The 57,091-nt window shown below is 67.6% G+C and carries 54 protein-coding genes (1 of these 54 running past the window's edge); 15 read left to right on the top strand and 39 right to left on the bottom strand.

The window, feature by feature from the left end:
* From BMX93_RS00795 to rpsB, 10 genes are all read right to left on the bottom strand, one after another.
* Positions 1-1,749, bottom strand: partial view of a proline--tRNA ligase gene (locus tag BMX93_RS00795; protein WP_091966670.1) — the 5' portion only. It extends 12 nt beyond the left edge of the window; 1,749 of the gene's 1,761 nt are visible here — the first part of the coding sequence; its start codon is at positions 1,747-1,749; its stop codon lies beyond the left edge, outside the window.
* Between the two features lie 111 nt (positions 1,750-1,860).
* Entirely contained in the window at positions 1,861-2,631 is a 771-nt protein-coding gene (locus BMX93_RS00790) for a GNAT family N-acetyltransferase (RefSeq protein WP_245725644.1), read from the bottom strand.
* Positions 2,632-2,702: 71 nt separating this feature from the next.
* A complete protein-coding gene (gene ispG, locus BMX93_RS00785) occupies positions 2,703-3,842 on the bottom strand; it encodes a flavodoxin-dependent (E)-4-hydroxy-3-methylbut-2-enyl-diphosphate synthase (protein WP_091966666.1) in 1,140 nt (379 codons plus the stop codon).
* Positions 3,843-3,922: 80 nt separating this feature from the next.
* Positions 3,923-5,104 carry a 1-deoxy-D-xylulose-5-phosphate reductoisomerase gene (dxr, locus tag BMX93_RS00780; RefSeq protein WP_091966664.1) on the bottom strand — a complete coding sequence of 394 codons (1,182 nt, stop codon included), beginning with the start codon at positions 5,102-5,104 and terminating at the stop codon, positions 3,923-3,925.
* A gap of 94 nt (positions 5,105-5,198) precedes the next feature.
* Positions 5,199-6,296 carry a dual-specificity RNA methyltransferase RlmN gene (gene rlmN, locus BMX93_RS00775; protein WP_091966662.1) on the bottom strand — a complete coding sequence of 366 codons (1,098 nt, stop codon included), beginning with the start codon at positions 6,294-6,296 and terminating at the stop codon, positions 5,199-5,201.
* 35 nt (positions 6,297-6,331) lie between these two features.
* Complete coding sequence (locus tag BMX93_RS00770) at positions 6,332-7,174, bottom strand: phosphatidate cytidylyltransferase (protein ID WP_091966660.1); 843 nt, start codon at positions 7,172-7,174, stop codon at positions 6,332-6,334.
* Positions 7,175-7,179: 5 nt separating this feature from the next.
* Positions 7,180-7,701, bottom strand: a complete 522-nt coding sequence (gene frr, locus BMX93_RS00765) for a ribosome recycling factor (protein WP_218139168.1) — start codon at positions 7,699-7,701, stop codon at positions 7,180-7,182.
* 66 nt (positions 7,702-7,767) lie between these two features.
* Positions 7,768-8,481: a UMP kinase gene (gene pyrH / locus BMX93_RS00760; protein ID WP_091966656.1), complete on the bottom strand. Its 714-nt coding sequence runs from the start codon at positions 8,479-8,481 to the stop codon at positions 7,768-7,770.
* Positions 8,482-8,817: 336 nt separating this feature from the next.
* Entirely contained in the window at positions 8,818-9,630 is an 813-nt protein-coding gene (gene tsf, locus BMX93_RS00755; protein WP_091966655.1) for a translation elongation factor Ts, read from the bottom strand.
* Positions 9,631-9,661: 31 nt separating this feature from the next.
* Positions 9,662-10,576 (bottom strand): 30S ribosomal protein S2, encoded by a 915-nt coding sequence (rpsB, locus tag BMX93_RS00750; RefSeq protein ID WP_091966653.1) that lies wholly within the window; start codon positions 10,574-10,576, stop codon positions 9,662-9,664.
* Between the two features lie 539 nt (positions 10,577-11,115).
* On the opposite strand from rpsB, the gene BMX93_RS13020 reads away from it, so the two are divergent.
* Entirely contained in the window at positions 11,116-12,192 is a 1,077-nt protein-coding gene (locus BMX93_RS13020) for a peptidoglycan DD-metalloendopeptidase family protein (protein ID WP_218139161.1), read from the top strand.
* A 20-nt stretch (positions 12,193-12,212) separates the two neighbouring features.
* Here BMX93_RS13020 and BMX93_RS00735 read toward each other — a convergent pair whose 3' ends face one another.
* Positions 12,213-13,175: a tyrosine recombinase XerC gene (locus BMX93_RS00735; RefSeq protein ID WP_091966651.1), complete on the bottom strand. Its 963-nt coding sequence runs from the start codon at positions 13,173-13,175 to the stop codon at positions 12,213-12,215.
* 95 nt (positions 13,176-13,270) lie between these two features.
* Here BMX93_RS00735 and def point away from each other — a divergent pair, with 95 nt between their 5' ends.
* Together def and BMX93_RS00725 are read left to right on the top strand one after the other, a co-directional pair.
* Positions 13,271-13,867, top strand: coding sequence for a peptide deformylase (def, locus tag BMX93_RS00730; protein WP_091966649.1), 597 nt, complete (start codon positions 13,271-13,273; stop codon positions 13,865-13,867).
* 164 nt (positions 13,868-14,031) lie between these two features.
* Positions 14,032-14,361: a hypothetical protein gene (locus tag BMX93_RS00725; protein WP_091966647.1), complete on the top strand. Its 330-nt coding sequence runs from the start codon at positions 14,032-14,034 to the stop codon at positions 14,359-14,361.
* Positions 14,362-14,404: 43 nt separating this feature from the next.
* On the opposite strand, the gene BMX93_RS00720 is transcribed toward BMX93_RS00725, so the two are convergent.
* Positions 14,405-15,223: a TrmH family RNA methyltransferase gene (locus BMX93_RS00720; protein WP_091966645.1), complete on the bottom strand. Its 819-nt coding sequence runs from the start codon at positions 15,221-15,223 to the stop codon at positions 14,405-14,407.
* Between the two features lie 61 nt (positions 15,224-15,284).
* On the opposite strand from BMX93_RS00720, the gene BMX93_RS00715 reads away from it, so the two are divergent.
* Positions 15,285-16,307: a bile acid:sodium symporter family protein gene (locus BMX93_RS00715; protein ID WP_091966643.1), complete on the top strand. Its 1,023-nt coding sequence runs from the start codon at positions 15,285-15,287 to the stop codon at positions 16,305-16,307.
* A gap of 70 nt (positions 16,308-16,377) precedes the next feature.
* Here the strand turns inward: BMX93_RS00715 and BMX93_RS00710 are convergent, their stop codons facing one another.
* Positions 16,378-17,190, bottom strand: a complete 813-nt coding sequence (locus BMX93_RS00710) for an ABC transporter ATP-binding protein (RefSeq protein ID WP_091966641.1) — start codon at positions 17,188-17,190, stop codon at positions 16,378-16,380.
* 59 nt (positions 17,191-17,249) lie between these two features.
* Here BMX93_RS00710 and BMX93_RS00705 point away from each other — a divergent pair, with 59 nt between their 5' ends.
* On the top strand, positions 17,250-17,990 hold the full coding sequence (locus BMX93_RS00705; protein ID WP_091966639.1) for a hypothetical protein: 741 nt from the start codon (positions 17,250-17,252) through the stop codon (positions 17,988-17,990).
* A 35-nt stretch (positions 17,991-18,025) separates the two neighbouring features.
* Here BMX93_RS00705 and fabI read toward each other — a convergent pair whose 3' ends face one another.
* Both fabI and BMX93_RS00695 read right to left on the bottom strand, forming a co-directional pair.
* The gene (fabI, locus tag BMX93_RS00700; RefSeq protein ID WP_091966858.1) at positions 18,026-18,799 is read right to left on the bottom strand and encodes an enoyl-ACP reductase FabI; all 774 of its coding nucleotides are present in this window, start codon (positions 18,797-18,799) and stop codon (positions 18,026-18,028) included.
* Positions 18,800-18,834: 35 nt separating this feature from the next.
* Positions 18,835-19,563, bottom strand: a complete 729-nt coding sequence (locus tag BMX93_RS00695) for a beta-ketoacyl-ACP reductase (protein WP_091966637.1) — start codon at positions 19,561-19,563, stop codon at positions 18,835-18,837.
* Between the two features lie 45 nt (positions 19,564-19,608).
* Here BMX93_RS00695 and BMX93_RS00690 point away from each other — a divergent pair, with 45 nt between their 5' ends.
* On the top strand, positions 19,609-20,355 hold the full coding sequence (locus BMX93_RS00690) for an SDR family oxidoreductase (RefSeq protein WP_091966633.1): 747 nt from the start codon (positions 19,609-19,611) through the stop codon (positions 20,353-20,355).
* On the top strand, positions 20,352-21,185 hold the full coding sequence (locus BMX93_RS00685) for a putative RNA methyltransferase (protein ID WP_091966631.1): 834 nt from the start codon (positions 20,352-20,354) through the stop codon (positions 21,183-21,185). Before BMX93_RS00690 ends, BMX93_RS00685 begins: the two co-directional genes overlap by 4 nt.
* A 15-nt stretch (positions 21,186-21,200) precedes the next feature.
* Here the strand turns inward: BMX93_RS00685 and BMX93_RS13200 are convergent, their stop codons facing one another.
* The 10 genes from BMX93_RS13200 to BMX93_RS00635 all read right to left on the bottom strand — a co-directional run bounded on the left by BMX93_RS13200 (position 21,201) and on the right by BMX93_RS00635 (position 30,047).
* Complete coding sequence (locus BMX93_RS13200; protein ID WP_245725642.1) at positions 21,201-21,617, bottom strand: helix-turn-helix domain-containing protein; 417 nt, start codon at positions 21,615-21,617, stop codon at positions 21,201-21,203.
* A 57-nt stretch (positions 21,618-21,674) separates the two neighbouring features.
* Entirely contained in the window at positions 21,675-23,273 is a 1,599-nt protein-coding gene (locus BMX93_RS00675; RefSeq protein WP_091966629.1) for an ABC-F family ATP-binding cassette domain-containing protein, read from the bottom strand.
* A gap of 95 nt (positions 23,274-23,368) precedes the next feature.
* Positions 23,369-23,734 (bottom strand): metal-sulfur cluster assembly factor, encoded by a 366-nt coding sequence (locus tag BMX93_RS00670; protein ID WP_245725661.1) that lies wholly within the window; start codon positions 23,732-23,734, stop codon positions 23,369-23,371.
* A gap of 104 nt (positions 23,735-23,838) precedes the next feature.
* The gene (gene sufU / locus BMX93_RS00665; RefSeq protein WP_091966625.1) at positions 23,839-24,291 is read right to left on the bottom strand and encodes a Fe-S cluster assembly sulfur transfer protein SufU; all 453 of its coding nucleotides are present in this window, start codon (positions 24,289-24,291) and stop codon (positions 23,839-23,841) included.
* Positions 24,288-25,553: a cysteine desulfurase gene (locus tag BMX93_RS00660; RefSeq protein WP_091966623.1), complete on the bottom strand. Its 1,266-nt coding sequence runs from the start codon at positions 25,551-25,553 to the stop codon at positions 24,288-24,290. The genes sufU and BMX93_RS00660 overlap by 4 nt, the downstream gene beginning before the upstream one ends.
* Positions 25,534-26,283: a Fe-S cluster assembly ATPase SufC gene (gene sufC, locus BMX93_RS00655; protein WP_091966621.1), complete on the bottom strand. Its 750-nt coding sequence runs from the start codon at positions 26,281-26,283 to the stop codon at positions 25,534-25,536. The genes BMX93_RS00660 and sufC overlap by 20 nt, the downstream gene beginning before the upstream one ends.
* A gap of 4 nt (positions 26,284-26,287) precedes the next feature.
* The gene (locus tag BMX93_RS00650) at positions 26,288-26,635 is read right to left on the bottom strand and encodes a non-heme iron oxygenase ferredoxin subunit (protein WP_091966618.1); all 348 of its coding nucleotides are present in this window, start codon (positions 26,633-26,635) and stop codon (positions 26,288-26,290) included.
* On the bottom strand, positions 26,632-27,843 hold the full coding sequence (gene sufD / locus BMX93_RS00645; RefSeq protein WP_091966616.1) for a Fe-S cluster assembly protein SufD: 1,212 nt from the start codon (positions 27,841-27,843) through the stop codon (positions 26,632-26,634). Before sufD ends, BMX93_RS00650 begins: the two co-directional genes overlap by 4 nt.
* Positions 27,844-29,286 carry a Fe-S cluster assembly protein SufB gene (sufB, locus tag BMX93_RS00640; RefSeq protein ID WP_091966615.1) on the bottom strand — a complete coding sequence of 481 codons (1,443 nt, stop codon included), beginning with the start codon at positions 29,284-29,286 and terminating at the stop codon, positions 27,844-27,846.
* Positions 29,283-30,047, bottom strand: coding sequence for a helix-turn-helix transcriptional regulator (locus tag BMX93_RS00635; RefSeq protein WP_091966613.1), 765 nt, complete (start codon positions 30,045-30,047; stop codon positions 29,283-29,285). Before BMX93_RS00635 ends, sufB begins: the two co-directional genes overlap by 4 nt.
* Before the next feature lie 218 nt (positions 30,048-30,265).
* Here BMX93_RS00635 and BMX93_RS00630 point away from each other — a divergent pair, with 218 nt between their 5' ends.
* Positions 30,266-32,905, top strand: a complete 2,640-nt coding sequence (locus BMX93_RS00630; RefSeq protein ID WP_091966611.1) for a sodium-translocating pyrophosphatase — start codon at positions 30,266-30,268, stop codon at positions 32,903-32,905.
* Positions 32,906-32,939: 34 nt separating this feature from the next.
* Here the strand turns inward: BMX93_RS00630 and pdxT are convergent, their stop codons facing one another.
* Complete coding sequence (pdxT, locus tag BMX93_RS00625) at positions 32,940-33,560, bottom strand: pyridoxal 5'-phosphate synthase glutaminase subunit PdxT (protein ID WP_091966609.1); 621 nt, start codon at positions 33,558-33,560, stop codon at positions 32,940-32,942.
* 2 nt (positions 33,561-33,562) lie between these two features.
* A complete protein-coding gene (gene pdxS, locus BMX93_RS00620) occupies positions 33,563-34,402 on the bottom strand; it encodes a pyridoxal 5'-phosphate synthase lyase subunit PdxS (protein ID WP_245725660.1) in 840 nt (279 codons plus the stop codon).
* Between the two features lie 165 nt (positions 34,403-34,567).
* Here pdxS and pdxR point away from each other — a divergent pair, with 165 nt between their 5' ends.
* The 4 genes from pdxR (at position 34,568) to pgl (ending at position 39,259) form a co-directional block, all read left to right on the top strand.
* Complete coding sequence (pdxR, locus tag BMX93_RS00615) at positions 34,568-35,971, top strand: MocR-like pyridoxine biosynthesis transcription factor PdxR (protein WP_091966607.1); 1,404 nt, start codon at positions 34,568-34,570, stop codon at positions 35,969-35,971.
* 96 nt (positions 35,972-36,067) lie between these two features.
* Entirely contained in the window at positions 36,068-37,606 is a 1,539-nt protein-coding gene (zwf, locus tag BMX93_RS00610; RefSeq protein WP_091966605.1) for a glucose-6-phosphate dehydrogenase, read from the top strand.
* 10 nt (positions 37,607-37,616) lie between these two features.
* Positions 37,617-38,519, top strand: a complete 903-nt coding sequence (locus BMX93_RS00605; protein WP_091966603.1) for a glucose-6-phosphate dehydrogenase assembly protein OpcA — start codon at positions 37,617-37,619, stop codon at positions 38,517-38,519.
* A complete protein-coding gene (pgl, locus tag BMX93_RS00600; RefSeq protein ID WP_091966601.1) occupies positions 38,519-39,259 on the top strand; it encodes a 6-phosphogluconolactonase in 741 nt (246 codons plus the stop codon). Before BMX93_RS00605 ends, pgl begins: the two co-directional genes overlap by 1 nt.
* Positions 39,260-39,267: 8 nt before the next feature.
* On the opposite strand, the gene BMX93_RS00595 is transcribed toward pgl, so the two are convergent.
* The 9 genes from BMX93_RS00595 to uvrC all read right to left on the bottom strand — a co-directional run bounded on the left by BMX93_RS00595 (position 39,268) and on the right by uvrC (position 48,543).
* Positions 39,268-39,624 carry an RNA polymerase-binding protein RbpA gene (locus BMX93_RS00595; protein ID WP_091966600.1) on the bottom strand — a complete coding sequence of 119 codons (357 nt, stop codon included), beginning with the start codon at positions 39,622-39,624 and terminating at the stop codon, positions 39,268-39,270.
* Between the two features lie 60 nt (positions 39,625-39,684).
* The gene (gene secG / locus BMX93_RS00590) at positions 39,685-39,945 is read right to left on the bottom strand and encodes a preprotein translocase subunit SecG (RefSeq protein ID WP_245725659.1); all 261 of its coding nucleotides are present in this window, start codon (positions 39,943-39,945) and stop codon (positions 39,685-39,687) included.
* A 226-nt stretch (positions 39,946-40,171) separates the two neighbouring features.
* Positions 40,172-40,960, bottom strand: coding sequence for a triose-phosphate isomerase (tpiA, locus tag BMX93_RS00585; protein WP_091966598.1), 789 nt, complete (start codon positions 40,958-40,960; stop codon positions 40,172-40,174).
* Positions 40,960-42,171 (bottom strand): phosphoglycerate kinase, encoded by a 1,212-nt coding sequence (locus tag BMX93_RS00580; RefSeq protein WP_091966596.1) that lies wholly within the window; start codon positions 42,169-42,171, stop codon positions 40,960-40,962. Before BMX93_RS00580 ends, tpiA begins: the two co-directional genes overlap by 1 nt.
* A gap of 99 nt (positions 42,172-42,270) precedes the next feature.
* Positions 42,271-43,275 (bottom strand): type I glyceraldehyde-3-phosphate dehydrogenase, encoded by a 1,005-nt coding sequence (gene gap / locus BMX93_RS00575; RefSeq protein WP_091966853.1) that lies wholly within the window; start codon positions 43,273-43,275, stop codon positions 42,271-42,273.
* Positions 43,276-43,526: 251 nt separating this feature from the next.
* On the bottom strand, positions 43,527-44,510 hold the full coding sequence (whiA, locus tag BMX93_RS00570; protein WP_091966593.1) for a DNA-binding protein WhiA: 984 nt from the start codon (positions 44,508-44,510) through the stop codon (positions 43,527-43,529).
* A gap of 217 nt (positions 44,511-44,727) precedes the next feature.
* Positions 44,728-45,678 carry a gluconeogenesis factor YvcK family protein gene (locus tag BMX93_RS00565; protein WP_091966591.1) on the bottom strand — a complete coding sequence of 317 codons (951 nt, stop codon included), beginning with the start codon at positions 45,676-45,678 and terminating at the stop codon, positions 44,728-44,730.
* The gene (rapZ, locus tag BMX93_RS00560; RefSeq protein ID WP_091966589.1) at positions 45,675-46,568 is read right to left on the bottom strand and encodes an RNase adapter RapZ; all 894 of its coding nucleotides are present in this window, start codon (positions 46,566-46,568) and stop codon (positions 45,675-45,677) included. Before rapZ ends, BMX93_RS00565 begins: the two co-directional genes overlap by 4 nt.
* Positions 46,569-46,572: 4 nt before the next feature.
* Positions 46,573-48,543, bottom strand: coding sequence for an excinuclease ABC subunit UvrC (uvrC, locus tag BMX93_RS00555; protein ID WP_091966587.1), 1,971 nt, complete (start codon positions 48,541-48,543; stop codon positions 46,573-46,575).
* A gap of 134 nt (positions 48,544-48,677) precedes the next feature.
* Here uvrC and BMX93_RS00550 point away from each other — a divergent pair, with 134 nt between their 5' ends.
* Positions 48,678-49,214: a GNAT family N-acetyltransferase gene (locus BMX93_RS00550; RefSeq protein WP_177170001.1), complete on the top strand. Its 537-nt coding sequence runs from the start codon at positions 48,678-48,680 to the stop codon at positions 49,212-49,214.
* Between the two features lie 71 nt (positions 49,215-49,285).
* On the opposite strand, the gene uvrA is transcribed toward BMX93_RS00550, so the two are convergent.
* Complete coding sequence (gene uvrA, locus BMX93_RS00545; protein WP_091966583.1) at positions 49,286-52,207, bottom strand: excinuclease ABC subunit UvrA; 2,922 nt, start codon at positions 52,205-52,207, stop codon at positions 49,286-49,288.
* 95 nt (positions 52,208-52,302) lie between these two features.
* Between uvrA and BMX93_RS00540 the strand changes: the two genes are divergently transcribed.
* Both BMX93_RS00540 and BMX93_RS00535 read left to right on the top strand, forming a co-directional pair.
* The gene (locus tag BMX93_RS00540) at positions 52,303-53,085 is read left to right on the top strand and encodes a maleylpyruvate isomerase family mycothiol-dependent enzyme (RefSeq protein WP_245725641.1); all 783 of its coding nucleotides are present in this window, start codon (positions 52,303-52,305) and stop codon (positions 53,083-53,085) included.
* On the top strand, positions 53,082-53,681 hold the full coding sequence (locus BMX93_RS00535) for an MBL fold metallo-hydrolase (RefSeq protein WP_091966581.1): 600 nt from the start codon (positions 53,082-53,084) through the stop codon (positions 53,679-53,681). Before BMX93_RS00540 ends, BMX93_RS00535 begins: the two co-directional genes overlap by 4 nt.
* A gap of 71 nt (positions 53,682-53,752) precedes the next feature.
* On the opposite strand, the gene BMX93_RS00530 is transcribed toward BMX93_RS00535, so the two are convergent.
* A complete protein-coding gene (locus BMX93_RS00530; RefSeq protein ID WP_091966579.1) occupies positions 53,753-54,745 on the bottom strand; it encodes a TerC/Alx family metal homeostasis membrane protein in 993 nt (330 codons plus the stop codon).
* Positions 54,746-54,924: 179 nt separating this feature from the next.
* The gene (gene uvrB / locus BMX93_RS00525; protein WP_425438724.1) at positions 54,925-56,958 is read right to left on the bottom strand and encodes an excinuclease ABC subunit UvrB; all 2,034 of its coding nucleotides are present in this window, start codon (positions 56,956-56,958) and stop codon (positions 54,925-54,927) included.
* Positions 56,959-57,091: the final 133 nt, after the last annotated feature.

Here is a 57,091-nt window from a genome sequence, read left to right as displayed (position 1 = left end):
CTCGGTGAGCACCGCTGCGACGGCGTCGTCGACCGGCACCTCACGCCGGTCCCCGCTGCGACGGTCGCGGATCTCCACGACACCCTCGGCCAGGCGACGCCCGACGACAAGGCTGGTGGGCATGCCCAGCAGCTCGGCGTCGTTGAACTTCACCCCCGGGCTCGCCTTGCGATCGTCGAGCAGCACGCTCACCCCCCGGGCATCCAGCGCCTCGGCGATCTGCGTGGCGCGTTCGAGGATCTCCTCACCCTTGCCGGTGGCGATGACCATCACCTGGTAGGGCGCCAGCTCGCGGGGCCAGCACAGCCCCTTGTCATCGCAGTTCGCCTCGGCCACCATGCCCACTGCCCGCGACACGCCAATGCCGTAGCTGCCCATCGTCACCGTGACGAGCTTCCCGGTGCGGTCCAGCACCTTCAGTCCGAGGCTCTGCGCGTACTTGCGGCCGAGCTGGAAGATGTGCCCCATCTCGACGCCGCGCGCCAGGCTCAGCGGACCCGATCCGTCAGGTGCCGGGTCGCCCTCGCGGATCTCGGCCACATCGGCCACCCCGTCGGCGGTGAAATCACGCCCGGCCACCAGCCCGATGACATGCTTGCGGATCTCGTTGGCGCCAGTGGCCCAGACCGTGCCCGCCACTACGCGCGGATCGAGCAGATAGCGGATCGCGGCGGCCCCGCGCTCGCCGAGGAAGGGCCCATTCTCGTGGGCAGGCCCGATATATCCCTTGACCAGCTGAGGATAGTTCCGGAAGTCGTCCTCGGTGAAGGCCTCCACCTCGCAGGGCGCGAGGGCCACCGCGAGGCGGGCCGGATCGACTTCGCGGTCGCCCGGCAGGCCAATGACCACCGGGGCACGGGTTCCGTCGGGGGCCACTGTCATGAAGACGACGTTCTTCAAGGTGTCGGCAGCGGTCCAGGCCCGGTCCTCGCGCGGATAGGAGTCGTTGAGCAGCGCCACGAGGGTGTCGATGGTGGGCACATCAGGGGTGTCGACGACGCGAGCCGGCGCGGCCTGATCGTAGGGCACCGGATCTGGAGCGTTGATCCGCACTGCCTCGACATTGGCGGCGTAGCCTCCCGGGGAGCGTACGAAGGTGTCCTCGCCGTTGCGGGCGATCGCCAGGAACTCCTCGGAGGCCGAGCCGCCCATTGCCCCGGCATTGGCATTGACGATGACGTAGTCGAATCCGAGACGGTCGAAGATCTTAATGTAGGCCGCGCGGTGGAGGGCATAACTGGCGGCGAGGCCCTCGTCGTCCACGTCGAACGAGTAGGAGTCCTTCATGACGAACTCCCGGCCCCGCAGGATGCCGGCGCGCGGACGCGCCTCGTCGCGGTACTTGTTCTGGATCTGGTAGAGCACCAGCGGCAGATCCTTGTACGACGAGTAGAGATCCTTGACCATGAGGGTGAACATCTCCTCATGGGTCGGACCCAGCAGCATCTCGGCGCCCTTGCGATCGGTCAGCCGGAACAGGTTCGGCCCATACTCGGTCCAGCGATGGGAGATCTCGTAGGGCTCCTTGGGCAGCAGAGCGGGCAGCAGCACCTCCTGGGCACCGATGGCACTCATCTCTTCGCGCACGATCGCCTCGACACGCTGCAGCACCTTGAGGCCCAGCGGCAGCCACGAATAGACCCCCGGTGCCACGCGGCGCACATAGCCGGCCCGGACCAGATAGCGATGGCTGGGGATCTCGGCGTCGGCGGGATCGTCCCGCAGGGTCCGGACGAAGAGCGTGCTCATGCGGGTTATCACGAAGGAGGCCTTTCTCGACGCAGTGCAAGGGCAGCACGGCCGGCCCGTGGGCGGTGCCGGGACAAATGCATGCCCGGCCAATCCTAGTGTCCGCCGGGCTCAGTACAGGATCGTGGCCAGCTCGTCCACGGTGGAAAAGCCCACGTGCTCATAGAGCCGGCGCGCCCTGGTGTTGAAGTCGTTCACGTACAGCGAGACGACCGGAAAGGTGCCGCGGCACAGCCGCACCACCTGGGCCATCGCCGGTGCCGACAGTCCCCTGCCGCGCAGCTCCGGGTCGATCCACACCCCCTGGATCTGACAGACCCTCCCATGCGCGCAGCCGATGTCGGCCTTGAACCACACCCGCCCGGAGTCCTCGTTGTAGCCTGCGAAAGCCCGCCCCGAGCGGATCAGGCCCATGACGAAGCTCTCGTATCCATGGCTGGGATCCAATGGCGAGACACCGACCTCCTCGGTGTGCATCCGCACCGCAGCGTGGAAATAGGCGTCGAAGAACTCCATCCGGGCAGGTTGGACGCGAAGATCGGGAGCCAGCGGCGACTGGCCCTCGATGACCATGAGCGGCTGGTGAGCCCTGAGCTCCCGGACCGCGGACCATTCGGCGCCCCAGCGTGCCACGAGCCGCCGGTGCAGTCCCATCACGGCATCGGCCGCCCCCATGATCGACTGGGAGAACCGATGCGGGCCGAACCTCCCGGCGAAGCCGTCGAGGGCCTCCTCATCGTCACCGATCGGCACGATGTTGGAGCCCGCGTAGCACAGTGCCACGAGTTCGCCGTCGCGCTCGAAACCGTAGACCTTGCATCCCAGGGCCGCAGGATTGAGGCCACCGATGTCCAGCCGCGAGCTCACAAAGACGTTGCGCACCGGATGACCGTCCAGCACAGCGCGTGCCGAAGCCAGATCCCGCTGGCTCAGGGCACGGACGCGCCCGGACATCAGACCAGGACCTGCGGCGAACCCTCGTCCGGGAAGTCGGCGGCGATCCGGTTGGCCTCTTCGATGAGGGTGGCGACGATCTCGTCCTCGGGGACGGTCTTGATGACCTTGCCCTTCACGATGATCTGGCCCTTGCCGTTGCCCGAGGCCACCCCGAGGTCGGCCTCACGTGCCTCGCCCGGACCGTTGACGACGCATCCCATGACCGCCACGCGGATCGGGACCGTCATGTCCTTCAGCCCCTCGGTGACCTGCTCGGCGAGCGAGTACACGTCGACCTGGGCGCGACCACAGCTGGGGCAGCTCACGATCTCGAACTGTCGGGGGCGCAGGTTGAAGGCCTCGAGGATCTTGACGCCGACCTTCACCTCCTGGACGGGATCGGCGCTCAGCGAGACACGGATCGTGTCTCCGATGCCCTCGGCCAGCAGGGCGCCGAAGGCCGTGGCGGACTTGATGGTGCCCTGGAACGCCGGTCCGGCCTCGGTGACCCCCAGGTGGAGCGGATAGTCGCACACCTCGGACAGCCGCCGGTAGGCCTGCACCATGATGACCGGATCGTGGTGCTTGACGGAAATGGCGAAGTCGCGGAAGCCGACGTCCTCGAAGAGCTTCGCCTCATTGAGTGCCGACGCGACGAGCGCACCGGCCGGATCCTTCGCGTACATCCCGGCAAGCCGCTTGTCCAGGGACCCGGCGTTGATACCGATCCGCAGCCCGGTGCCGTGCTCGGTGGCTGCCTTCGCGATGTCGGCGATGCGGTCGTCGAAGGCCTTGATGTTCCCCGGGTTCACCCGCACCCCGGCGCAACCGGCCTCAATGGCCGCGAAGACATACTTCGGGTTGAAGTGGATGTCGGCGACGACAGGCAGCTGCGACTTCGCGGCGATCGCCGCCAGCGCATCGGCGTCATCCTGGCTGGGCACCGCCACCCGCACGATGTCGCAGCCCGCCGCGGTGAGCTGGGCGATCTGCTGCAGGGTGGCGTTGATGTTGGCTGTGAGCGTCGTCGTCATGGACTGCACCGAGATGGGCGCGTCGCCACCAACGTCGACTTTTCCACAGTGAATCTTGCGGGTCTTGCGGCGCGTCGCCACCGTCGGTGGGTTCCTGACGGGCGTGACGGAAATGTCGGCCATGGACTCAGGGTAACCCGAACCGCCCAATGCCTCGTCCCTCCCGACCGCTGTCGCCGGACATGTCCTCGACGGAACCGCCCTTATCGAGACCGGCGATCGCACAGTTCCCGGGCATGTGCGCGGGCCCACCGATCCGCCTCGAGCACCTCGTCGACGCTCAGCTGCGCGTCGTTGCGGTGGCCGGTGCCCAGGTGACGGTCGAGCACCTCGCCGATCGTCTCGGCGATGTCGAGGAAGCCGATCTGCCCGGCGCAGAAGGCATCGACGCATACCTCGTTCGCGCCATTGAGCACAGCCGGGGCGGTGCCCCCCGAGCGTCCTGCCTCGCGGGCCAGCTCGACGGCCGGGAAGCTGCTCGAATCCAAGGGCTCGAAGGTCCAGTTCGCCGCACGGGTCCAGTCACACGCGCTGGCCACGTCCGGCATCCGCGCCGGCCAGGTGAGGGCCAGACCGATCGGCAATTTCATGTCGGGCGGGGAGGCCTGCAGGATGGTTGCCCCGTCGCAGAACTCGACTCCCGAATGGACGATCGACTGGGGGTGGACGACCACCTGGATGTCGTCGAGGCCGACGTCGTAGAGCAGCGCCGCCTCCAGCAGCTCCAGGCCCTTGTTGACGAGGGTCGCGGAGTTGATGGTGATGACCCGGCCCATCCGCCAGGTGGGATGGGCCAGCGCCTGGTCGGGCGTGACATCGCGCAGCTGGGCTCGGCTCATGCCGCGGAAGGGACCGCCTGAGGCGGTCAGTATGAGCCGGCGCACCTCGCGGTGCCCGCCGCCGCGCAGACACTGGGCGAAGGCCGAGTGCTCCGAATCGACCGCGACGAGCTGCCCGGGGGCAGCCGCCTCGGTGACGAGCCGACCCCCGATGACCAGTGACTCCTTGTTGGCCAGCGCCAGCGTGGTGCCGGCTCGCAGGGTCGCCAATGTGGCGAGCAGGCCGGCCGAACCGGTGATGGCGTTGAGCACGACGTCCGCCGGCGATGCCGCGAGTGCGGCATTGGCCTGTGGACCGCACCTCAGCTCGGGACGCCGGCCACCGCCGGCCGCCGCGAACTCGGCCCAGAAGGCATCCTCCAGGCCTGGCTGGGCGATACCGACCAGGGGCACATCGAAACGCACCGCCTGACGAGCCAATTCGGCGAGGTGATCTCCGTGGGCTCCCAGGGCGACGAGCCGGAAATCGTTGCGACGGCCTGCGATCACCTCGCAGGCCTGCGTACCGATCGAGCCCGTACTTCCCAACAGCACCACATCTCGCACGCTGCGATTATGCCCGTGACACCGTCGGGGACCCGCACCGGCACCCGGCAATTCGCCGATCCCGGCGTACTCGCGGCGCCGAGCGCCGGCACGGTCAGCGTGAGCCGAGGTTGGCCGCGAGCTGACCGCAGGCGCCGTCGATCTCGCGGCCCCTGGTGTCGCGCAAGGTCACCGGCACGCCGTGACGTTCCAGATGGAGGATGAAGTTCTGTTCGTCCTCGCGGCGCGAGGCTGTCCACTTGGAGCCGGGTGTGGGATTGAGCGGGATGAGGTTCACATGGAACCAGCCCCAGTCGCCCCGTGCCTTGAGCCGGCGGGCCAGCAGATCGGCTCGCCAGGTCTGGTCGTTGATGTCCTTGATGAGGGCGTATTCGATGGAGACCCGTCGGCGGGTGACGTTCGCATAGTTCCAGGCAGCGTCGAGCACGGCATCGATGTCGAAGTGCTGGTTGAGCGGCACGAGTTCGTTGCGCAGCTCGTCGTCGGGGGCGTGCAGCGAGACCGCGAGCGTGACCGGGATACCGGTCTGGGCCAGCTCGTCGACACGCGGCACCATTCCGATCGTCGAGACGGTGAGGCCTCGTGCCGAGATCCCCAGCCCATCGGGCTCGGGGCATGTCAACTCGCGCACTGCCGCCAGGACCGCCTTGAAATTGGCCATCGGCTCACCCATGCCCATGAACACCACATTGCTGACCCGTGCCGGGCCCCCGGGGATCTGCCCGGTGGCGAGCCGCCGGGCGCCATCGAGCACCTGGCCGACGATTTCCGCGGTCGACAGGTTGCGTTGCAGGCCACCTTGACCGGTGGCGCAGAAGGGGCAGTTCATGGCGCATCCGGCCTCGGAGCTGATGCACATGGTCACGCGGTGCGGGTAGCGCATGAGGACCGATTCGACGATCGCGCCGTCGTGCAGCCGCCACGCCGTCTTGAGCGTCTGGCCTGCGTCGGCACGGTACTCGCCGATGGGTTCGAGCAGCCGGGGGAACAGCCTGAGGGCCATCTCCTCGCGGTGCGCGGCGGGCAGATCGGACCAGCTGCGCGGGTCGTCCTCGAGCCTGCTGAACCAGTGGGTCGAGATCTGGCGGGCACGGTACGCGGGCATCCCCATCGCCACGACGGCATCGCGGCGCTCCTGCACGCCAAGATCCATCCAGTGCCGCGGCGGGCGCCGCCCGGGGCCGGTGGACATGATGCGCTCAATGCTCAGTGTCGGGGATGCCTGCGTCACACCACGAGAAGGTACATCACGAGCCAAGCCGCCGGGGCGGCGACGAGCAGCGAGTCGAGCCTGTCCATCACCCCGCCATGACCGGGCAGCAGATGGCTCATGTCCTTGAGTCCAGCGTCGCGCTTGATCGCGGATTCCACCAGATCGCCCAGCACACCAGTGCAACCGACTACGAGCCCCAGCACGATTCCCACCCAGATCGGGGCATGGAGCACCAGGTGCACGGTGATCGCGCCGACGATCATCGCGAGCACAATGCCACCGGCGAAGCCCTCCCAGCTCTTGGCCGGGGAAATCGACGGCGCCATCTTGTGGCGTCCGAACAGCGAGCCGAAGGCATAGGCCCCGGTATCGCAGGCGATCGGGCAGACGATGAAGCACAGGATCCGGGCTGCACCGTTGTTGCCTGCCAGCATGAGCGCCACCGCGGAGCCGAGCAGGGGAAGATAGCCGATGACGAACGCACTCGCGGCGGCATCGGTGACGAAGCCCTTGGTCCCGCCCGGGATCCGTACGAACAGTGAGGCGATCATCATGAGCGCCAGGCCGCCGAGGATGATCCACTGGGCGTCCTTGGGTTCGCCGCTGTGCTGGCCTGCTGCATAGGAACCGACCATGACGAGCGGCGTACCGATGAGCAGCGGCCAACGCGCCGGGTGCATGCCGCAGCGCTCGAGCGCCCCGCAGACCTCCCACACGCCGAGCGTCAGGCCCAGCGAGGCGAACAGGACGAATCCCCAGTTCCACCACACCAAGGTGGCAACCACCACGAGGCCCAATACGAGCCCGGTGGCGACGGCCACGGGGAGATTGCGGCCCGTACGGCGCGTGGTGGTCATCTGCCTCAGACCGCCAACAGCTCGGTCTCTTTGGCCTTGAGCAGCTTGTCAATCTCGTCGACATACTTCTTGGTCAGGCTGTCCAGGCTCTTCTCCGCATGCCTGGCGTCGTCCTCGCCGATCTCCTTGTCCTTCTCCTTCTTCTTGATCTGCTCCATGGCGTGGCGGCGATGGCCACGTATCTGGACGCGGGCCTCCTCGCCCTTGGCGCGGACCATCTTGATGTAGTCCCGGCGGCGCTCTTCGGTGAGCTCGGGCAGCACGCAGCGGATTGCGACGCCGTCGCTGGCCGGGTTGACCCCCAGGTCGGAATCGCGGATGGCCTTCTCGATGGCTCCCAGCGCGGTCTTGTCGTAGGGGGTGATGAGCATCGTACGGGGCTCGGGAGAGCTGAAGCTGGCGAGCTGCTGCAAGGGGGTCGGGGTGTCATAGTAGAGCGCCTCGAGCTTGCTGAACATGGCCGGATTCGCGCGTCCGGTACGGATCGTCGCGAAGTCCTCGCGGGCAAACGCGATGGTGCCCTTCATATTCGCCTCGGCGCCATTGATGATGTCGGTGGTCACTGTCGTCCTTTCGGGTGGTGCGGCGCGCGGTCAGTAGTGCACCAGGGTGCCGATCTTCTCCCCCCGGACGGCTCGCATGATGTTGTCGGGATCGTCCAAGTTGAAGAAGACCATGTTCAGTTTGTTGTCGCGGGCCAGGCTCACCGCCGTTGCATCGGCGACCTTGAGGTCCTTGGCCAGGAACTCGTCATAGCTCAGCGTCTCGAACATCGTCGCGTCGGCATGCACGCGCGGGTCGCAGTCATAGACCCCGTCGACGCCGTTCTTGCCCATGAGCAATATCTCAGCACCGATTTCCAGAGCGCGCTGGGCGGCCACGGTGTCGGTGGAGAAATAGGGCATGCCCGAGCCTGCTCCGAAGATGACGACTCTGCCCTTCTCCATGTGACGCTCGGCGCGGCGAGGAATATAGGGCTCGGCGACCTGTCCCATCGTGATGGCGGTCTGTACCCGGGTGGGCACACCCTCCTTCTCACAGAAATCCTGCAAGGCCAGCGAGTTCATCACCGTGCCGAGCATTCCCATGTAGTCGGCACGATCGCGGTCCATCCCGCCCTGCTGCAGCTCTGCGCCCCTGAAGTAGTTGCCGCCGCCGACGACGATGGACAGCTGGATACCAGCCTTGTTCACCCGCGCGATCTGCTGGGCGATCGCATCGACGACCAGTGGGTCCACCCCGAGCTTCCCATTGCCGAAAGCCTCCCCGGAGAGCTTGAGAAGTACGCGATGGAACGGCTCGGGCACGTGGTCCTCCTGGATGATGGCTTCCCCTGGCGTGGTGCTGAGGACACTCTAGCCTGAACGGCCACCGGGGCTGCCGCCCGCACGGCGGCAGCCCAACTCGGCCCCAAGGCTTGCGCCTGGCCCCAGGGGTCGCGCCTGGCCACACCAGGTGCGCACCACCACAGTGGTCGCCATCGCCCCGGTCGCCCATCCCCGACCCGCCGGGCACCCGCCTTCCCGGCTGCCGTGCTGTGCGCGAACCGCCCCCAATGCAGCGAAGCGCCCCCAATGCAGCGAATCCCCCGCCAGCTGGCGGGGGATCCATCCCGAACGCGTCGGGATCGGTGCTGGTGAAACTCAGGCGCCTGCGGAGAACCGCTCGAAGCGGGTGATCGTCACGCCGTTCTCCTTGGCCAACGTGGAGATCGTCTTCTTCTCGTCGGCAATGCTCGGCTGGTCGAGGAGGCAGGCGTCCTTGAAGAAGCCGTTGAGGCGTCCCTCGACGATGCGCGGGATGATCTTCTCGGGCTTGCCCTCCTCGCGCGCGGTCTCCTCGGCAATCCGGCGCTCCTTCTCCAGAACGTCCTCGGGAACGTCGTCGGAGCTGAGATAGCTGGGGCTCATCGAGGCGATCTGCAGGGCGACGCTGTGCACGAACTCCGGGGCGTCACCCTCGTAAGCCACCGCCACGCCCACCTGGGGCGGGAGGTCGGGGTTGCGCCGGTGCAGATAGACATCGATCGCGCCGGGCAGGTAGGCCACATGGGACAGCTCGATCTTCTCGCCGATCTTCGCGACCAGCTCGTTGACCGACTCCTCCACCGTGTGCCCGCCGTCGAGCGGGAGGGCGAGCGCCTGGTTCAGGTCATCGGCCTTGGCCTGGTCGACTGCCGTGGCGATGGCATCGCCCAGGGCGATGAACTCGGCGTTCTTGGCGACGAAGTCGGTCTCGGAAGCCAGCTGGATGAGCGCGTTGCCGACGCTGGCGACCAATCCGTTGGTCGCCTCGCGGCCTGCCCGCTTCGCGGCCTTCGCGGCACCGGTGACCCGCAGGATCTCGATGGCCTTCTCGAAATCGCCATCTGCCTCGGTGAGGGCCTTCTTCGCGTCCATCATGCCCGCGCCGGTGGCGTCGCGCAGCTTCTTGACATCGGCGGCCTTGATTGCCATATATATGTCCGTTCCTCAGTCGTCGGGGTGCTTACTCGGCCTGTGCTGCCGGTTCGGCAGCCTCATTCGCCGTGGACTCGGGTGCGGGCTGGTCCGCGGCTGCAGCCTGGGGCTCCTGGTCGACGGATGCCTCAGTCCCAGCGGCCTTGGCCGCATCGGTGGACCCAGCGGCCTCGCCGGCCTGGTTGGCACCGAGCAGTTCCTGCTCCCAGTCGGGCAGCGGCTCGGCCTGGGTGCCGTCGGCCTGGGCCTTCTCCGAACGGGCCACCAGCCCCTCGGCGCAGGCGTCGGCGATGATGCGCGTGAGCAGCGTGACGGACCGGATCGCATCGTCATTGCCGGGGATCGGGAAATCGACCTCGTCAGGATCGCAGTTGGTGTCCAGGACGGCAATCACCGGAAGGTGCAGCTTGCGTGCCTCGTCGACGGCGAGGTGCTCCTTCTTGGTGTCGACGATCCACACGGCCTGCGGGACCTTCGCCATATCGCGAATTCCGCCGAGGGACTTGGCCAGCTTCTCCTTCTCGCGGGAAAAGCCGAGCAGTTCCTTCTTCGTGAATCCACCGGACTGGACGGTCTCGAGGTCCATGGCCTCGAGTTCCTTCAACCGCGCGATGCGCTTGCTGATGGTCGGGAAGTTGGTGAGCATGCCACCGAGCCAGCGCTGGTTGACATAGGGCATCCCGACGCGCGAGGCCTGTTCGGCGACAGCCTCCTGGGCCTGCTTCTTGGTACCGACGAACAGGATCTGGCCGCCGCGGGCAACGGTCTGCTTGACGTAGTCGTAAGCCTTGTCGATATAGGTGAGCGACTGGCGCAGATCGATGATGTAGATGCCGTTGCGCTCGTTGAAGATGAAGCGCTTCATCTTCGGGTTCCAACGGCGGGTCTGGTGTCCGAAGTGGACGCCGCTCTCGAGGAGCTGGCGGGTGGTGACGACGGCCATGGCCGTTTCCTTTCATGGTTCACGGCACCGACGGGCCGGTGCCCCTGATGCACCGACGCCCTGATACCCGGACCGATGGCCCAGGACCGGTTCGGGACGCCGTGACGAACGCGCGGATTCCGGTGATGTCCACAACGGATTCCGCGCAGCCACTGAGTGCATGCGAAGTCAGCCCGCGGCTGCGGACTGCGGCGACCAGTCTACGTGCCCGCCCCACCGCCTGCAATGTGACGGACGCCGGGCCGCACCGCGCGCCCGCGGCCCCGCGAGGCATGCGCGAGCGAGATGACCGCTGGCCCTTGTCCACAGACCCGGATCGGCTGGCGAACCCGGTGGCGTGTCTACACAGTCCGGTCATGGACGCTCCCCGCCAGCCTCGGCCCGCAAAGTCACGCCGCCACACCGTGCACATAGCCGGAATGAACATAGCCGGTGTGTGCGTAGCCGGCGTGCGCAAACGCGACGCACGCAGACTCGGCACGCACAGACATGGCACGCACAGACATGGCACGCACGGACATGGCACATCGAGACATGCCGTGCCGCAGCTGCCCAGGCACCGCGCGCGGCACTGGCCTGCGGTCCTCATGCTCATGACATGTCTGGCCTGTGGCGCCGACCTGCTGGCGCCCTCCCTTGCCCGCGCCGATCCGCCCAGCGTCCTGCCGATCCCCGGAGCGGTGCTGCGCCGCTTCGATCCTCCCGCCCAGCCCTGGCAGCCCGGGCACCGCGGCGTCGACCTGGCCGGGTCGGCAGGCGAGAGCGTGCTGTCCGCCGCTGCGGGCCGGGTCAGCTTCGTCGGCACTATCAATGGGGTCACCTCGGTCTCGGTGTTCCACCGCGACGGCAAGCGCACCACCTACCAGCCGGTAGAGCCAACCGTCGCACAGGGACAGCAGGTCAGCGCCGGGCAGCCCCTCGGCCGCCTGCTGCCGGGCCACTGCGCGCAGGCCTGCCTGCACTGGGGCCTCCTCGACGGCGAGAGCTATCTCGATCCCCTGGCTTGGAGCGGCTCCAGCGCACCTGCCGGCCCGATCCGCCTGCTGCCCCTCGCGATCACCATTCGTCCTCCGCTCGCTCTCGACGAGGCACCCCGTGCCGACCATTCCACCGGCGAGGCACCCCGTGCCGACCATTCCACCGGCGAGGCACCCCGTGCCGACCATTTCACCGGCCTTCCTGCACCCGCCACAGGATCCTCGGGGGCCGCCATGACACCGGTCGCGGGACAGGTCAGCTCCCGCTTCGGATACCGCATCAATCCGGTACGCGGCACGAGCGAGCTCCACGACGGGATCGACTTCGCAGCGCCGTGCGGCACCCCGGTGCGCGCCGCCTGGTCGGGCATCGTGGGCTTCGCCGGCACGGTGAATGGGTTCGGCAACCGGGTTGTCATCGATCACCGGTTCGCCACAGGTGAGGCCCTCTCAAGCTCCTACAGTCACCTCTTGGACGCGGGGGTGGGCCTGATTCGCACCGGTCAGTCCGTCAGCGCGGGGCAGATCATCGCCCTCGTGGGAACAACCGGCCTGTCGACGGGCTGCCATCTGCACTTCTCCGTGCACCGGCAGGGGGTAGCGATCGATCCTCAGCCCTGGCTCAGCTGGGCTCCCTAGCAGCGAGCGCCGAACCAGGATCAGGCACGCGGATGCGCCTGGCGGTAGGCGGCGCGCAGCCTCTCGTCGCTCACATGGGTATAGATCTGCGTGGTCGCCAGCGACGCGTGCCCGAGCATCTCCTGCACGCTGCGCAGGTCTGCGCCGCCCTCGAGCAGATGGGTCGCCATCGCGTGGCGCAGGCCATGCGGTCCGACATCTGGGGCTTGCGGGACGCCGCGCAGGCTTTCATGCACCACCCGGCGCACGACGCGAGGATCGATTCGGGAACCGCGCGCCCCCAGGAAGACGGCCATACCCGAGGCGGGTGCGCACAGCTGGGGCCGGACGGAACGCCAGCGAGCCAGCGCGCGCAGCCCTGGCTGTCCCAGCGGGACGCTGCGCTGCTTGTCGCCCTTGCCGAGCACCCGCAGCAGGCCACGCTGCTCGTCCACATCGCCCAGGTCCAGGCCGCACAGCTCACTGACCCGGATGCCCGATCCATAGAGCACCTCAAGGATCGCCACATCACGCACACCGAGAGGACCCTCGCTCTCGGCCGCCTTCGCGGTGGCGGCGTCAAGGAGTTCTCGGGCATCCTCCTGGGTCAGCGTCTCGGGCAGACGACGCCCAATCTTCGGCGACCGGAGGGTTTGGGCCGGGTCCGAAGCAGTGATCGACTCCCGGGTGCTCCAGCGGAAGAAGACCCGCGCCGCGCCCGCCCGCCGGGCGATCGTGGCTGTGGCCGCTCCGCTCGCCTGCTGCTCGCCCAGCCAGCGCCGAAGACCCGCCAGGGTCACCCCCTGCGGCGAGCCGATCCCGCACCTGCACGCGAAGAGCGCGAACTCGTGGAGATCGCTGAGATAGGCGCGTACGGTATGGGGCGAATCGTGCCGCTCGAGGGCCAGATGGGCGCTGAAGCGGCGCAGCGCATCGGCCCACGGGCCGGTCAGCTCAACTTCGTCGCCCACGGGCGCGAGTATAGGTTTGTGCGCGTGCGCCATCGCGCACCGGTGGGATGAATGACGGTGCACCATGGCGCATCGGTTGGGTTTGCGACGGGGCGCACTGGCGCACCGCGGGGCAAGGAGGTCGACGGATGAAGAGCCCGGCACAGTGGGCGAGCACGGGAAAGCTGCTGCGGATCACACGCTGGGACGAGCCGGTCATGCGCACACCGACCAAGCCGGTGACGCAGTTCGACGAGGAGCTTGCCCAGCTCGTGGCAGACATGTTCGCCACGATGGCCGCGGCCGATGGTGTCGGCCTGGCCGCCCCCCAGGTGAATCGCGATATCGCGCTGTTCGTCTTCAACTGCCCCAATGCCGACGACGAACTCATCCACGGCGTGGTCTGCAATCCCGTCGTCACCCTGCCCCAGGGCAAGGATCGCCGGCTGGTCAGCGCCGAGGAGGGCTGCCTGTCGTGGCCCGGCGCCTATCAGCCGCTCTCTCGGCCAGACTTCGCCGTCTGCGAGGGGGTCGACGAGACCGGCGCCCCGGTCAGAATCGAGGGCACCGGACTGCTGGCCCGCTGTCTGCAGCACGAGACCGACCATCTGCACGGCACGGTCTTCGGTGATCGGCTCTCCACCCGATCACGGCGCAAGCTCGACGAGGAGAAGGAGCAGTTGGCACCCCTCTATCCCGACGACTGGCCGGTGCACCCGAAACGGACCGCCGGCGAGGCCAGCTGACACGCCCCGCCCGTGCCAGCACACCGGTCATGGGCCGACGCCGATGCAGCCACCGGGTGGGCAGTTAGCGGATCAGCGGTCCAGTGCGCAAGATCGGCTCCGCCCTGCCCTGTCCTCTGTGGGCGAACGGTGGTGAAATGGAGGTGAGACGAAAGGAGATCGCCATGGCCACCGTGATCCATGATCAGGGCACGGAACTCGTCGAAGCAGTCGAGGCACTGGTGGCCTCCGACTGGGCACATTCCTTCTGCGATGAAACCCGTGCAGAAATAGCGCGCCTCAAGCCGCAGACCGATATCCATCGTGAGCGCATTCGCTCGGTGAGCTTCACCGTGCCGGACAACGATTCCGCCCAGTCGGCGCTGGAGTACCGCTTCGGCCAGGGCTGTGAACTCACCGGCGGACACCGCCGGGTCATCGTCTGGCACACGAAGGGACGCGAGGTCCGACTGGAGTCGAACGCCCGCGGAGGCAGCACCGTCGTCGTCGACTGAGTGGCCTGATCCCGGGCGCCCCACCCGGGAAGCCGCGCCGGGATCAGGAGATCTTCGGCCCCAGGACGTGGCACGCGATGGCCGCTGCGGCTGCCACATTGAGCGAATCAATACCCCGAGCCATCGGGATGCGCACGACGACCTCGGCCTGGGCCAGCCAGTGAGAACTGAGACCGGCACCCTCGGTACCCATCAGCAATGCCACCTTGCGGGGGTGCTGGTCCAGCTGCTCGGCGAACTCGTCGATCCCCACGTCGTCGTGGCGCAGGGCCATGGCCGCAACGAGAAAACCGGCATCACGCAGTCGCTCGAGACCATGGGCCCAGTCGTCCATACGGGCCCACGGCAGCGAGAAGACCGCGCCCATGCTCGTCTTGATGGCACGCCGGTACAGCGGATCGGCAGCCCGCGGCGCGAGCAGCACCCCATCCCAGCCCAGCCCCGCTGCGCACCGGATGATGGCACCGACATTCGTGTGATCGACGATGTCCTCGCACACCACCAGCCGCCGGGCATCGAGCAGCTCGCTCATCTGCCGGGCCGGACGCCGCTCGAAGGCACCCAGCGCTCCTCGGTGGACATGGAAGCCGGTGATCTGCTCGGCCAGCCGCTCGCTCACCACGTAGACGGGCACATCGCTGGTGTCCAGCAGATCGCGAAGCCCCGGCACCCAGCGCGGCGCCAGCAGCAAGGACCGCGGGAGATGGCCGGTCTGCCAGGCCCGGCGGATGATCTTCTCGCCCTCGGCGATGAACAGGCCTTGGGCAGCCTCCAGCGACCTGCGCAACGAGACATCGCGCAATGCCACATAATCTCGGAGCCGCTCATCCGCCGGATCGGCGATCTCCACGAGGCTGGCCACGGCGCAAGGGTAGTCCGATACGCCGCGTCGGCGACGGCATCCAGCCCCCTACAATGTCGCGGTGAGCAGATCACTCGATGCCAGACCGTGGTACCGCCGTATCCATGTCGACCGCTTCGTCCTGGCGATCATTTGCGCAGCCGCTCTGGCCTCTGTGCTTCCCGTCCACGGTTCAGGCAGTGTCGTTCTCGGCTGGGCAACCAAGGCGCTCATCTTCGTGCTGTTCTATCTCTACGGAGTGCGGCTGGAACCCCGCGAGGCGATCGACGGGCTGAAGCACTGGCGCCTGCACCTGACCATCCTGGCATCCACCTATCTGGTCTTCCCGCTCATCGTGCTCGCGGCCCGCCCCATGCTGCACACGCTCATCAGCCCCCAGCTGTTCGTGGGAGTGCTGTGGCTTTCCATCCTGCCATCGACCGTGCAGAGCTCAATCAATTTCACCTCCATCGCCAAGGGGAATGTCGCCGGAGCCATCGTGTCCGCCTCGCTGTCGAACATCCTCGGCGTGGTCCTCACCCCGCTGCTCGCCATGTTCGTCATGAGAACCGGCGGCCTGGTCATCGAACCCGCCTCGATCCTCGACCTGTTCGTCCAGCTCCTCCTGCCGTTCATCCTCGGGCAGCTGACCCGCCGCTGGACGAAGGCTTTCGTGCTGGGCCACCCCAAGCTCAAGTACGTCGATCAGCTGAGCATTGTGACCGTTGTCTACAACGCCTTCAGCGACGGCATGAACGAGGGGGTGTGGCACAGCGTCGGCTTCGGTGACATCGCCCGCATGCTGCCGGTGCTGCTGGCATTGCTCGGCCTCATGCTCGTTCTCACCTGGTGGGTCCCCGGGCGCCTCGGCTTCGATCGCCGCGACCAGATCGCCATCCAATTCTGCGGAACGAAGAAATCGCTGGCCACCGGGGTGCCCATGGCCTCGGTGCTCTTCGCGTCGGCCACCGTTCCGCTCCTCGTGCTCCCCCTCATGATCTTCCACATGTCCCAGCTCATCGTCTGCGGTGTCATCGCGGGGCGCTACCAGCGCAAACCCGCATCATGGTTCGAATCTCCCGGCGAACGTCAGGTGACTGTCTGAGACCGGCCCCGCGCTGGACAGCGTCCTGGCAGAAACACCGGGCACCAAAGACACCGACGCTGCGCGCGGCTCAGGAGCCCTCCTGGCCGGATCGGACCGGGGCGGCCTTCGCGGTCCAGCGTCCGTCGTCGTCACGGCGGACCTGCAGCGGCAGCCCGAAGGTGGCCGTGAGGTTCTCGTCGGTGAGCACCTCTTCCACGAGACCCTGCGCGGAAACCCTGCCGTGATTGAGCAAGAGCGCGTGGGTGATGCCCAGCGGGATCTCCTCGACATGGTGGGTGACGAGCACCACCGCTGGCGCATCGTCGTCGAGGCACATGGCCGACAGCGTGGCCACCAGATGCTCACGCCCGGCAAGGTCGAGTCCTGCACCCGGCTCGTCGAGGAGCAGCAGCTCGGGGTCCGTCATGAGCGCTCTGGCGATTTCGGTGCGCTTTCGCTCCCCCTCGCTGAGGGTGCCGAAGGTGCGGTCGGCCAGCCCAGACAGGTCGAACATGTCCATGAGCTGCGCCGCCCGCTGGAAGTCCATCTCGTCGTAGGCCTCGCGCCAGCGACCCATGACGGCATAGGACGCGGAGACCACGACATCGCGGACCAGCTCTCCGCGCGGTATCCGCTCGGCGATGGCCGAGCTGGACACACCGATCCTGGGCCGCAGCTCGAAGACGTCGACGGCCCCCATGACCTCTCCCAGCAGCCCGACCATCCCCTGGGTGGGGAATGTCTGGGCGCTGAGCAGCGACAGCAATGTCGTCTTGCCCGCCCCGTTGGGCCCGATGACCACCCAGCGTTCGCCCTCTTCGACCGCGAAGTCCACACCGTCGAGCAGGAGCGAGTGGCCACGGCGCACACTGACATCCGCGAGTTCGACAACCGACACCATGACCTAGAACATACAAGCTTCGCTGCCGGACGCGTGCGCCGAGCGGCTAACCTTGCGCCGTGTCGGATCCAGTCCTCGAGTGCCTTCACCTGACCAGCGTGCTCAATGAGATGGCGGCAGGCCTGATCAGCGCACCGCAGGCCGAGTATGCCCTACGGACGTCAAGCAACGGAACACCCGGCCGTCCCCACCACGCCGTCGACGAGCAGGAACTGCTCGGGCTCGCATCCGACACGGGCAGCCCGGTGCGGATCGTGCTTGCCAGGGTGGCGGCCGTGATGCCCACCCAACGCTGGGTCCTGCTGCTGCCCCGGCCCGGGCGTCTGCGAGGGCTACGAGGGCCGGTGCCCACCAACCGGCTGGCACTGGAGTGCGGTGCGATCGTGGTGGCCCGCGACGGCGGCCTGGCCTGGCTGCCCCGCCCGGTGGGACCGGCCATGCAATGGCAGCTCGTCGCGGCACAACGCCCGATACCCCCGTCAACTCCAGGCGAGGCGGCCAGGGCCCTCAACGAGCAGGTGCTCGACGCCGCCCGTGAGCTGGGCCGCCTCGATGCCCCGGCAGGACGCCGACCCGAGGGCGCGACGTCGATCACGCTGGGGCCGGCCTATCCGGCGGCGAACCAGGAGCTTCTCGATCGCGCCCTGCTGTGGCGCGAGGCCTGCCGGGCGGGGCTGGACGCCAGCCCCGCCAGCCTGCACTCCCATGCGGTACTCGCGCGCGAGACGCAGCTGCGCACCCTGGAAGGGCTGTGCGAGGACGCCGTGAGCGCCGCCGCAAGCTGGCCCCACCACCACTGAACTGCTGGCTCGCGGCTTCCCCGCAGCCGCGGTGTTCACGAGCCGGTGGAGAACAGTCCCCCGTCGGCGTGCACGATCTCGCCGGTGGTCGCCGCGAAGAGCTCGCTGAACAGCGCGCAGACTGCCGTGGCGACCGGGGTGGCGTCCCTCGCATCCCAGCCCAGCGGGGCACGCTGAGCCCAGACGTCGTTGAGGGAGGCAGATCCCGGGATGGCCTTCTTGGCGATCGAGTCGATCGGCCCCGCGGAGACCAGATTGCTACGGATGCCGTCCGGTCCGAGATAGCGGGCCAGATAACGGTTCGCGGACTCCAGCCCGGCCTTGGCGACACCCATCCAGTCGTAGGCCGGCCAGCTGACCGTCGCATCGAAGGTGAGACCGACGATCGAGGAACCCCGACCCATGAGCTCCCGCAGCGCCATCGCGAGCGAGACATAGGAATAGGTGGAGGTGTGCAGGCTCGTCGCCACGTCGTCCCAGCCGGTCGACAGGAAAGCGCCACCCAGGGCCCGCTCGGGATTCGCGAAAGCGATCGAGTGCAACAGGCCATCGACATGATCGAAACCGTTCTCGCGCAGCGCGTCAGGCAGCGCAGCGAGGCTCTCCGCGCTGCTGGCATCGAGCTCCAGCACCTGCGGCACCGGGTCGAGCTTGGTCACCACCCGCCGGCACAGGCTGACCGCCCGGCCGAAGGCGGTGACGATGACCTCGCCACCCTGCTCCTGAGCCACCTGGGCCACCTTGTAGGCGATCGAGGTGTTCATCGTGATACCCGTCACCACGATCTTCTTGCCGTCGAGAATCCCCATCGAATCCATGTCCTTTCCTGGTCTACAGGGAAAAACTACCGCCCCATCCCCATACCGCCGTCCACCGGAAGCACCGCACCGGTGAGATAGCCGCTGGCATCGGCACAGAGGAATTCCACCGCGTTCGCCACATCGTCGACCTCGCCGAGGCGCCCGGCCGGGATCCGGCGCAGGTACTCTGCGCGCAGCTCGTCGCCGAGTTCCCGGGTCATGTCCGTGGCGATGAAGCCAGGAGCCACGACATTGCAGGTGACCCCGCGACCACCGAGTTCTCGCGCCACGGAGCGGGCCACGCCGATGAGGCCCGCCTTGCTCGCGGCATAGTTGACCTGGCCCGGCGAGCCGAGACCGGCCACCACCGAGCCGATGAGCACGATACGCCCGAAGCGCTTGCGCATCATGGAGCGCGCCGCCCGGCGAACCACGAGGAAACTGCCGGTGAGATTGGTGTCGATCACCCCGGACCAGTCCTCGTCGGTCATCCGCACCAGCAGGGTGTCCTTGGTGACACCTGCATTGGAGACCAGCACCTCGACCGGCCCGTACTCCTGCTCCACCCGCGCGAAGGCCGCATCGACGTGGCTGGGATCGGTGACATCGGCCTCGATCGCGAGCGCGCCCTGCGGTGCGTGTCCGCTGCGCGAGGTCGCCGCAACGCGATAGCCCCTGTCGAGAAGCCGCTGCGCGACCGCCGCCCCGATGCCCCGGCTTGCCCCTGTCACCAGGGCGACGCGGCCATTTCCCTGTGTTTCGTCGCTGTTCACGCCGCCACGTTACCGGTCGGCGCACAGCTGCGGCAGGATGAACCCATGGATCTGGGACTGTCCGGCAAGGTCTTCGTCATCACCGCCGCCAGCGGCGGGCTTGGACTCGCCACCGCGCAATCGCTCGTCGCCGAGGGTGCGCGAGTCGTGCTCGTGGCCCGCCGCGCCGAGGCGCTGTCGACTGCAGTGCGCGCACTGGGCGGTGACAGCGCCTCGGCGGTGCCCGCCGATCTGGCCCACCCGGACACGGCCCGGCGAGCCGTCGACGCGGCCCTGGAGCGCTGGCAACGTCTCGACGGAGCCTTCGTCTCGGTGGGCGGCCCCCCGAAGGGGGCAGTGCTCACCACCACCGACGAGCAGTGGGCCCTAGCCTTCGACTCCGTCTTCCTGGCCGCGCTTCGAGTGGCTCGCGCAGTGTGCGGCGTCAACTGTGCCGCCACCGTGGGCTTCGTGCTCTCGGTGTCGGCGAAGTCCCCGCTGCCCGATATGGCCCCGAGCAATGGGCTGCGGCCAGGCCTGGCCATGCTCGTCAAGCAACTGGCCGATGAACTCGCACCCTCGGGTGGGCGGGCCTTCGCGCTGGCTCCGGGCAATATCGCCACCCAGCGGATGATCGACCTGCTGGGCCACCAACCGACTGGGCAGGACGCAGCGAACGCGGGCATCCCGATGGGGCGCCTCGGGACGCCTGCCGAGTTCGGCCAGGTGGCTGCCTTCCTGCTCAGCGACGCGGCACGCTATCTCACCGGCTTCCTGCTGCCCGTCGACGGCGGCATGCTGCGCACACTGTGAAGATTCCCCCGGCGCTCGATGAGGCCCTGCCACTGCTCGCCTGCCCGGTCTGCGCCGCCCGGCAGCTGCCCGATGCCACCCTGCGGCGCGAGGACACGAGCCTGCGTTGCGAGCGACGCCACAGCTTCGACATCGCGCGCGGCGGATATGTCAATCTGGCGAACGGCCCGGAACCGGCCAACGCCGATTCCGCGGCGATGGTTGCCGCCCGGGAGCGTTTCCTGGGTTCGGGCGTCTATCTGCCGCTGCGGCAGGCACTCGTGGAGATGCTCTCGGGGGCGCGCCGTGTCCTCGAGGTGGGCGCCGGTTCGGGCTGGTACCTGTCAGGTGTGCTCGCCGCACATTCCCACACGCTCGGCCTGGCCAGTGATGTCTCGGTCGCGGCGGCGAGAAGAGCCGCCCAGCACGGCCTGGCCAGCATCGTTGCCGACACCTGGTCCGGCCTGCCGGTGCGAGCCGGGGCGCTGGACGCGCTGCTGTGCGTCTTCGCGCCGCGCAATGCGGCCGAGTTCGCACGCATGCTGGCGCCTGGTGGTCGTGTCGTGGTGGCCTGGCCCACCCCGCGGCATCTGGCCGGGCTGCGCGCCCAGCTGGATCTGCTCGACGTTGCGCAGGGCAAGCAGGAACAGCTCGGCGCCCAGATGGCCGCTGCCGGGCTGGTGGCGGCAGGCCACCGGCTCGTCGCTTTCGAGGCCGACTGCGACGGCGCCCAGGTGCGCGATCTCGTGGCGATGGGCCCCAACGCCTTCCACAGTCACCAGCCTCCAGGCGAGGCATCCCAGCGCATCGAGGTGTCGGTGAGCATCGACGAGTTCGTCGCCGGCACCTAGCCCTCGCGCGCCTCCTCAGCTCTTCGGGCCGGACTTGCCCTTGTGCTTGCCCGAACGCTTCTTCTTGCCCTTGGCGGCCTTCCCCTTCTTGTGCCCCTTGTTCCCTTTGCGCCCCTGCACCCGGGCAGCCGCCTCCGCCTCGCCGGCTGGGGCACAGGCAGCTGCCTGAGGCGCGAGGGCACCGCCTGGCGGGGTGCTCGCTGCGCCGGTGCGGGCAGGTGGCCGGGCGTGCGCCGCGGGCCGCGCGCCACCTCGGGCGCGCATGGCCACGCCGGTCTCGACGAGCAGGGTCTGGACGAAACCATAGGAGCGTCCGCATCGCGCCGCCAGGTCCCGGATGGTCGCGCCGGCGAGGTATTCCTGGGCCAGCTGCGCGGCGAGGCGCTCGCGCGAGCTCCCGCCGATACGGGCACCTTTGACCACTCTGTCCATGAGCCCTCCTGAGCCGAGGCAAGCCAAGCCGACAGCACGCGCGCGGTGCGCGAGCGCTCAGGCCAGCGCGACCAGATCGGTGTAGTCGTGGTCCCACAAGTCCTCGACGCCATCGGGGAGGATGAGCACCCGGTCGGGTTCCAGGGCCTCCACCGCACCCTCGTCGTGGGTGACCAGCACGATCGCGCCCTGGTAGGCCCGGATCGCCTCGAGCACCTGCTCGCGGCTGGCCGGATCGAGATTGTTGGTGGGCTCGTCGAGCAGCAGCACATTGGCGGAGCTCACCACGAGGGTGGCCAGCGCCAGTCTGGTCTTCTCACCACCCGAAAGCACACCGGCCGGCTTGTGGTCGTCGTCGCCGGTGAACAGGAAACTGCCCAGAACCTTGCGGGCATCGGTGTCATTGAGCTGGGGCGCGGCGGCATGCATGTTCTCCAGCACCGAAGACGACATGTCGAGCATGTCGTGCTCCTGGGCGAAATAGCCCAGCTTGAGCCCGTGGCCCGCCACCACCTCACCGGTGTCGGAGGGCTCGAGGCCGTACAGAACCCGAAGCAATGTCGTCTTTCCTGCGCCGTTGAGGCCGAGAACGACGACGCGGCTGCCGCGGTCGATGGCCAGGTCGACGCCGGTGAACACCTCGAGCGAGCCGTAGGACTTGGACAGGTCGTGCGCGCTCAGCGGAGTGCGTCCGCATGGCGCCGGTTCCGGGAAGACAATCCTGGCGACCTTGTCCTGGCTGCGCTGGTCCTGTGTGGCGGCCAGCAGCCGCTCGGCCCGGCGCGCCATGTTCTGCGCGGCCGTGGCCTTGGTGGCCTTGGCATGCAATTTGTCGGACTGGGAGATGAGCTGGGCAGCCTTGCGTTCGGCATTGAGCCGCTCGCGGCGCCGGCGCTTCTCGTCGGCCTGACGCTGTTCGAGGTAGAGCTTCCAGCCCATCGAGTAGACGTCGAGCGTGGCGCGGTTGGCGTCCAGATGGAAGACCTTGTTGACCGTCTCGTCGAGCAGTTCGGTTGCGTGGCTGATCATCATGACACCCCCGGGGAAGGTCTTGATGAACTCGCGAAGCCAGGCGATGGAGTCGGCGTCCAGATGGTTGGTGGGCTCGTCGAGGAGCAGGGTGTCGGCGTTGCTGAACAGGATGCGGGCCAGCTCGACGCGCCGCCGCTGGCCGCCGGACAGCTCGTGCAGCGGCTGCTCGAGCACCCGGTCGGGCAGGGAGAGGTTGGCGGCGATCCGAGCCGCCTCGGCCTCGGCTGCATAGCCCCCGGCGGCGGTGAACTGGGCATCGGCCCGGTCATAGGCCGTCATCGCCTTGTCACGCCGGGATCCGGTAGTGGTGGCGATCTCCTCGGTAGAACGGCGCAGCTCGGCGGCGATCCGGTCGAGCCCGCGCGCCGAGACGATCCGTTGGCGGGCCGTGACCATGAGATCGGATTCGCGCGGATCCTGGGGCAGATAGCCGATCCGTCCCGAGTGATGCACGCTCCCCGAGGCCGGTTGCCCCTCGCCAGCGAGGATCCGCATCGTCGTTGTCTTCCCGGCGCCATTGCGTCCGACGACGCCGACCTTGTCGCCGCCGATCACCTGGAAACTCACCGGGTTGAGCAGCAGCCGGGCTCCGACTCGCACTTCCAGATCAGTGGCTCGTATCACGACGCTCCTGGCACTACTGCTGACAATGGACCGTTGGCCATTGTCCCCGGCACCGCAGCCGGAATCAAAACCGGCGCGCGTGAGGTCCGGGCGGCTCAGACGTTGAAGCCGATATAGCGCAGCTGCTCGCGCCCCTCGTCGGTGATGCATTCCAGGCTCCACGGCGGCATCCACACCCAGTTGATCGTCACAGTATTGGCGATCCCGTCCAGGGCGGCCTCGGAACTCCACTCCAGCTGGTCGGTGAGCGGGCAGGCCGGGCTGGTGAGCGTCATGTCAAGCACCACATTGGCCTCGTCGTCGATGGTGACACCATAGATGAGCCCCAGATCGACGACATTGACCATGAGCTCGGGATCGATGACTTCCTTCATCGCCTCGAGCACCTGCTCCTCGGTCGGTACCGGACGCTCGTGCCGCTCCTCCTGGGCCGCCGCCGTGGTCTGTGCCGTGCCGGGCAGCTCGTCGCGCACCAGATCGGAGGGACGGGTCTGCTGCTCATCCACGCCATCACGCAGATCGTGGACCGGCTCGCCCACCTGCGTGCTCTCGTACTCTCTCGTGCTCATCTGCTCTCCTCGAACGTGGCGCCGGCCCGCGCGAGGGCATCGCGCAGCGCAGACCAACTCAACATCGCGCACTTGACGCGCGCCGGGAATTGCGAGACACCGGCGAAGGCGATGCCGTCTTCGAGGCGTTCCTCATCGGGCTCGATCCGACCCTGGCTCTCCATCATCGTCGTGAACTCGGCGAACAACGACATCGCGTCGCCCACCGACCTGCCGATCACCAGATCGGTCATCACGGAGGAGGAGGCCTGCGAGATGGAGCAGCCCTCCCCCTCGTAGCTGACGTCCCGGATCGTCGAACCGTCCAGGTCGACGCGCAGCGTGATCTCGTCGCCGCAGCTGGGGTTGACGTGGTGTACCTGCGCACCGTAGGGCTCGCGCAGGCCCGCGTGGTGCTTCTCGCGATAGTGGTCCAGGATGATGTCCTGGTACATCTCCTCGACGTTCATGCCCGCGCCGCGACCCTGCCGGTGAAGAAGGCGTGGGCCCAGGTCAGTGCCTCGCACAGCGCATCCACCTCACTGTCGGTCGAATACAGATAGCCGGATGCCCGTGCCGAGCTGGAGATGGACAGCCGCCGATGCAGCGGCTCGGCACAGTGGTGTCCGCCGCGCACCGCCACGCCCCGCGAGTCGAGCAGCTGCATGAGGTCGTGAGGATGGACGCCATCGACCGTGAACGACACCGCCGAACCCCGGTCGACCGGCTTGTCCGGGCCCATGACGTGCACGAAGTCGAGCTCGCCCAGCGCCTCGAGCATATGAGCGGTGATCTGGTGGTCGTGGCGCGCGATGGCCCCCATACCGATCGTCTCGAGGTAGTCCACTGCAACTCCCAGGCCAACGGCCTGTGCGATCGGCGGGGTACCGGCCTCGAACTTGTGAGGAATCTCCGCCCAGGTGGAACCTTCCATCCTCACCTCGCCGATCATCTCACCACCGCCGAGGAAGGGGGGCAGCTCGTCGAGCAGGGCGCGTCGGCCCCACAGCACACCGATCCCGGTGGGCCCGCACATCTTGTGCCCGGTGAAAGCGAGCATGTCGACACCCAGCGTCCCGACATCGGTCGGCAGGTGGGGAACCCCCTGGGAGCCATCGGCGACGACCACAGCGCCATAGGCATGGGCCTGCTCGGCGATCCGACGCAGCGGATTGACAGTGCCCAGCACGTTCGAGACCCAGGCCAGCGAGACGACCTTGGTGTGCTCGTTGATGAGCCCTTCGCGCTCGGCCGCCTCGAGATCGAGCCTGCCCTGTGGCGTGATGTCGAACCAGCGCAAGGTGGCGCCGGTGCGCTGGCACGCCAGCTGCCAGGGCACCAGGTTCGAGTGGTGTTCCAGCACCGATACCACCACCTCGTCACCGGGACGAAGCGATGCGCCCAGCGTGTGGGCCGCGAGATTGAGCGCCTCGGAGGAATTCTTCGTGAAGACGATCTCGGCGGGTTCGGCGGCGGCCACGAAGTGCGCCACCTTCGCCCGGGCACCCTCATAGGCGGCTGTCGCCTCGGCGCCCAGCTCGTGCATGGCGCGAGCGACATTCGCATTGTGTTGCGCATAGTGATCGCTTATGGCATCGATGACGACGCGCGGTTTCTGCGAGGTATTGGAGCTGTCGAGATAGACGAGCGGGTGACCGTGGACCTGGCGGCTCAGGATCGGGAAGTCCCTGCGTATCGTCTCGATGTCGTAGTCATCCGACGTACTGTTCATAGCCCTTCTCCTCCAGGTTGTCGGCCAGCTCGCTGCCACCGGTGACGGCCACCCGCCCGTCCACGAAGACATGGACTCGGTCGGGATGGACATAGCGCAGGATGCGCGTGTAATGAGTGATGAGCAGCACCGACTTGCCGGGGCGCTGAGAGAAGGCCTTGATGCCCTCGGCAACCACCTTCAGCGCATCGATGTCAAGGCCGGAGTCGATCTCGTCGAGAATCGCCGTGCTGGGGTCGAGCAGTTCCAGCTGCGCGATCTCACCGCGCTTCTTCTCGCCACCGCTGAATCCCTCGTTGACCGAGCGCTCGGCGAACTCCGCGTCGAGGTCCATCCGGGCAAGCGACTCGCGCACCTGCTTGGGCCAGGTACGCACCTTGGGGGCCTGACCGGCCAGCGCCGTCTTGGCGGTACGCAAGAAATTGGCCATGGACACGCCCGGCACCTCGATCGGGTACTGCATGCCGAGGAACAGACCGGCCTTCGCGCGCTCGTCGACCGGAAGGGCGCTGAGCTCGACGCCGTCCAATGTCACCGAACCCTGCGTGATGTGGTACTTCGGATGCCCGGCGATCGAATAGGCAAGGGTGGACTTGCCCGAACCGTTGGGACCCATGATGGCGTGCACCTGACCATCGCTCACGGTCAGGTCGACCCCCTTGAGGATCTCCTTGGGGCCGGTCTCGGTGTCGACGTCGACGTGCAGATCTTTGATGACGAGTGTGGCCATCGGTTCAGTTCTCCTTCAAGGGGTTCTCGACGTCGACGAGGACATGCTTACCCTCGACACGGACGGGATAGACGGGTACCGGCTGGGTGGCCGGCAGGTTGAGCGCCGCGCCGGTGCAGACATTGAACAGTGAGCCGTGGAGATAGCACTCAACGGTGCCGGCGTGTGCATCGAAGTCGCCCTCGGACAGCTGGACGGCGCCGTGGCTGCACTCGTCGAGCAGGGCGTGGACCTCGCCGTCCGGCAGGCGGAAGAGCACCACCGGCAGCGGTCCCTCACTGGGATGATCGACCTCGACAGCCACCGGACCGTCGGTCAACTCGTCGAGCTGCGCCACCTGCACGAAGCTCACCTCGGATCCCCGATCTCGGGGGCGATGACATCGAGCTCGCGGTCCACGGCCGCCATGAGGCGTTCCTCGACATCGGGCACCTGGATGCGTCGGATGATGTCGACGAAGAAACCCTGGACGACCAGGCGACGTGCCTCGTCCTCGGGGATACCGCGGCTGCGCAGGTAGAACAGCTGCTCATCGTCGAACCGGCCGGTCGTGGAGGAGTGGCCGGCGCCCTCGATGTTGCCCGTCTCGATCTCGAGATTGGGGATGGAGTCAGCCCGTGCACCGGGGGTGAGCAGCAGGTTCTTGTTCGCCTCGTAGGTGTTGATCCCCTCGGCCTGCTTGCGGATGAGCACATCGCCCACCCACACGCTGTGCGAGCCCTCGCCCTGCACGGCCCCGCGGTAGTCCACCTCGGAGCGGGTGTGGGGCTCGTTGTGGTCGATGAACAGCCGATGCTCGACGTGGCGGGCGCCGTCGACGAAGTACAGCCCGAATTGCTCGAGCTGACCGCCGCTGCCCTCGAAGGTGGCCCGCTCGATGAGCCGTGTCACGGCACCCCCCAGGGAGGCCTGCACGGTGCGTACGTGCGCGTCGCGACCCACTCGCACCGAGTGCTGGGCAGCCCGCAGGGCATCGGGTGCCCAGTCCGACAGGGTGACGAAATCGAGCTGCGCGCCCTCGCCGACCCGTACGTCGATCTTGCCGGCGGAGGCGGTGCTGCCCTCGTAGCGGAAGACGAGCTTGACCCGGGCGGCCCGGCCCACGTTCACGATGAGGTGCTCGTAGATCCTCTCGTCCACGCCGGTCCCGCGGAAGGTGAGTTCCACGGGCTCGTCCAGCTCGAGGCCCGCCGGGATGTCGAGCACGCTGGCCTGCCGGGTGTTGTGGCAGGCGATGGCCGCCGAGCGGTCCGCCGGCGGCTCGACGCTCAGGACGCGGGCCCGAGCCTCGCTGATCGTGCCCAGGCTGACCTGGGCCGGCAGCGCAGCGATGACCTCGAAGCCATGGTCGGTCGGTTCGCCCGAGAGCAGGCGGGTGAGCTTGCGCACCGGGGTGAAACGCCAGACCTCCTCGCGCCCCTTGGGCAGGGGATGGTCCTCCAGATCCCAGGAGACCTTCGGATGCAGGTGCGAGGCTGGGGTCTCCACCGCAGCCGCCACCGCCTCAGCCCCGGAATCCACCGGTTGCGCCACGAGCCCGGCTCCATTCTTCGTTGTCATTCAGCCGACCGAACCTTCCATTTGGAGCTCGATGAGCCTGTTGAGCTCCAGCGCGTACTCCATCGGGAGCTCCCGAGCGATCGGCTCGACGAAACCACGCACGATGAGCGCACGCGCCTCGTCCTCGTTGAGACCCCGCTGCATGAGATAGAACAGCTGGTCCTCGCTGATCTTCGAGATGGTGGCCTCATGTTCCATCGTCACGTCGTCGGTGCGCACGTCCACATAGGGATAGGTGTCCGAGCGCGAGATGTTGTCGACCAGCAGGGCGTCGCACTTCACGCTCGACGCCGAATGGTGGGCGTCCTCCGACACGGCGATGAGGCCGCGGTAGCCGGTGCGCCCGCCATTGCGCGAGATCGACTTCGAGACGATCGTGCTCGAGGTGTACGGCGCGTTGTGCACCATCTTGGCCCCGGTGTCCTGGTGTTGCCCCTCGCCCGCGAAGGCGATGCTCAATGCCTCGCCCTTGGCGTGCGGACCCATGAGATAGCAGGCCGGGTACTTCATATTCGCCCGGGAGCCGATGTTGCCGTCGATCCACTCCATCTGGCCGCCCTCGGCGACCGTGGCGCGCTGGGTGACGAGGTTGTACACATTGTTCGACCAGTTCTGGATGGTCGTGTAGCGGCAGCGGGCGTTCTTCTTCACGATGATCTCGACGATGGCCGAGTGCAGCGAGTCGGTTTTGTAGATCGGCGCCGTGCAGCCCTCGACATAGTGCACATAGGCGCCCTCGTCGACGATGATGAGGGTGCGCTCGAACTGGCCGAGGTTTTCGGTGTTCATCCGGAAGTAGGCCTGCAGGGGGATCGAGCAGTGCACCCCCTTGGGCACGTAGATGAACGAGCCGCCGCTCCACACCGCCGTATTGAGCGCCGCGAACTTGTTGTCGCCTCCCGGGATCACCGAGCCGAAGTACTCCTTGAACAGCTCGGGGTACTGCTTCAGCCCTGTGTCGGTATCGAGGAAGATGACGCCCTGGCGCCCCAGTTCATCGTTGATCTTGTGATACACGACCTCCGACTCGTACTGGGCCGCCACCCCGGCCACCAGCCTCGCCTTCTCCGCCTCGGGGATGCCCAACCGGTCGTAGGTGCGCCGGATGTCCTCGGGCAGGTCCTCCCAGCTCTCGGCCTGGGTCTCGGTGGAGCGGACGAAATACTTGATCTGGTCGAAGTCGATCGTCGACAGATCGACGCCCCAGTTCGGCATGGGCTTGCGCTCGAAATTGCGCAGCCCCTTGAGTCGCAGTTCGAGCATCCAATCGGGCTCGTGCTTAAGCGCGGAGATGCCCCGAACGACCTCCTCGGACAGTCCGCGCTTGGCGGCGGCGCTGTAGGCGTCCGCATCGTGCCAGCCGTACTTGTAGGTCTCGAGCTCGTCGGCCAGTTTCTGCTGCTCGGACAGACTGGGAGCCGGTCCGGTGTCAACCTGTGTCATGCGCTCGTCGCCTCTCGATGGTTGTCGGTGCCCGGGTCATCGGGTGTGGTTGCTTGGAAGGTCACGGTGTGGGAAGGAACATTCGTCGTGCAGATGCCGTCGCCATGGGCGATCGTCGCCAATCTCTGGACATGGGAGCCCAGCAGGCGGGAGAACACCCGGGTCTCCACCTCGCACAGCTGCGGATATGCCGTCGCGACCTCCGCCACCGGGCAGTTGTACAGGCACAGCTGGGCACCAACCGGTGAGGGAGCGACACGGGCGACATAGCCCTTCTGGTCCAGCAATTCGGCCAGCGTCTCGACCGGGTCTTCATCGGGAGTCTCGCGGCGGCGTTCCTCGTACTGCGTCCCGACCTCGTCGCAGCGCCGCTCCCCCAGCCGGGTGACACCCTCTGCCCCGGCTGCTTCGACGAGCGCGCCGATCGCCTGGATTGCCAGATCGTCATAGCCCTGACCGAATACCGCCCGGCCCGAAGCCGTGATGACGTATTCCCGTGCCGGTCGCCCGCGCCCCCTCGGTCCTGGCTGACGGCGCTCGTGTTCCTCGACCTGTCCGGCATCGAGCAGCATCCCCAGCTGCCGGCGCACCGCCGTGGGTGTCACCCCGAGGCTGCGGGCCAGCTCGGCGGCCGTGGCACGGCCCCGGCCCATCAGCTCCCTGAGCACCTCAAGGCGCGCCGAACTCTCGCCCGTGTCGGGCGAGCTGGGAACCTTCGCCACTGCTTCCACAACCCCATTGTTTCCATAATCGCTCGCCATTCAATGCCGACCACCATCCGACCGGGCTTGACAACCGCCCCCGGCGCATTTCGGCGGGTCCGGCCGGACCGGTCAACGGGCCACCCGATACGCTGTCTGCGAGATCGCGAGCCGGTCGACGCCGGCTCTCGATGGAGGGGCCCGGTCACGACGTCGACAAGGGTGTTCGACACCGGCCGGCCCCCGGACGCAGGAGTTGACCCAATGGAGGGATCGACATGAGTGCCACCGTGGACCACGCCGTCGAGGACGGCCCGAGAACATCTGACACCGCCCGTGAGCCGCGCCGGGAGCCCGTCCGTCAGCACCGAACGCAGTACCGCCGAACGCAGTGCCCCCGATCGCGGTGCCACCGGACGCAGTGGCTGCGCGCCGGCGCCGCAGTCTCGGCCGCGCTGGCCCTGAGCGGCTGCGGCACGGGCACAGCCGGCGGCGGTGAGGCGAACCTCACCCTGCCCGACTTCCACGACCCGGCGGTGAGCTATCTGGGCATGAGCGGCTGGGCGCTGCTCGCACTCGGCATGCTCGTGTGCCTCGCCGGCATGGCCTTCGGAGTGATCACCTATCTGCGTCTCAAGAGGCTTCCCGTGCACGATTCGATGCGCGAGATCTCGGAGCTCATCTACCAGACCTGTGTCACCTACCTGACCCAGCAGGGCCGTTTCCTCATCGTGCTGTGGGTCTTCATCGCCGCCGTCATCACCGTCTATTACGCCGCGCTCGTCGGTTTCCCGCTCAGCAGGGTGGCGGTCATCCTGCTCATGAGCCTGCTGGGCATGGCCGGGTCCTATGGGGTCGCCTGGTATGGCATCCGGGTCAATACCTTCGCCAACTCCCGCAGCAGCTTCGCCGCCCTGCGCGGCAAGCCCTATCCCACCCACCGCATCCCGATGCAATCGGGCATGAGCGTGGGGATGGTCCTCATCAGCGTCGAGCTGTTCATGATGCTGTTCATCATGTTGTTCCTGCCGGGAAACCTGGCCGGCAGCTGCTTCATCGGATTCGCCATCGGCGAGTCGCTGGGGGCCGCAGCGCTGCGCATCGCGGGGGGCATCTTCACCAAGATCGCCGACATCGGCTCCGATCTCATGAAGATCGCCTTCCACATCAAGGAGGATGACGCCCGCAATCCCGGCGTCATCGCCGACTGCACCGGGGACAACGCCGGCGACTCGGTGGGGCCCTCGGCCGACGGCTTCGAGACCTATGGCGTCACGGGTGTGGCCCTCATCACCTTCGTCCTGCTCGCCGTCCCCGGGGAGCTGGCGAACAGCGACGAGGTCAAGCTGCACCTGCTGGTGTGGATCTTCGCGATCCGGATCGTCATGATGGTCGCCAGCTTCATCAGCTATGCCATCAACTCGGCCATCACCCGAGCCCGGTGGGCCGACGCGGAACAGATGGACTTCGAGGCGCCGCTGACCTCGCTGGTGTGGATCACCTCGCTCGTCTCGATAGCGCTCACCTTCGTGGCCTCCTATGGCCTGCTCGGCTCGATGGGCGAGCCGGCCACCGGGCTGTGGTGGAAGCTGTCGGTGATCGTCAGCTGCGGCACACTGGCCGGCGCGCTGATCCCCGAGCTGGTGAAGGCCTTCACGTCCACCAAGTCGCGCCACGTCAAGGAGGTGGTCGTCTCGACCCAGCAGGGCGGGCCGAGCCTCAACATCTTGTCGGGGGTGGTTTCGGGCAACTTCTCCGGGTACTGGCTGGGCATCACCATCGTGGGCCTCATGGGGATCGCCGCGGCGATCTCCACCCTGATATCCGACCAGCTCATGGTCGCCCCGGCGGTCTTCGCGATGGGCCTGGTGGCCTTCGGCTTCCTCGGAATGGGTCCGGTGACGATCGCCGTCGACTCCTACGGGCCGGTCACCGACAACGCCCAGAGTGTCTACGAGCTGTCCATGATCGAGGACATCGACGGCATCGACGCTGAGCTCGAGCGTGACTACGGGTTCACCCCTCAGTGGGACCGCGCCAAGCGGCTGCTGGAGGAGAACGACGGCGCAGGCAATACCTTCAAGGCCACCGCCAAGCCCGTGCTCATCGGCACCGCCGTGGTCGGCGCCACGACGATGATCTTCTCGATCCTCATCAGCCTGTCCAGCGCCTATCCCGATGGCATCCAGGACGCCGGCTTCCTGCACAATATGAGCCTGCTCAACCCGCTCTTCCTCCTGGGGCTGATCAGCGGCGGGGCGATCATCTACTGGTTCAGCGGCGCCTCGATGCAGGCCGTGACGACCGGTGCCTATCGGGCCGTCAGCTTCATCCGCGAGAACATCCACCTCGAAGGATCCACGAGGGCCTCCACCGAGGACTCCAAGAAAGTGGTGCAGATCTGCACCCAGTACGCCCAGCGAGGCATGATCAACATCTTCCTGGGAGTCTTCTTCGCCACCTTGGGCTTCGCCTTCCTCAACGAGTACCTGTTCATCGGCTATCTCATCTCGATCGCCGTCTTCGGCCTCTACCAGGCCATCTACATGGCCAATGCCGGTGGCGCATGGGACAACGCGAAGAAGATCGTCGAAGTCGATCTGGACGCCAAGGGCACTCCCCTGCACGACGCCTCAGTGGTCGGCGACACCGTCGGTGACCCTTTCAAGGACACCAGCTCGGTGAGCCTCAACCCGATCATCAAGTTCAGCACGCTGTTCGGGCTGCTGGCCGTCGAGCTCGCGGTGGCGCTGCGCCACGACGGTGCAGCGCTGACCGCGATCCTGGCGGCGGTCTTCCTCCTCGTGTCCGCCGTGTTCGTCTACCGCAGCTTCTACCGGATGCGCATCGGGCTGGGGCTGGGCGATGTACGCGCGGCCCTTGGCCCCGAACCGCACGAGAGCGGGATCGCCGGCTGAGCCGGCGCCCGCTCGCCTGGGGGTGCGTGCCCGGTCACAGCCTGCCGACGAAACTGCGGTGCACCTGGAGATCGTGGGTCAGCTCGGGGTGGAAGGACAAGGCCGTGATCGCCCCCTGCTGCACTGCCACGACCTGTCCGTGCACCGCGGCGAGGCATTCCACTGCGGGGCCCACCGACTCGATGACGGGCGCTCGGATGAAGACCGCCTCGACATCGCCGCCGATCCCCGCCACGCTCAGGTGCGTCTCGAAGGAGTCGAGCTGACGTCCGAAGGCATTGCGCCGGGCTCGCACACGCAGCACCCCGAGACTGCGCTGACCCGGCGCGGCGCCGACGAGCTCCTCGGCCACCAGGAGCAGGCCCGCGCAGGTGACCAGCGCCGGCAGACCTGCCTGGAGTGCGCCGCGCAGCGGTTCGGCAAGGCCCAGGGCCCTCGAGAGCTTGTCAAGCACGCTCGACTCGCCGCCGGGCACGACGATGCCGTCGATGCCGTCGAGTTCGGCGGGGCGGCGGACCAGCCGTGTCCGGGCACCCACAGCGGTCAGTGCCCGGACGTGCTCGGCAAACCCGCCCTGCAGGGCCAGCACGCCGACCAGCGGCGCCGCCCGATCGGGCGAGCCGGGCCCGCCGCGATGCGACGGCGGCGTCACCATGTTCACCATCCGCGCTCTGCCAGCCGGTGCGGGGCAGGCACATCGCTCACATTGATGCCGACCATCGCGTCGCCGAGATCATGGGAGACCTCGGCGATGGCATCGGGATCGTTGTACAAGGTGGTGGCCTTGACGATGGCGGCGGCCCGCTTGGCGGGATTGCCCGACTTGAAGATGCCCGATCCGACGAAGACCCCCTCGGCGCCCAGTTGCATCACCAGGGCAGCGTCCGCGGGCGTCGCGACACCGCCAGCGACGAACAGCACGACCGGAAGGCCGCCAGTTCGCGCCACCTCGCGCACCAGATCGTAGGGGGCCTGCAAGTCCTTGGCGGCGACATAGAGCTCCTCGCTGCCGAGCCCGTGCAGGCGATTGATCTCGTCGCGGATGGTGCGGATGTGGCGTACTGCCTCGGAGACATCGCCGGTGCCAGCCTCGCCCTTCGAACGAATCATGGCGGCCCCCTCGGTGATCCGGCGCAGTGCCTCGCCCAGGTTCGTGGCACCGCAGACGAAGGGCACGTCGAACTCCCACTTGTCGATGTGGTGGGAGTAATCGGCCGGCGAGAGCACCTCGGACTCGTCGACGAAGTCGACGCGCAAGGATTGCAGCACCTGGGCCTCGACGAAGTGGCCGATGCGTGCCTTGGCCATCACCGGGATCGACACGGCCGCCTGGATGCCCTCGATGAGACCGGGATCGCTCATCCGCGCCACCCCGCCCTGTGCCCGGATGTCCGCTGGCACCCTCTCGAGCGCCATGACGGCGCTGGCGCCGGCGTCCTCGGCGATGCGTGCCTGCTCGGGGGTCACCACGTCCATGATCACCCCGCCCTTGAGCATGTCGGCGAGTCCGCGCTTGACGCGGGTGGTAGCTGTCGTCTCCTCAGTCATGAGTGCCATCACAGCGCCCATAGCGGACCACCACAAGATCCACATCTGCAGATCTTGCATAGACCACTTTGAGACACTGCGCGCACGCGCCCTGCCGCACAGCACAATGGGGCGGTGCGCGGGCAATTGGTGGTCGATCTGCCGATACAGCTCGACCGCAGCTCCCCCCTCGGGTTGACGGCCCAGCTGGTCCGCGCACTGCGCCAGCTCATCGACGAGGGTCACCTGCGCCACCATGACGCGATGCCCTCCACCCGGGCCTTCGCCGCGAACCTGGGGCTGTCGCGGGGGACGGTGGTTGCCGCCTACGACCAGCTCCAGGCCGAGGGCTATCTCGAGGCCACCCCCGGCTCCGGCACCCGGGTGGAGGCGGCGGTCCGATTGCGCCCGGCCCGCCCCGCGCCGCCGGCGCCCCGCGCGGTGCCCCGGACCGGGCCGGCCTACGTCGACCTGCGCCCGGGCACTCCCGACGTCTCCTCGATCGTCTCGCCGCCGTGGCGCGCAGCCTGGCGGAAGGCCGTAGCTCACCCCACGGCGGTCGTGGACCCGCTCGGCCTGCCCGCTGTGCGCCTCGAGATCGCCGAGCACCTGAGGATGATGCGGGCTCTCGTCAGACCCCCCGGGCAGATCCTGGTCACCTCGGGGGCCCGCGAGGGCCTGGCCCTGCTGCTCCAGGCCCTGAGCGCCGGGAGGCGGCGCCTGCTGGTCGGCGTGGAGCAGCCCGGCCATCCGGCGCTCCTGGGGGTGCCCGCTGCGCTGGGAATCGACACGCTCCCCATGCAGACCGATGACCAGGGCCTCGTCACGGCGGCAATGCCACAGGGCGAGCGCCTCCCCGACGTCGTCGTCGTCACCCCGAGCCACCAGTACCCCAATGGCGGTTCGCTGTCGCTGGCGCGCCGGCAAGAGCTGCTGGGCTGGGCCGGGCGCACCGGCACCATCGTCGTCGAGGACGACTACGACTCCGAGCTGCGCTATGTCGGGATGCCGCTTCCGGCCCTCGCGACCCTGGACGATCCCGACAACGGGTCGGTGGTGCTGCTGGGCACCTTCTCGACCGTGCTCACCCCGGCCGTGGCGACCGGCTACCTCGTCGCGCCCGCCAGACTGATCCCGACACTGTCCGCGCACCGCCTCGCGACTGGCCTGCCGACACCAGCACTCGTCCAGCAGGCGCTGGCCGACTACCTGGCCAGCGGTGAACTGCGCCGTCACATCCAGCGGATGCGCCGCGACTACCGCCGGCGCCGCCGCCTCATCCTCGACTCGCTGGGCTCATTGCCGAACGCCCATCTGGCACCGCTGACCGGCGGTCTCCACGCGGTGGTCCACACCGAGGGGCCCGGTGCCGAGGTTGCCGCGACGCTGGCGGCGCAGCGCATCCTCGTCGGGGAGCTGTCCGGCTACTGGGGCCCGCACTCCCCCGACGTGCAGGGGATCGTCTTCGGATTCGGAGCAGTGGCTCCCGAGACGCTCGCCGAGCTCCTCCCTGCGATTGCGCGGGCCTGCAGGCGCTGATCGCAGCTCGATCCACTGCTCGCCGGTCGAGCCGGGTATGGCGATGCGCATATCGTAGTCATCGCACAGTGTCGGCCGCAGCGCTGGAAGGATGCCATGGCTGAAGTACCAGTCCCGGGATGGGTCAACCCTCTCTACGATCCGGATGACCTGCGGCTCCCGCGGATTGCAGGTCCTTGCGCGTTGGTCTTCTTCGGGGTCAGCGGCGATCTCTCGCGCAAGAAGCTGCTCCCTGCCGTCTACGACCTGGCCAACCGCGGGCTGCTGCCGCCCGGTTTCGGTCTGGTAGGTGTTGCGCGCCGCGACTACACCGATGCCCAGTTCGCCGAGCTGGTGCGCCAGGATGTCCAGGCACATGCCCGCACCCCCTTCCGGGAGGAGTCCTGGAAGCAACTCGTGACGGGCATCCGCTTCGTCTGGGGCGACTTCGACGATTCGTCGACCTTCGACCGGCTGCACGCCGCGCTCGACAAGCTCGACAACGAGCAGGGCACCGGCGGGAACCACGCCTTCTATCTTTCGGTGCCGCCCAGCATGTTCGAGGTGGTGGTGGACCAGCTCGAGAGCCACGAGATGGTGGACCAGGCCAAGGGCTGGAAGCGGGTCGTCATCGAGAAGCCGTTCGGGCATGACCTGGCCAGCGCCAAGGAGCTCTACCGGGTGGTCTCGAAGGCCTTCCCCCCCGAGTCGGTGTTCCGGATCGACCACTACCTCGGCAAGGAAACCGTGCAGAATCTGCTGGCGCTGCGCTTCGCCAACCAGATGTTCGAGCCGGTCTGGAACAACAACTATGTCAGTCACGTGCAGATCACCATGGCTGAGGACATCGGCATCGGGGGGCGCGCCGGCTACTACGACGGCATTGGTGCCGCCCGCGATGTCATCCAGAACCATCTGCTCCAGCTCATGGCGCTCACCGCCATGGAGGAGCCCAACAGCTTCGAGGCACGTCAACTGCGCATCGAGAAGCAGAAGGTCCTGGCGGCCGCGAGCATCCCCGCCGATCTTGATCGCTATACGGCACGGGGGCAGTACGTGGCAGGCTGGCAGGGCGGCATGCAGGTGCCCGGATTCCTCGAGGAGAAGGGCATTCCCTCCGACTCGCGCACCGAGACCTATGCTGCCATCCGGGTGGACATCGGGACGCGGCGCTGGGCCGGGGTGCCCTTCTACCTGCGGTCGGCCAAGAGGATGCCGCGGCGCGTCACCGAGATCGCGCTCATGTTCAAGCGCGCACCTCACCTGCCCTTCGACAACACCGAGACGCGCGAGCTGGGCACCAATGCGCTGGTCTTACGGATCCAGCCCGACGAGGGCATCTCGATGCACTTCGGGGCCAAGGTCCCGGCAACGGGCATGGAGATCCGCCAGGTCACCATGGACTTCGCCTACGCGGCCTCGTTCACCGAATCCAGCCCGGAGGCCTACGAGCGCCTCATCCTTGATGTGCTGCTGGGTGATCCCCCGCTGTTCCCGCAGCAGGAGGAAGTGGAGCTCTCCTGGGAACTGCTCGACCCCGTGCTCGAGCGCTGGGCCGAGTCGGGAGCCCCCGAACCCTATCCGTCGGGAACCTGGGGGCCGAGCAGTGCCGCCGACATGCTGGCCCGTGACGGATTCACCTGGCGCAGGCCCTGAGGAGACTGCCATGATCATCGAACTCACCGATACCAATGCCCCAGCGGTCGCTGCCCGCGCGCTGTCCGCCCGCCGCTCCACCGGTGTTGCCTCCGGGCTGGTCATGACGCTCATCGTCATGAGCAGCACCCAGCAGTACTCGCAGGCCTTCGACGCCGCCCAGGCCACTGCAGCCGAGCATCCGTCGCGAATCCTCATGGTGCTCACGAGCAAGTCCCCCAAGACCGCCATGGATGCCGAGATCCGAATCGGCGAGGGCGTGCCCGGGGACATGATCACCCTGCGGCTGTCCGGTGATCTCGTCGACCACGCCGACTCGGTCGTGCTGCCACTGCTGCTTCCCGATCTGCCGGCAGTGGCGTGGTGGCCGGGGCGCGGCCCAGAGCTGCCTTCCCAGGACCCGGTGGGCGCGCTCGCGAGGCTGCGCATCACCGATGCCACGAACTCCGACGACCCCGTCGGCACGCTCATCGCGCGGGCCCGCGGCCCGCACAGCGCCGCCGACACCGATCTGTCGTGGACTCGGCTCACCCGCTGGCGAGCACTCATCGCGTCTGCCCTGGACCAGTGCGGCCGGCCGGTCAGCTCCGCCACAGTCGAGGCGGCCGAGGAGAATGCGCCCGCCGCCCTGCTGGCATCCTGGCTCGACGCCCGGCTCGGCGTGCCGGTGGGCATCGTCACGTCGATGGGACCTGGCATCACGGCGGTGCGGCTGCAGACCGAGTGCGGCGAGGTTGCGATCCGGCGCGTGTCGAAGACCGACTCGGAGTACATCGTGCCGGACCAGCCGGTGCGCACCGCGGCGCTGGCGCGGCGCACTCGCGTCGAGCTGCTCTCCGAGGAGCTTCGCCGCCTGGGGCCCGATGCGATCTTCGAGCAGGCGCTCGACAAGCTCGCGGAGCGAGCCTCCTGATGAGTGCACCGCGTGTCTTCCGCTACCGCGACGGGGCTGAGCTCGCCGCGCACGCCGGGGGACGCCTCAGCGCCCATCTGGCGCAGCTGCAACGCCACCAGGAGTTCGTGCACCTGTGCCTCGCCGGGGGCCCGACCGGTCTGGAGCTGTGCCACCAGCTGGCGGCGCTGGCGCCCTCGGGGATCTTCGATGCCTCGCGTCTGCACCTGTGGTGGTCGACAGAGCGTTTCGTGGACACCACCGACCCCGTTCGCTTCTCCTTCCAGACGCTCAGCGTGCTGGCAGCCACGCTGCCGCTGGTGCCCTCGCACATCCATGCGATGCCCCCGCGCACCGGAACGACGGATGTCGACGATGCGGCGTTTGCCTATGCAGAGGAACTCGGGGGCACGGTCTTCGACTGCTGCCTGCTCGACGTGGGCGAGGACGGCCATGTCGCGTCGATCTTCCCTCGGCATTCCAGCTTCACCGCCCAGTCGAAGACGACGCTCCTGGCCAGCGGGGTGACCGATGCTCCCTATGATCCACCCGAACGCGTGACGCTCAACTTCTCGGCGATCAATCGTTCCCGGCAGGTCTGGCTCTTCGCCTCAGGAGCGGACAAGCGCGATGCCGTGCGCGCAGGGCTTGAAGGCGATCCACGATGCCCCGCCACATACCCGCATGGCACCGAAAGCACCCTGTGGTTCGTCGATGAGGCGGCGGCGCAGAGCCTTCCCTATTTCCGCTGCGATCTGTAGGCACCCGATCAGTAGATGACCTCGCCGCGCGCGCGACGATCCTTGAGGTGGCTCAGCGCCTCCTCGAGGATGGCATGGGCCTCCTTGGAGCTGCGGCGCTCCTTCACATAGGCCAGATGAGTCTTGTACGGCTGGGTCTTCGGTGGCGGCGGCGGGTTGCGCTGGTCGAGATTGGCGGGCAGCCCGCACTTCATGCATTCCCACTGCTCGGGAATCTGCGCGTCCACGGCAAAGGACGGCTGGGTGATGTGCCCGTTGGCGCAATAGTAGGAAACCTGCACCCGAGGGCACACCTCCCCGCGCACTGCCTCGCCACTGGGGCCGGCACCGGCCCTGCTGCCACGAATGGCACTTCCACTGGACACTGCTTTGCGCTCCTTGCGGGTCGAGAATTCGGTGAATCTGTCCTGGCGGGGGCCTGCGGCTCAGCCGGCGTGCCGCTGCAGCACGAGCAGGCCGAAGATGCAGGCCAGCCACAGGAGACTGATGATGATGGTCAGCCGGTCGAGCATCCGCTCGGCCGACGAGGTGCCGCTCATGGCCGTGCTCATGCCGCCGCCGAACAAATCGGACAGGCCGCCACCACGGCTCTTGTGAAGGAGGATGAACGCGGTGAGGACGAGGCTCAGCACGATGAGCAGGATCGAGAGCGTCATCGTGGGCCAAGTCATGAGTGGAATCGACATCACTGCCTGAGTCTAGCCCACCGATGCGGGGGCTCCGCCCGGCCAGGGGCCGCCATGCCACCGCGGAGCCGGCGCGCCGCCGCCGCCCGGCCAGGTCCGGGGCAGGCAGTGCGTGCCCGCCGTCACGAAGCCGCGCCGTCACGAAGCCGTGGCGCCTCGCGGCAGGGGCGCCCAAGCACCGCCAGACGATGCCGGGACGCCCCTGCGTCTCATCTCGTGGCGTGGATCAGGCGGAGGGCTGATCGTAGAAGCGCACGATGGCCGCGAAATCCTCGGCCTTGAGGCTGGCGCCACCCACCAGGGCCCCATCGATGTCGGGCTTGGCCATGATGGCTGCCACGCTGCCCGGCTTGACCGAACCGCCGTACTGGATGCGCACCGATTCCGCGGTGGGCCCGTCGTACAGATCGGCGAGCGCGGAGCGGATCGCCCCGCAGACCTCCTGGGCGTCCTCGGGCGTGGCGACCTCGCCGGTGCCGATGGCCCAGACGGGCTCGTAGGCGATCACGAGCGAGGCAGCCTGCTCGGCGGCGATCCCCGCCAGGGCACCCTTCACCTGGGCGACGGTGTGCTCGACGTGCTTGCCGGCCTTGCGCACCTCCAGGCTCTCACCGACGCAGATGATCGGCGTGAGTCCCTTCGAGAGCGCCTTGAGCGCCTTGGCGTTGACGATCTCGTCGGTTTCGGCGTGGTACTGGCGCCGCTCGGAGTGACCCACGATCACATAGCTGCAGCCGAGCTTGACGAGCATATCGGCGCTCACCTCGCCGGTGTAGGCACCGGCGTCGTGCTCGGACAGGTCCTGGGCGCCGTAGGCGATCGGCAGGCGGTCGCCCTCGACGAGGGTCTGCACGGTGCGCAGATCGGTGAACGGCGGAATGACGACCGCCTCGGACTTCGTCTTGTCGTAGCCCTTGTCCTGCAGGGCGAAGGCGAGCTTCTGGACCAGACCGAGAGCCTCAATGTGGTTGAGGTTCATCTTCCAGTTGCCGGCGATGATCGGTGTGCGCGCCATCACTTGTCCCCTTCCAGGACTGCCAGGCCCGGCAGCTGCTTGCCCTCGAGGTACTCCAGGGAGGCGCCGCCGCCGGTGGAGATCCAGCCGAACTGGTCGTCGGAATAGCCGAAGGTGCGCACCGCGGCGGCCGAATCGCCGCCACCGATGACGCTGAACGCCGAGCCCTCGGCGAGCGCCTTGGCGATGGCCTTGGTGCCACCGGCGAAGGCCTCGATCTCCGAGACGCCGGCCGGGCCGTTCCAGAAGACGGTCTTCGCCCCGGCGATCTCTTGGGCGAACAGCTTCTCCGACTCGGGGCCGATGTCCAGGCCGCCCTTGTCGGCGGGTATGGCGTCGACCGGAACCACCTCGACCTCACCCTTGACGGTACGGGCCTCGAAGTCCATGCCGTCGGCGATCCGTACGTCGACGGGAAGCAGGATTCTCTTGCCCTTGGCCTGGGCGTCGGCCAGGTAGCCCTTGCAGGCTTCCACCTTGCTCTCGTCGAGGATCGAATTGCCCACCTCGTAGCCCTGAGCCTTGAGAAAGGTGTAGGACATGCCGCCGCCGATGATGAGGGTGTCGGCCACCTTGAGCAGGTTGTCGATGACGGCGAGCTTGTCGGCCACCTTGGCACCGCCGAGCACGACGACGTAGGGCCGCTCCGGATCGGTCGTGATCTTCGACAGGACCGAGACTTCCTTCTCGACGAGGTGGCCAGCGGCGCTGGGCAGCAGCTTGGCGATGTCGTAGACGCTGGCCTGCTTGCGATGGACGACGCCGAAGCCGTCGGAGACGAAGTAGTCACCGAGCTGGGCGTACTTCTCGGCGAGTTCGGCGCGCTCGGCGTCGACCTTGCTCGTCTCGCCCGCCTCGAAACGCACGTTTTCGGCCAGCGCGATCTCGCCGTCGGCGAGAGCGGCGCTCACGGCCTGGGCCGACGGGCCCACCGTGTCGGTGGCAAGCTTCACGGACTGACCGAGCAGCTCACCGAGCCGAGCGGCGACGGGAGCCAGCGAGAACTTGGGGTCGGGGGTGCCCTTCGGGCGCCCCAGGTGGGCCAGTGCGGTGACCCGGGCGCCCTGGGACAGCAGCTCCTTCAGGGTGGGAAGCGCGGCCCTGATACGGCCGTCATCGGTGATGGTCTGACCCGAGAGCGGAACGTTGAAATCGCAACGGATGACGACGCGCTTGCCGCGCAGGTCACCCAGATCGGAAATGGTCTTCACTGCGTACTCCTCAAAATGACATTGAATTGGCTTGAAACGCAGCCAAGGGCGCGCCAGCAGCAGCCAGCACGCCCTTGGTCACGCGATCACGCGGGTCGATCAGAGCTTGTCCGCAACGAGCTCGGTAAGGTCGACGAGGCGGTTCGAGTAGCCCCACTCGTTGTCGTACCAGGACAGCACCTTGACGAGGTTGCCGATGACCTTGGTCTCGGTGGCGTCGAAGATGCTGGAGTGCGAATCGCCCTGGATGTCGGTCGAGACGATCGGGTCCTCGGTGTAGGCGAGGATGCCCTTGAGCGGGCCCTCGGCAGCGGCCTTGACGGCGGCCTTGACCTCGTCGACGGTGACCTCGCGGCTCGGGATGAAGGTCAGGTCGGTCAGCGAGCCGGTGGGTACCGGGACGCGCACGGCCAGGCCGTCGAACTTGCCCTTGAGCTCGGGGATAACCAAGGCCACGGCCTGGGCCGCACCGGTCTTCGTCGGGATCATGTTGAGGGCGGCGGCGCGGGCGCGACGCAGGTCCTTGTGGGGGGCATCCTGCAGACGCTGGTCACCGGTGTAGGCGTGGATCGTGGTCATGATGCCACGCTCGATGCCGAACGAGTCCTGCAGGACCTTGGCCAGCGGGGCCAGGCAGTTCGTGGTGCAGGAGGCGTTGCTGATGATGTTGTGCTTGGCCGGATCGTAGTCCTGGTCGTTGACACCGAGCACGAAGGTGCCGTCGACGTTCTTTCCGGGAGCGGAAATGACGACCTTCTTGGCGCCGGCGGCGATGTGTGCCTTGGCCTTCTCGCCATCGGTGAACAGGCCGGTGGACTCGACGACGACCTCAACGCCGAGATCCTTCCACGGCAGGTCGCCCGGGTTGCGCTGGGCGAGCACCTTGATCGGCTTGCCGTCGACGATGACGGAGTTGTCATCGTAGCTGACCTCACCGGGGAAACGGCCCAGGATCGAGTCGTACTTGAGGAGATGGGCCAGGGTCTTGGTGTCGGTCAGGTCATTGACGGCCACGACATCGAGGTCGGCCTTCTGCTCAACTGCAGCGCGGAAAAAGTTACGGCCGATTCGGCCGAAGCCGTTGATTCCAACCTTAACGGTCATGAAGTCGATCTCCTTCGACATGTCTGATATGTCCGGCACGCAGACGATCTCTGGTCCCGTGTCGAGCACGATGAACAACTCGATCCTAGCGGACTGCCATGCCTGCGCGAGAGCTGCCTGGGTGCTCTCGTGGAATGCCGGGCAGCGTGGGCCGGGCAGGGGTGGACCCGCCGGGCCCGCAGCGGCTCGCAATAGGCATCACGTCATGTGGTCACAGCCGAATCCGCCGGCTCAGCGACCCTCTTGCCGGCTCAGCGGCCCTCGGACTTGTCGGTCCTCAGAGCCGAGTCGGTAGCGGGCAGACCGCGCTCCTTGGCCGCACGGTCCGCCAGCGCGAGGAGCCGCCTGATGCGCCCGGCCACCGCGTCCTTGGTCAGGGGCGGATCGTGGAGCTGGCCAAGCTCCTCCAGACTGGCCTGGCGATGCGCCAGGCGCAGCTGGCCGGCGGTGCGCAGGTGCTCAGGGGTGGCCTCGCCGAGGATCTCCAGCGCCCGCTCAACCCGGCTGCTCGCGGCCACGGCGGCCCGTACCGAGCGTCGCAGGTTCGCGTCGTCGAAGTTGGCGAGCCGGTTCGCGCTGGCCCGCACCTCGCGGCGAACGCGCCGCTCCTCCCACGCGAGCACCGCGTCATGGGCACCCATCCGGGCCAGCAGTGCCGAGATGGCATCGCCGTCGCGCACCACCACCCGGTCGAGCTGGCGTACCTCGCGGGCCTTGGCCGGCACGCCGATCCGGCGGGCGGCACCGACCAGCGCCAGTGCCGCCTCGGAGCTCGGGCAACTCACCTCGAGAGCCGTCGAGCGACCTGGCTCGGTCAGCGAGCCACGCGCCAGGAAGGCGCCACGCCAGGCTGCCACCTGCTCGGCGAGGCCCCCGCCGATCACCTGGGCCGGCAATCCGCGCACAGGATGGCGATGCGCGTCGACCAGACCGGTGAGCCGGGCCAGGTCCTCGCCCTCGCGTACCAGCCGGACGACATAGCGGGTCCCCTTGCGCAGGCCGGCGGAGCTCACCACCACCACATCGGCGTCGAATCCGAACATCTCCGAGATGGCTGTGCGCAACCGCCTGGCGGCATGGCCGGTGTCGAGCTCGGCCTCGATGACGATGTGCCCGCTGACCAGGTGGATGCCGCTGGCGAAACGAAGCATCGAGGCGATCTCCGCGCGGCGGGCCTGGGGCGCTGCCACGGCCACGGTGGCCAGCTCGGCCTTCGCCTGTTGTGTCAGTGCCATGACCGATGCTCCGCCCTGTCGAATTGACCCTGTCCGCCCCGCCGGCCGGCCGAGGCGTCCACCCACCGTAGTGATCCTCCCGTAGTGATCCTCGCCGGAGTGGCCCCCGGCGAACCCTGCTGCATTGCGGCGCGGTCGACCGGCGGCCGGGCGCGCGTCCTTGCCTGCCGCGCAGTCCGGAGTCCCTCCTACCCAGTGCACGGGTGTTCAACGCGGCTCAGGCCATCATGATGTCGCGGTAGACCGAGGCGAGACGCAAGGGGTCGTGGCGGGCCGTGTGGTCGTGCATCGCCACATCGGCCACCACCAGTTCGGCGCCGAGGGCCGCGCAGCAGCCCTCCAGCTGCCGGTCGCCCGCTGCGAACAGTTCGTCGGCGATGACGGTGTCCAGCCGCAGATCCGGGGCGTGCTCGGCAAGGACCTCCAGGTGGCGAGACGGTGAGAAGCCGGCCGTCTCGTGCCCGGAGGCGACATTGAGGGTGAGGATGCGACGCGCCGAGCTCTCGACGATGGCGCGGGCCAGGTCGGGCACCAGAAGATGCGGCAGCACCGAGGTGAACCAGGAGCCGGGCCCTAGCACGATGTGATCGGCGCGCTCGACGGCCTTGACGGCCTCCTGGCAGGCCGGCGGCGCGGCAGGCACGAGGCGGACGGCCTGGACGAGGCCGGAGGTGGTGGCCACGGCGTGCTGACCCTCCACGACCTGCACCTCATCGGGCGCCTGTGAATCGGTCCCGACCACATCGGCCTCGATGCACAGCGGAATGGTCGACATCGGCAGCACCCGGCCGGTGGCGCGAACCAGCTGCGCCACGAGTTCCAAGCCGGCCACCGGATCGCCCGTCTCCTGCCAGATGCCCTCGATGAGGAGATTGCCGACGGCGTGCCCGTCGAGCGGGCCGCGGGAATGCAGACGGCCCTGAAGGACGCTCGCCCACTGCCTGCCCCGGCGCGTGTCGGCGCACAGCGCCGCCAGCGCCATCCGCAGGTCACCTGGCGGCAGTCCACCGAGTTCTTGGCGCAACCGCCCCGAGCTCCCGCCGTCGTCGGCGACCGTGACGACCGCCGTGAGATGGTCGGTGAGCCGGCGCAAGGCGGTGAGGGAGGCCGCCAGGCCGTGGCCGCCACCCAGTGCAACAACGACCGGTAGCTCGGCCAGTGCGCTCATTCCAGCCCCAGATCCCGATGCAGGACGCTGACCTGCCAGCCGCGTTCGCGCAGCCGGGCGGCGGCGGCCTCGCTGATTGCCGTGGACCGGTGCTTGCCCCCGGTGCAGCCGATCGCGATGGTCACCTGGCGCTTGCCCTCGCGCAGATAGCCGGGTTCGACGACGGCGAACAGCGCCTCGAAGGAGTCGAGGAAGGCCTGGGCCCCAGGGCGGGAGAGCACGTACTCGCTCACCGCCTTCGACAGCCCGGTCTGCGGACGCAACTCGGGAACCCAGTGCGGGTTCGGCAGGAAGCGGACGTCGAAGACCATGTCGGCGTCCATCGGCAGTCCGTTCTTGTACCCGAAGCTCATCACCTGCACGCGCAGGGTCTCGGCGTCCGAGCCACCGTAGATGTGGGCGATCCGGCTCGACAGTTGGTGCACGTTGAGACGTGAGCTGTCGATCACCATGTCCGCGCTGGCCCGCAGATCGGACAGCATCCGGCGTTCCTTGACGATGCCGTCGAGCAGGCGTCCGTCACCCTGGAGGGGTAGCGGGCGGCGGCTGGACTCCTGGCGGCGCACGATCGCCTCGTCGCTGGCCTCCAGGAAGAGGATCTCGGGCGTGACGCCTTGGGCGTCGAGCTGTGCGAAAACCACTGGAAGCTGCTCGAACATGTCGCGGCTGCGCACATCGAGGCCCACTGCCAGCCGGTTGAGACCCGAGGTGCTGGCGGTCGTGATGAGCTGGGGAAGCAGGCTGGGCGGGAGATTGTCCACCACGAACCAGCCGAGATCCTCCATGGCATGTGCGCAGGTTCGCCGCCCGGCGCCGGACAGTCCGGTGATGATCACGGTGCGGGGCTGCCTCGGCAGATGACGGGCCGGTGCTGGCGTTGCGCTCACCATGCCATTATCGCCCGTCCTCGGGGCGCGGCGGATCCGCGATGATCTCGCCGGTGGTCGCGTTGACCGCAGTTGTCGGCCGGTCCTTCTCCAAGGCTGCGACGACCGCGGCAGCAGTGGCGGGACCGATGCCGGGCAGCGCAGCGATCTCCTCGACGCTGGCCCGGCGCAGCGTGCGCAGCGAGCCGAAGTGCGCCAGCAGGGTCTTGCGCCGCACCTGGCCCAGCCCTGGGACGGAGTCGAGCACGGACTCGACCATCGCCTTGGAACGGCGCTCGCGGTGGTGCGTGATGGCGAAGCGGTGGGATTCGTCGCGCACCCGCTGGAGGAGGTAGAGCCCCTCGGAGTTGCGGGGCAGGATGATCGGGTTGTCCTCGCCGGGCAGCCAGACCTCCTCGAGGCGCTTCGCAAGGCCCACGATGCGTATCTCGGTGAGTCCCAGCTCCGCCACCGCTCGAGCTGCGGCGCCCACCTGCAGCGGACCGCCGTCGATGACGACGAGCGAGGGGGTGTAGGCAAACTTGAGCGGACGCCCGGTCTCGGGGTCGATGAGGACCGGTGCGCCGTCCTGCGCGGTCTCCATCGCCCGACGATCCTCGATGAGGCGGGCGAAGCGGCGGCTCAGCACCTCGTCCATGGCCCGCAGGTCGTCCGAGCCCTCGAAGCTCTTGATGACAAAGCGGCGGTACTCGCTCTTGCGGGCGAGGCCATCCTCGAAGACGACCATGGAGCCCACCACCTCGGTCCCCTGCAGATGGCTGATGTCGTATCCCTCTATCCGCAGCGGCGCCTCGGGCAGGTCAAGGGCCTCTTGGAGTTCCTCCATCGCCTTGTTGCGCGTACCGAGGTCGGACGCGCGTTTCGCCTTGTGCCGGGACAGGGCCTGGGCGGCATTGCGTGCCACGGTGTCCAACAGCACCCGCTTGTCGCCCCGCCGGGGCACGTGGATGTTCACTGCAGCCCCACGCTGCTCGGCCAAGAGCTCGGTGAGCACCGCACCCGAGGACGGTTCGGCCGGCACGATGACCTCGCGCGGCACAGTGGCGTCCGAATAGAGCTGCAGGATGAACGATTCGACGAGGTCGCCCTCGTCGGCGTCATCGGCACGATCGGCGACCCAGCTGCGCTCCCCGTGCACCCGTCCGCTGCGCACATGGAAGACCTGGACGGCCACCTCGAGAGGATCGACGGCTATCGCGATGACATCGGCGTTGGTGCCGTCGGGCAGCACGATGGCATTGCGCTCGGTGGCCTTGGCGAGGGCCTTGAGGGCATCGCGCAGCTTCGCCGCCTGCTCGTAGTCTTGCCTCTGCGAGGCCGCCTTCATCTGAGCGGTGAGCTTTCGCTCCAGCCGACCCGAGTGACCCTCCATGAAGCTGCACAGGTCCGCGACGATCTCGCGATGGTCCTCGGGACTGATCCACCCTACGCATGGCGCGGAGCACATCCCGATGTAGGCGAGCAGGCAGGGCCGTCCGGTGCTCTGCGCCCGGCGGTAGACCCCGGGTGTGCAGGAACGCATCGGGAAGACGTGGAGCAGCTGGTCGAGCGTCTCGCGGATCGCCCACGCCTCGCTGAACGGGCCGTAGTATCGCCAGCCCTTGTGCTTGGCACCACGCCCGACGAAGACCCTTGGCACCTCCTCGCTCCAGGTCACGCACAACCACGGATAGGTCTTGTCATCGCGGTACTTGATGTTGAACCGGGGGTCGTACTGCTTGATCCAGGTGTACTCGAGCTGGAGCGACTCCAGCTCGTTCTGCACCACGGTCCACTCCACATGGGCGGCAGTGCGCACCATCGTCTGGGTCCGCGGGTGCAGCGCCGCGATGTCTTGGAAGTAGCTGTTGAGCCGGTTGCGCAGGTTCTTCGCCTTGCCGACGTAGATCACCTGGTGATGGCTGTCGGAGAAGCGGTACACGCCCGGATCGGTGGGAATCGAACCCGGCGCCGGACGGTAACGTGACGGGTCGGCCATGCGCCGAGCATAGGTGCCCTCGCAGGTCGCCCACCATCGTCCGCGCTACGGTGGAGGGATGCTGGATCGGGGCTCCGACGCCCCGGGCGCCGGCCCGGACCATGCCACGAGCTCACGTCAAGGAGTTGATCACGATGCTGCGCTGGCCATTTCCGCAGTCATGCCTGACTGCCGGCGATCTGCGCCTGGAGCGCTGGGATCCGGGCCGCCACGCGGCGCCGCTGTGGAATGCCCTTCAGGATCCGGCGATCTTCGAATTCGCCCCCAAAGGACCGGCGGCCGATTCGGAGGAACTGACTCACCGGATGGGGAAACGCCCCGGTGGCCGGGAGCGCATTGCCTGGGTGGTGTTCATGGGTGACGAGGTGATCGGTACGACGAGTCATTTCCGCGCCGGCGAGGATGTCGAGATCGGAGCCACCTATATGGTGCCGCAGACCTGGGGTACCGGCGTCAATAGACGGGTCAAGCGAGTCATGGTGGACGTGGCACGCGAGAACGGCTGCTCCGGAATCGTCATGCGCGCTGACGACATGGATCGCCGCGCGAACAAGGCGATCATCGGGCTCGGCGCCGAGTTCACCCACAAGTGCGTCGAGCAGATGCTGCGCCCCGACGGCAGCCAACGCGTCAGCCGGCTCTACCGGCTGGACAACGACACGGTGGTGTGAGGGCGGGGTGTGAGGCGGGCGGCTCGCCGAGCAGCACCGCGTGCCGGGCGGGCGAGGCCCGGGCCGGTGGATCAGGCGACATCCACCTGCTCGGGCACGCCGCCCAGTTCGCCGGCCCCCTCGGGCTGGCGGGCCTGCCCGTCCGTGCGGCTCAGCACTTCGGCGAGGTAGTGCCCGGTGTAGGAGCCGGGTTCGGCCGCCACCTGCTCGGGTGTGCCCTCGGCCACCACCGTGCCGCCGCCCGACCCGCCCTCCGGGCCCATGTCGATGACCCAATCCGCCGTCTTGATGACATCGAGGTTGTGCTCGATGACGACCACCGTGTTGCCGGCGTCGACCAGTCGGCCCAGGACGATGAGCAGCTTGCGGATGTCCTCGAAGTGCAGGCCAGTGGTGGGCTCGTCGAGCACATAGAGGGTGCGTCCGGTGGACCGCTTCTGCAGCTCGCTGGCCAGTTTCACCCTCTGCGCCTCGCCACCGGACAGGGTCGTGGCCGGCTGGCCGAGCCGGACATAGCCGAGTCCCACCTCGACCAATGTCTTGAGATGACGGTGGATGGCCGGGATCGAGGAGAAGAACTCGGCGGCTTCCTCGATAGGCATGTCGAGGACCTCGGCGATGTTCTTGCCCTTGTAGTGCACGTCGAGGGTCTCGCGGTTGTAGCGAGCGCCATGGCAGACCTCGCACGGCACGTAGACATCGGGCAGGAAGTTCATCTCGATGCGGATGGTGCCGTCGCCATAGCAGTTCTCGCAGCGTCCGCCCTTGATGTTGAAGCTGAACCGCCCTGGCTGGTAGCCGCGCACCTTCGCCTCGGGTGTCTGGGCGAACAGCGCCCTGACCTTGTCGAAGACGCCGGTGTAGGTAGCCGGATTGGATCGTGGGGTGCGCCCGATCGGTGACTGATCGACGTGGATGACTTTGTCGATGTGTTCGGCACCGGTGATGGAGCGGTGCTTGCCGGGCACTGCCTTGGCTCCGTAGATGCGCCGGGCCAATGCCGTATAGAGGATCTGGTTGACCAGGGTGGACTTGCCCGAGCCCGAGACGCCGGTGACGGCGATGAACTGTCCGAGCGGGAAACGCACATCGATCTTGCGCAGGTTGTTCTGCTGCGCCCCGTGAACGGTGATGGCCTTGCCGTTCGGGGTGTGACGCTCGGTGGGCACCTCGATGCTCCGCCGCCCGGTGAGATAGGCCCCGGTGATCGACTCGCGACTGGCGAGCAGATCGGCCAGGGTGCCGCAGACGACCACCTTCCCGCCATGCTCTCCCGCTCCTGGCCCGATGTCGACGATCCAGTCGGCTGCCCTGATGGTGTCCTCGTCGTGCTCGACGACGATGAGCGTATTGCCCAGATCGCGCAGCCGCTGCAAGGTCTCGATGAGACGCCGATTGTCCCGCTGGTGCAGGCCGATGCTCGGCTCGTCGAGCACATAGAGCACCCCGGTGAGCCCGGAGCCGATCTGGGTGGCCAGCCGGATGCGCTGTGCCTCGCCGCCCGACAGGGTTCCCGCCGGGCGCGAGAGCGTGAGGTAGTCCAGACCGACGTCGAGCAGGAAGCGCAGCCGTTCGCGGATCTCCTTGATCACCCGCTCGGCGATCTGCTTCTCCCGCTCGGTGAGGTCCAGCCGGTCGAGCATGGTGAGGTTCTCGCGGATGGACAGCTCGCAGATCTCGGCGATATTGCGTCCGCCGAGCGTCACGGCGAGGGAGGCGGGCTTGAGTCGTGCGCCCTTACAGGTGGAGCAGGGGATCTCGCGCAGATAGGCACCCCAGCGATCGCGTGCCGAATCCGTCTCGGCCTCGTCGTAGCGGCGCCGGACATAGGGCAATACCCCTTCATAGCGCTGGGTGTAGGTGCGGGTGCGCCCGAAACGATTGCGGAAGTGCACGTAGACCGGGTTGTCGTAGCCATGGAGGATGAACGCCTGGACGTGGCCGGGCAGATCGCGCCAGGCAGCGTCGACATCGAAGCCCTCGGTCTGGGACAGTGCCTCGAAGACACGGTCGTAGTGGCTCTTCACGGCTGGGGTGGACCATGGGGCGATGGCACCCTGGGAGAGGCTGAGACCCTCGTCGGGGACGATGAGGGTGGGGTCGACCTCGAGCTGGGTGCCCAGACCCGTACAGGCGGGACAGGCCCCCCACGGCGAGTTGAAGCTGAACTGGCGCGGCTCGAGCTCATCGATCGCGATGTCATGTCCGTTGGGGCAGGCCATTGATTCGCTGAAGCTGCGGGCACGATCGGCCGATTGCGGATCGCGGTCGACGAAGTCGACGACCATCACTCCCTTGGCCAGGCCCAGGGCGGTCTCGACGGAGTCGGTGATGCGCTGCTTGGCGTTGTCCTTGACGACGACCCGGTCGACGACAACGTCGATGTCGTGCTTGCGCTGCTTGTCGAGGGCAGGCACCTCACCGAGCGGGGTGACATCGCCATCGACCCGCACCCGGGCATAGCCGTCGGAGACCAGCTGACGGAACAGTTCGGTGTACTCGCCCTTGCGGCCGCGCACCACCGGGGCGAGCACCTGGAATCGGGTGCCTTGCGGCAGATTCATGAGCCGGTCCACGATCTGCTGGGGCGTCTGGCGGCTGATGGATGCGCCGCACACCGGGCAGTGCGGATGCCCGATCCGGGCGTAGAGCAACCGGAGGTAGTCGTAGACCTCGGTAATCGTGCCCACCGTGGAGCGCGGATTGCGGCTGGTCGACTTCTGGTCGATGGACACCGCCGGCGACAGGCCCTCGATGAAATCGACCTGTGGCTTGTCCATCTGGCCGAGGAACTGGCGGGCATAGGCGCTGAGCGACTCGACATAGCGGCGCTGTCCCTCGGCGAAGATGGTGTCGAAAGCCAGCGACGACTTCCCCGATCCGGACAGCCCGGTGAACACCACCAGCTTGTTGCGCGGGATGTCGAGACCCACATTGCGCAGATTGTGCTCGCGGGCCCCGCGGATCACCAGATGGTCACTCACGCACACCATGGTAGAGAGCGCCTGTGACAGATCTGCGCATCCGAGTGCTGCGCGACGTCCGACCTCAGGGTACGGTCAAGCGGGTGGACACATGAGTCGGCCGCGTGGTCGACTGGCCTGCGGAACTGGGGGTGATCGCCGTGCCGGACGTCGACGACCAAGTGCGTCTGCCGGGCGCCGGTGATCTCCGCGAAGTGCGCCGCCGCAAGCTCGAGGCCACCCAGCGGCTGCTCGGCGACACCATCGCGATCGACGAGGCGGCCTGGCAGCAGCCCAGCCTGCTTCCGGGGTGGACACGGGCTCACGTCGCCAGTCATCTGGCCCGGAACGCCGATGCGCTGTCGCGGATCCTCGACGGCCGCTACCGGGGCGTCACCTCCCCAATGTATGTCTCACAGAGCGAGCAGATGTATGACATCGAACGCGGCTCCGAACGCTCGGGGCTCGACCTCCAGATCGATCTGGACACCTCGGCCGGGCGACTGCATCGCGGTCTGGACGCCCTGGAGAGCAGCGGTGGCGCAGAACTGGTCGAGCTGACCCCCACCCGGCTGTTGCGCGCCGACCTGCTGCCGCTCGCGAGGCTACGCGAGGTCGTCCTGCACCACATCGACCTGGACACCGGGTTCACCATCCAGGACATCGACGACGACATCGCCCGGTGGGTCCTGGAGTGGACCTGCTATTGGATCGGCGACGCGCCCGGGATACCGGCGATGCAGATCGAATCGACCTCGGGATTCCACATCAGGCTCGGTCCTCCCGGCCGTCCGGTGCCGGTCGGCGGAACCGATTCCTTGCTGCTCGGCTGGCTCACCGGCCGCATGCCTCCCGGGGACACCGCGGCCCGGCGCCTGCCCCGGCTGCCGGAGGGCTGGCGGGCATGACAGTCCACTACTCGTGCCTGAGCGTCGGCCCCATGGACAACAATGCCTATCTGCTGGATGACGGTGCAGGGCACCTCGGCCTCATCGACGCCGCCGCCGAGCCCCAGCGGCTGCTTCGGTGGCTGGCGGGCCGGGAGCTGGACTGGGTCGTCACCACGCACCGCCACGAGGACCACATCGGCGCGCTGGCCCAGATCGTGGCGCGCACCGGCGCGCGGGCGCTGTGCGGAGCTCCCGACGCCGGCTCGATCGAAGGGCGCACCGGGGTTCGCTGCGAGCCGGTGTGGACCGGTGACCATATCGGGATTGGCGCAGCACAGCTCGAGGTGATCGGCTTGGTGGGCCATACGCCGGGGTCGATCGCCCTCGTGGCGCCGGGCACCCCTACCACCTTGTTCACCGGGGACTCGCTGTTCCCCGGAGGGCTCGGGAAGACGGCCGGGCCACAGCAGTTCGCCAGCCTGTTCGCAGGGGTCACCACCACATTGTTCGACCGTTTCCCCGACGATACGGTGGTCGCACCCGGACACGGCGCTGCCACCACGCTCGGGGCCGAACGCCCGAGCCTGGAGCAGTGGCGTCGGCGGGGCTGGTGAGCACCCCGAACCACCGGCCCACTGGTGAGCACCCCGAACCACCGGCCCACTGGTGAGCACCGCGAGGCCGTTCAGGCCACTGGGCGCTCACGCCGCGCATCCGCCCGCATCTTGATGACGCTGGCGAGCGTGGTCGAGACGAGGATGACCACGATCACCAGCAGCGAGATGCCGGTGGAGATGTCGAGGTCGAAGCCCAGATGGTGGTCCCAGCCGTAGTGGTGCCCGGCGTGCGCAATGAGCTTGAGACCGATGAAGGTGAGCAATACGGACAGGCCGAGCGGCAGGTAGACCAGCCGGTTGAGCAGGTCCCCGAGAAGGAAGTACAGCTGGCGCAGTCCCATGAGGGCGAAGACATTGGCGGTGAAGACGATGTAGGGCTCCTGGGTGAGCCCGTAGATGGCCGGAATCGAGTCCAGCGCGAACATCACGTCGGTGGTGCCCAGCGCAACGACGACGAAGAACAGCGATGTGGCGAGCAGTTTCCCATTGCTGCGCACGAAAATCCTGTCCTCGCGAAAATCTCCGGTGCTCGGTACGGCGCGCTGGATCCAGCGCATCACCGGACCGCCGACCGCCTCGTCCACTTCCTCCTCGGAACTGCCGCGCAGGTGGTCGCGCACCAGATTGACGGCGGTGTAGATGAGCCAGGCCCCGAAGACGAAGAAGATCCACTCGAGCCGTGCGATGAGCGCTGCGCCAAGCCCGATGAAGATGCCTCGGAAGACCAGCGCCAGCATGATGCCGACGAGCAGCGCGAACTGCTGGCTGCGTCGGGGAACCTTCAGCTTCGTCATGATGATGAGGAAGATGAACAGATTGTCCAGCGAGAGGCTGTACTCGGTGAGCCAGCCGGCGAAGAACTCCCCCGCTGGACCTGGCCCGGAGATGATGTGCAGCCCGAGGCCGAAGGCAATGGCGGCCGCGACATACAGGGCGACGAACACGAGGCACTCGCGGATCCCCGGCACATGGGGCCGACGGGCCAGTAGCACGGCATCGGCGATGAGCACCGCCAGCATGACGACGATAGTGACGATCCAGACGAACGGTGTGATCTGCAAGACATCTCCCCACAGGCAGCTGAGGTCTCTTCCCTCCGGCGCACAACGGCCGGAGCGCAGCGCCGGATCACCGATCGTGACCGTCGTGACGACGACTGCGAGTGCGGAGTACTCCCCCCAAGGGTGCTCATTGTGTCACTGCCGGAGGAAGTGCTGCACCGGCTGCCCCACGACACGACTCAGCGGGCGGCCTCGACCATGCCCCGCAGCTCCTTCTTGAGATCGGAGATCTCGTCGCGCAGACGTGCGGCCAGCTCGAAGTGCAACTCAGCGGCGGCACCATGCATCTGATCGGTGAGATCCTGGATGAGTCCCGCCAGCTCGGTGGCCGGCAGGTTCTTTGCGACACGGTCGCCAGAAGCCGGGACGGCTGTGACGCGATGCCCGTCCGGCGCCGAGGCGGCCATCAGCGCAGCGGTGTCGGCGTCCTCGCGGGCCAGCATGTCGGTGATGTCGGCGATCTTCTTGCGCAGCGGCTGAGGGTCGACACCGTGCTCGCGGTTGTAGTCGATCTGGATCTGACGGCGCCGGTTCGTCTCGTCGATCGCCTTGGCCATCGAGGCCGTGATGGTGTCGGCGTACATGTGGACCTGGCCCGAGACATTGCGCGCAGCACGCCCGATGGTCTGGATGAGCGAACGGTCCGAGCGCAGGAAGCCTTCCTTGTCGGCATCGAGAATGGCGACCAGGCTGACCTCGGGCAGGTCGAGGCCCTCGCGCAGCAGGTTGATGCCCACCAGGACGTCGTATTCGCCCATCCGGAGCTCGCGGAGCAGCTCCACGCGACGCAGGGTGTCGACCTCGCTGTGCAGATAGCGGGTCCGTACGCCCTTCTCCATCAGGTATTCGGTGAGATCCTCAGCCATCTTCTTGGTCAGTGTGGTGACGAGCACCCGCTCATGGCGCTCGGTGCGCGCATGGATCTCACCCAGCAGATCGTCGATCTGACCGTGCGTGGGCTTGACGATGACCTCCGGGTCGACGAGTCCGGTCGGGCGAATGATCTGCTCGACCACGCCGTTGGCTCGCGCCAGTTCGTAGGGCCCGGGAGTGGCGGACAGGTAGATGGTCTGGCCGATCCGCTCGGTGAACTCCTCGAAGCGCAAGGGCCTGTTGTCCATGGCGCTGGGAAGGCGGAAGCCGTGTTCGACGAGGGTGCGCTTGCGGCTCATGTCGCCCTCGTACATGCCGCCGATCTGCGGCACGGTGACATGCGACTCGTCGATGACCAGCACGAAGTCCTCGGGGAAGTAATCGAGCAGGCAGTTCGGCGGGGTGCCGGGACCGCGCCCGTCGATGTGGCGCGAGTAGTTCTCGATACCGGCGCAGGTGCCGATCTGGCGCATCATCTCGATGTCGTAGTTGGTGCGCATCCGCAGCCGCTGGGCCTCCAGCAGCTTGTTGTCCTTCTCGAGTTCGCCCAGCCGCTCGCTCAGCTCCTCCTCGATCTCGGCAATCGCCCGCTCCATGCGCTCGGGTCCGGCCACATAGTGCGAGGCGGGGAAGACGTGGACCTGCTCGTCCTGGGAGAGAATCTCGCCGCTGATGGGATGCAGCGTCGTGAGCGCCTCGATCTCGTCGCCGAAGAACTCCACTCGCAGCGCGTTCTCCTCGTACATCGGGAAGATCTCCAGGGTGTCCCCGCGCACCCTGAAGGTGCCGCGGGTCGCGGCGATGTCGTTGCGCACATACTGCATCTCGACGAGCCTGCGCAGCAGTTCGTTGCGCTGCCACTCATCTCCCACTGTGAGGGTGACCATCCGGTCCACATATTCCTGGGGGGTGCCCAGCCCGTAGATGGCGCTGACGGTGGCGACGACGATGACATCGCGCCGGGTGAGCAGCGAGTTCGTGGCACTGTGGCGCAGTCTCTCGACCTCCTCGTTGAGGCTGGAGTCCTTCTCGATGTAGGTATCGGTCTGCGGGATGTAGGCCTCGGGCTGGTAATAGTCGTAGTAGCTGACGAAGTACTCGATGGCGTTGTCGGGGAAGAAGCCCCGCAGCTCGGTGGCGAACTGCGCGGCCAGCGTCTTGTTCGGCTGCATGACGAGCATCGGGCGCTGAAGGCGCTCCGCCAGCCAGCCGACGGTGGCGGTCTTGCCGGTTCCGGTGGCGCCCAGCAGCACGACATCCTGCTCGCCTGCCTTGATGCGCTTCTCGATATCGTCGATGGCGCGCGGCTGATCCCCGGAGGGCTGGAAGTCGGCCTGCATCGTGAACGGCGCGACTGTCCGCTGGATGGATTCGACGGGACGCATATCGTGAGCCTATGCGGTGCCACCGACACAATCGGCGCGGCCGGCTGCCGCATGGGGATCGCCCGATCAGGCCGGCGGGTGGCCGAGT

The sequence above is a fragment of the Propionibacterium cyclohexanicum genome (assembly GCF_900111365.1).
GTDB classification, from domain to species: Bacteria; Actinomycetota; Actinomycetes; order Propionibacteriales; family Propionibacteriaceae; genus Propionibacterium; species Propionibacterium cyclohexanicum.
The sequence above is the reverse complement of the archived record's forward strand: the minus strand, read 5'-3'. Positions and strand labels throughout refer to the sequence as shown.

Excerpts from the sequence above, each read along its gene's own strand:
- ispG (WP_091966666.1), bottom strand. The coding sequence starts at position 3,842 with ATGGCCGACATTTCCGTCACGCCCGTCAGGAACCCACCGACGGTGGCG.
- rlmN (WP_091966662.1), bottom strand. The coding sequence starts at position 6,296 with ATGTCCACCGGCCCCGGGCGGCGCCCGCCGCGGCACTGGATGGATCTT.
- BMX93_RS00770 (WP_091966660.1), bottom strand. The coding sequence starts at position 7,174 with ATGACCACCACGCGCCGTACGGGCCGCAATCTCCCCGTGGCCGTCGCC.
- frr (WP_218139168.1), bottom strand. The coding sequence starts at position 7,701 with ATGAAGGGCACCATCGCGTTTGCCCGCGAGGACTTCGCGACGATCCGT.
- tsf (WP_091966655.1), bottom strand. The coding sequence starts at position 9,630 with ATGGCAATCAAGGCCGCCGATGTCAAGAAGCTGCGCGACGCCACCGGC.
- rpsB (WP_091966653.1), bottom strand. The coding sequence starts at position 10,576 with ATGGCCGTCGTCACCACCCGCCAGCTCCTCGAGAGCGGCGTCCACTTC.
- BMX93_RS00735 (WP_091966651.1), bottom strand. The coding sequence starts at position 13,175 with ATGGCGCACGCGCACAAACCTATACTCGCGCCCGTGGGCGACGAAGTT.
- def (WP_091966649.1), top strand. The coding sequence starts at position 13,271 with ATGAAGAGCCCGGCACAGTGGGCGAGCACGGGAAAGCTGCTGCGGATC.
- BMX93_RS00725 (WP_091966647.1), top strand. The coding sequence starts at position 14,032 with ATGGCCACCGTGATCCATGATCAGGGCACGGAACTCGTCGAAGCAGTC.
- BMX93_RS00710 (WP_091966641.1), bottom strand. The coding sequence starts at position 17,190 with ATGGTGTCGGTTGTCGAACTCGCGGATGTCAGTGTGCGCCGTGGCCAC.
- fabI (WP_091966858.1), bottom strand. The coding sequence starts at position 18,799 with ATGGGGATTCTCGACGGCAAGAAGATCGTGGTGACGGGTATCACGATG.
- BMX93_RS00690 (WP_091966633.1), top strand. The coding sequence starts at position 19,609 with ATGGATCTGGGACTGTCCGGCAAGGTCTTCGTCATCACCGCCGCCAGC.
- BMX93_RS13200 (WP_245725642.1), bottom strand. The coding sequence starts at position 21,617 with ATGGACAGAGTGGTCAAAGGTGCCCGTATCGGCGGGAGCTCGCGCGAG.
- sufU (WP_091966625.1), bottom strand. The coding sequence starts at position 24,291 with ATGAACGTCGAGGAGATGTACCAGGACATCATCCTGGACCACTATCGC.
- BMX93_RS00660 (WP_091966623.1), bottom strand. The coding sequence starts at position 25,553 with ATGAACAGTACGTCGGATGACTACGACATCGAGACGATACGCAGGGAC.
- sufC (WP_091966621.1), bottom strand. The coding sequence starts at position 26,283 with ATGGCCACACTCGTCATCAAAGATCTGCACGTCGACGTCGACACCGAG.
- sufD (WP_091966616.1), bottom strand. The coding sequence starts at position 27,843 with ATGACAACGAAGAATGGAGCCGGGCTCGTGGCGCAACCGGTGGATTCC.
- sufB (WP_091966615.1), bottom strand. The coding sequence starts at position 29,286 with ATGACACAGGTTGACACCGGACCGGCTCCCAGTCTGTCCGAGCAGCAG.
- BMX93_RS00635 (WP_091966613.1), bottom strand. The coding sequence starts at position 30,047 with ATGGCGAGCGATTATGGAAACAATGGGGTTGTGGAAGCAGTGGCGAAG.
- BMX93_RS00630 (WP_091966611.1), top strand. The coding sequence starts at position 30,266 with ATGAGTGCCACCGTGGACCACGCCGTCGAGGACGGCCCGAGAACATCT.
- pdxT (WP_091966609.1), bottom strand. The coding sequence starts at position 33,560 with ATGGTGACGCCGCCGTCGCATCGCGGCGGGCCCGGCTCGCCCGATCGG.
- pdxS (WP_245725660.1), bottom strand. The coding sequence starts at position 34,402 with ATGCTCAAGGGCGGGGTGATCATGGACGTGGTGACCCCCGAGCAGGCA.
- zwf (WP_091966605.1), top strand. The coding sequence starts at position 36,068 with ATGGCTGAAGTACCAGTCCCGGGATGGGTCAACCCTCTCTACGATCCG.
- BMX93_RS00605 (WP_091966603.1), top strand. The coding sequence starts at position 37,617 with ATGATCATCGAACTCACCGATACCAATGCCCCAGCGGTCGCTGCCCGC.
- pgl (WP_091966601.1), top strand. The coding sequence starts at position 38,519 with ATGAGTGCACCGCGTGTCTTCCGCTACCGCGACGGGGCTGAGCTCGCC.
- secG (WP_245725659.1), bottom strand. The coding sequence starts at position 39,945 with ATGTCGATTCCACTCATGACTTGGCCCACGATGACGCTCTCGATCCTG.
- tpiA (WP_091966598.1), bottom strand. The coding sequence starts at position 40,960 with ATGGCGCGCACACCGATCATCGCCGGCAACTGGAAGATGAACCTCAAC.
- gap (WP_091966853.1), bottom strand. The coding sequence starts at position 43,275 with ATGACCGTTAAGGTTGGAATCAACGGCTTCGGCCGAATCGGCCGTAAC.
- whiA (WP_091966593.1), bottom strand. The coding sequence starts at position 44,510 with ATGGCACTGACACAACAGGCGAAGGCCGAGCTGGCCACCGTGGCCGTG.
- BMX93_RS00565 (WP_091966591.1), bottom strand. The coding sequence starts at position 45,678 with ATGAGCGCACTGGCCGAGCTACCGGTCGTTGTTGCACTGGGTGGCGGC.
- rapZ (WP_091966589.1), bottom strand. The coding sequence starts at position 46,568 with ATGGTGAGCGCAACGCCAGCACCGGCCCGTCATCTGCCGAGGCAGCCC.
- uvrC (WP_091966587.1), bottom strand. The coding sequence starts at position 48,543 with ATGGCCGACCCGTCACGTTACCGTCCGGCGCCGGGTTCGATTCCCACC.
- BMX93_RS00550 (WP_177170001.1), top strand. The coding sequence starts at position 48,678 with ATGCTGCGCTGGCCATTTCCGCAGTCATGCCTGACTGCCGGCGATCTG.
- uvrA (WP_091966583.1), bottom strand. The coding sequence starts at position 52,207 with ATGGTGTGCGTGAGTGACCATCTGGTGATCCGCGGGGCCCGCGAGCAC.
- BMX93_RS00535 (WP_091966581.1), top strand. The coding sequence starts at position 53,082 with ATGACAGTCCACTACTCGTGCCTGAGCGTCGGCCCCATGGACAACAAT.
- uvrB (WP_425438724.1), bottom strand. The coding sequence starts at position 56,958 with ATGCAGGCCGACTTCCAGCCCTCCGGGGATCAGCCGCGCGCCATCGAC.